Raw genomic sequence first — 56,724 nt, forward strand, 5'->3', positions numbered from 1 at the left:
CAAATCGAGGGTGTTGCGCGGGGTGACGTCCGTGGCGCTGTTGAGCGTCATGCTCGGCGCATGCTCGTCCGTGCCGGATGTCGTCAATCCGGTGTCTTGGTACGAAAAAACCACCGATTTCTTCTCCGGCGATTCTCAGGCGTCCGCTACGGCGCCGACCACGCCGGATGGCCAAAACCAAGGCCTGTCCGCCGATCCCAATGCCCCGCCGCCCTCGCCGAGCCCGGCGCCGAGCCAAGACGTCGCCATGGCCCCTTCGGGGTTGAGCGCCGATCAGGTGGGGGGCAATTACGCGTCTCCGCCCATCGAACGCCAGGGCGCGCCAACCAACGTATTGACACCGCAGGCTGCCGTCGCCCAGGCACCGCAAGCGGCGCCCGCACCCATGCCTGCGCCTCAGCCCAGTGTAGCGGTCGCCCCTGTGCAGCAACCGACGATGCCAGCACCCGTGCCATCAGCACCGATGACCATGGCTTCCGCGCCGCCGCCGATGCCGACCATGCCGTCGACAACGGGTGCGCCTGCGCTGAGCGCCTCAGAAGCGCCAACGGGGCCGATGACGCCGCTGCCGCCGTTCGAATTCCCGCCCGCCAGCGCGATGAACGCCTATGGCGGCGACGGTTTTCAAACCGTGGTGATTACGGCCGACGGCATGGAAGCGATGGCCGAACCCGCGCCGACGCCGCAATTGAGCATGTCCGGCGCGCCGACGAGCGCAGCGCAAAGCTCCGGTGCCGCAATGTTCCCGGAACCGGGCGCCACCGTTGGCGGCGATGTCGGTCCGGCCATGGTTGGCGGTATGGTGCGCGTCGCGACCATTCATTTCGCCAACAACGCCGCCAATCTCGATCAGCGTGACCGTTCGATCTTGGGTGCCGTGATCCAATTGCAAAAAGAACGCGGCGGCCGCGTGGTCGTGGTCGGCCATGCCAGCTCGCGCACCAAGGACATGGATTACATCAAGCACCAGATGGTGAATTTCGAAATTTCCATGAACCGTGCGGGCGTCATCGGCACGGCGTTGAAGAATTTGGGACTTCCGGCCGAAACGCTTGAAGTCCAAGCGGTTTCCGATACTCAACCGTTGTTCTTGGAGGTCATGCCGTCGGGCGAGGCGGGTAACCGTCGCGTCGAGATTTATCTCGCGGCCGCAGCCACTTGACATCGGGCGACGATCCGGGGTTTTCCGGCGCCGCCGTCTCGCAACCGGGACGGCGGCGTTTTCACTTTCGAAATCCCGCGCCGTCGGACATAACAAATGCACTTGTTTGAACTCTAACCTTCTGGCAGAACGAGCCCATGGAACAGGAATTTCACCGCATTCGCCGCCTTCCCCCTTATGTCTTCGCCGAAGTCAATAAGATGAAGGCGCGCGCCCGCGCAGCAGGCGAAGACATCATCGATTTCGGCATGGGCAACCCCGATCAGCCGACGCCTCCGCACATCGTTGAAAAATTGTGCGAAACGGCGCGCAATCCGAAAACCCACGGCTATTCCAATTCCCGTGGTATCCCCGGTCTGCGCAAGGCCTTGGCGGCGTATTACGAGCGCCGCTGGAACGTGTCGATCGATCCGGAAACCGAAGCCATCGTGACGCTCGGCTCCAAGGAAGGCCTGGCCAACCTCGCCAGCGCCATCACTAGCCCCGGCGACGTGATTTTGGTGCCCAACCCCAGCTATCCGATTCACCAGTTCGGGTTCATCATCGCCGGTGCGTCGGTGCGCAACATTCCGGTGTCGACGGGGCCGGAGTTTTTTCAAGCGCTGAAGAACGCCGTCAATCACTCGGTGCCTAAGCCTTCCATGTTGGTGATCAACTATCCCAACAACCCGACCTCGGAAGTCTGCGACCTCGATTTCTACGAGGCGGTGGTCGATTTTTGCCGCCACCACGAGATCTATGTGCTCTCAGACATCGCGTATTCGGAAATTTATTTCGACGATAACCCGCCGCCGTCGATCTTGCAGGTCAAGGGCGCGAAGGATGTGTGCGTCGAGTTCACCTCGATGTCAAAGACCTACAACATGCCCGGCTGGCGCATCGGCTTCGCGGCGGGCAATCCGCATTTGATCGGCGCGCTGACGCGGATCAAATCCTATCTGGACTACGGCGCGTTCACGCCCATTCAGGTCGCCGCCACGGCGGCGCTGAACGGTCCACAAGATTGCGTGGCTGAGATTCGCCAGCTGTACAAGGAACGCCGCGACATCCTGATCGACGGCCTGGCCAACGCCGGTTGGGACGTGCCCAGCCCGCCCGCGACGATGTTCGCATGGGCGCCGCTGCCGCCCGCGTTTGCGCATCTGGGCTCGCTGGAATTTTCCAAGTTGCTGTTGCGCGAAGCCCAGGTCGCGGTCGCGCCGGGTATCGGTTTCGGCGAACACGGCGATGGTTTCGTCCGCTTGGCGGTGGTGGAAAACAAACACCGCACGCGCCAGGCGATCCGCTCGATCAAGTCCTTCATGGACAATTATCAAAACGTACTCGAAGACGCGGAAAAACGCCGCGCGGAGGCCAAGTAACATGACGTCCAATAAAGTATCCAGCGAACCCTTTAAAGTCGCCATCGCCGGTCTGGGAACGGTCGGCGGCGGTACCGTCAAGGTGTTGCGCGACCACGCCGACGTGATCGCCAAGCGCTGCGGGCGTCCGGTGGTCATCAGTGCGGTGTCGGCGTTGACCAAGGAAGGCCTGGATTTCGATGTGTCCGGTTATCAGTGGTATGGTGACGCCGTCGACATGGCGAAGAATTCCGACGCCGACCTGCTGGTCGAACTGATCGGCGGATCGGGCGGGGTCGCCAAGACGGTGGTCGAAACCGCGTTGTCCGCGGGCCGTCATGTCGTCACCGCCAACAAAGCGCTGATCGCGCACCATGGTGCGGCGTTGGACAAGCTGGCCGAAGAGAACAGCGTGAGCCTCAACTACGAAGCCGCCGTCGCCGGCGGCATTCCGGTGATCAAGTCGATCCGCGAAGGTCTGGCAGGCAACAACATCACCAAGGTGCAGGGCATCTTGAACGGCACCTGCAACTATATCCTTACCACCATGCGCGAAGAGGGCCGCGATTTCGACGCAGTGCTCAAGGATGCGCAGGCCCTGGGTTATGCCGAAGCCGATCCGGCGTTCGACATCGAAGGCGTGGATACGGCGCACAAGCTGGCGATCCTGGCATCGGTGGCGTTCGGTGTGGAGATCAATTTCAAGGACGTGCACGTTGAAGGCATCACCCACGTTTCGGCGGTCGACATTCAGTTTGCCGAAGAGCTTGGCTATCGCATCAAGCTGCTGGGCGTGGCGTCGCGTCACAACGGCACGGTTGAGCAACGCGTGCACCCGACCATGGTGCCGCTGAGCGCGCCGATCGCCCAAGTCGAAGGCGTGTTCAATTCCGTGGTGATCGACGGCGACGCCGTCGATACGTTGGTTCTGGTCGGGCGCGGCGCGGGCGAACTGCCGACCGCATCCGCCGTTGTCGGCGACATCTGCGACATCGCGCGCGGCCTGTCGGTTCCGACCTTCTCCATCCCGGTGGCGGATTTGGAAACGGTTCCGACCCGTTCGATGAGCGAACATGTGGGCGAGTACTACGTGCGCTTGACGTTGATGGACGTGCCCGGCGTGATCGCCGACGTGGCCGCCGCGTTGCGCGACCACGGCGTGTCGATGGAACAAATGATCCAGCGTGGCCGCGAAGCAGGCAAGCCGGTACCGGTGGTGATGACCACCCACGAAACCAGCGAGGCCAACATGGTCGCCGCGCTCGACGCCATCGCCGCGCTCGAACACGTGACCGAGCCGCCGCGCATGATCCGCATCGAAAACGCCTAAGGCGACGGGGAGGGAACAGCCATGCCCTCCGACCACGGTGTTCGGGAAGTCTTCGCCGACGGCAAGCTGTCGCTGACCGGCAAGCGGTGGCTGCTCAAGGAGACCGACGACCGACAGGCGTTGGCGATCAGCCAGCGTCTGCGCGTGCCAGAAGTTGTGGGGCGGGTGCTGGCGTCGCGCGATCTCGACGTGGAAACGGCGGGCGGTTTTCTCGATCCCAAGCTCAAAACCCATTTGCCAGACCCCGGCCATCTCAAAGACATGGACAAGGCCGCCACGCGCATCGCCGACGCCGTTCAGGCGGGCGAAAACATCGCCATCTTCGGCGATTACGATGTCGATGGTGCGACCTCTTCGGCGCTGCTCAAGCGCTTCTTGCAGGCGGCTGGGGCAAACGTGCGCGTGTACATTCCCGACCGTCTGGAAGAAGGCTATGGCCCCAACGCGCCTGCGTTGTTGAAGCTGCACAGCGAAGGGGCGTCGCTGGTGGTTACGGTCGATTGCGGCCAGACCTCGTTCGAGCCGCTGGCCGAAGCTCATGACGCGGGGCTCGACGTGATCGTCGTCGACCATCATGAAGGCGAAGCGCGCCTGCCCAAGGCGGTTGCGGTGGTCAACCCCAACCGCATCGACGATCTCAGCCCGCATGGCCAGATGGCCGCCGTGGGCGTGGCGTTTCTGGTCGCGGTGGCGGTCAATCGCAAACTCAAGGACGCGGGTTGGTACAATGACCGCGCCGCACCCGATCTGATGCAATGGTTGGACATCGTTGCGCTTGGCACCGTTTGCGACGTCGTGCCGCTGACCGGCGTCAACCGCGCGCTGGTGGCGCAAGGTTTGAAGATCCTGGCTACGCGCCAAAACATCGGCCTGCGCATGCTCGGCGATGTTGCGGGCATCAACGAAAAGCCGGGCGCGTATCACCTCGGTTTCGTGCTCGGCCCGCGCATCAACGCCGGTGGCCGGGTGGGGCAATCGGATTTGGGCACAAGGTTGCTGTCTTCTCATAATGAAAGCGAAGCGCTGGCGCTGGCCCAACGGCTGAACGACCTCAACGCCGAACGCCAAGAGATCGAAGCGGCGGTGCAGGACGAAGCCATCGCCCAAGTCGAAGCGCGCCTTGCGGGCGCGGACCCGGGCCCGATCGTGATCGCCCATGGCGACGGTTGGCATCCCGGCGTGGTCGGCATCGTCGCCTCGCGCCTGAAGGAAAAATACAACCGCCCGTGCTGCGTCATCAGTTGGGGCGGCGAGCAAGGCACCGCATCGGGACGGTCGGTCAGCGGCGCCGATTTGGGCAGCGCGGTGATCGCCGCGCGTCAGGCAGGGCTGTTGCTTAAGGGCGGCGGTCACGCCATGGCCGCGGGCTTTACGCTGGAACGCGCCAAACTGGATGAGGTGGAAGCGTTTCTTGCTGAGCGCATGATCAAGGCCATCGGTGAAAACCCGCCGCCGCCGGGACTCTACATCGACAGCACCACATCGGTCGCGGGCGCCAACATGCAGTTGGTGAAGACGCTCGAACAAGTGGGGCCGTTCGGCGTCGGCAATCCCGAACCGCGCTTTTGCGTCAAGGACGCCACCATCGTCAAGGCCGACCCGGTGGGCGCCGACCAAAGCCATGTGCGTTTGGTGTTGATGGGCGAAGGCGGGCAGGGGCGCTTGACCGCGATTGCGTTCCGGGCGTTCGACACGGCCCTCGGCCCGGCCTTGGTGAACCACGGCGGTCAGCCGTTCGATTTCGTCGGCCGTCTGCGCATCAACGTGTGGAACGGTTATGAAAGCGTGCAGTTGATGGTCGATGACGCTGTTCAGGCGTGGACCTGAGCATCATCCCCCCCCACGCACAGCCTGCGAAGAAGATCACTTTATGCTTCTCCCGCGCCGGATATGGCGCAGGAGAAGGACTTGGATTTTAGATGGGGGAGGTGGTGAGGGTGATGCCGTCACTCTGCCAATTCGACGAACGTCATGCCGACAAAGCCGACGATCACAATGACCAGCATCCAGAACAGCTCGACCATAATTGTCACTCCTCGTTCTGAAGGGTCGCGGTTTCTTTATGAAACCGGGATGTTATTTATATTGTATAACCCTAATGTAAGCGATGAAAGCGCATACTATTTAATGCGCAATAAGATCTATGAAAATCCCAAATGGGATAAGGGCGCGAACGCACGAAGCGGGCAGTGGCGTGTGATGATAAGGTTTTCGACCAGGTATCAGCCGAGCTTGCCAAACCAGAATTCCAAGCCGTTGTTGAGGAACTCGTCAAAGCGGATGTAATGCGAGCCATCGCATGAAAAGTTCAGGGCCACCATACCGTTGCAGATGTTGATCGACCCGGCGCGCAGGTAGATGTTTTCGTCCGCAAAACGCAGTTCGCGAAACATCTCGAAAATGCGCGGGATGTCTTCGGCGGGGACCACCGCACGTTTCGAATAGTCGCGGTGCGGGTACGCCAGGCAGGTGTTGGGATCGGTCAGATCTTCGAAGCTGAGGATGCGGTAGCAGTACGGATCGTCGATCAACCAGATGGTGGCGCGGCTGCTGGAAAAGTGCAGCTTGCCGTGGAACACGCCGTGATGGGTCATCAGTTCGCTCATCAAGGCCATAACGTCGTCCAGGCGTCCGTCAACTTGGCTGTCCACCCGGTGCTGTTGGAACAGGTTGCCGCGAATGGACGGATCGCCCTTGATCTGCCGCCAGGTTTGAGATTCTTCGTACAAGCCCTGGGTCGCGGGCAATTCGCGCAGGTCGTAATCCGCGCCCAAAAAACCCACGTGGGTGTTGTCTTGGTCGCGAATGACGCGGATGGCGGTCAGCGAGGGGCGCTTGGAATTGCGGCTGATGTAGGCTTCGGACAGGCGGAAGTTGGTGGTGCCCAAAATGCCTTGCATGTAAGGCCGGTGCGAGCGGTCGCGGCCGAAATGTTCGACGTCCGGCCCGTGGCGGGTGATGTTGGACACGATCTGCACGCCGTCGGCGTCCATGACGTAGAGGTGCTTGCAGTCGGGTATTTCGTCGAGTGCCTTGGTCAAGCGCTGTTCCATGCCCGCGCGATCGTGCATCAGGGCGACGCATTCCCGCGACAATTTGCGCATGGCGCGGCTGATCATCGCGGTCAGCATCTCGCGCTGCTTGAGGATCGCGGTCCTCAAATCCGGTGGTGTCGGTTCTGCGTTGCTTCCTTTATTCACATCAACGTTCACGGCTGCGGTTCCTCTGCTGCATCACCACGATGACCGATTCCTTCGCCCGAGACTAGGGCCAATAGATGGCATCCGTATGAAAAAAAAGGCCGCCCGGATTAGGGGCGGCCTTTTGATGCTCGGGTGTGCGAAGCTTACTTCTTTTTCTTCGCCAAAATTTTCGCCACCGTGTTGTTGCGATCCAACCGCGACACGGTGGGCAGGCCGCCCGTGCCCAACAGCGGGGTCAGGTACTTCATGAACGTGTCGGTGACGTCGTTGCCGTCCTTGTTGATCATGTTTTTGGCCATGACCTTGGTCTTGGCGGCGACGGCGGAGACCGGCGACAGCTTGTATTCGACCGCATAGTTGCCGGTGCGGTGGATCGTCACCGTGCCGTGCTTTTTGCCGGAGAAGTGAGCGAACTGCACCGCTTTCTCGCCGACTTCGCGCGCTTCGATCTGGTCGATGTCCGATACGCAGCCGAGGAACGAGCGTTGCAGATAGCCGAACGTGTCGCCACGCACGCGCTTGATGCCGGCCTTGTCCTTGATCTGGTCGCACAGCAGGTCCGCCAGTGCGCCGGTGCCCGAAAGCTGAACGTTGCCGTGAGCGTCTTTTTCGACGTTCTTCATCAACGAGGTGATGATCGGCGTGCCCTTGGCGTCGTGGATGCCTTCCGAAACCGCGATGATGCAACGGCCATGCTTATCGTAGACGCGCTTCACGTCCTTGATGAAGTTGTTCATGTTGAAGGTGGTTTCGGGCAGATAAATCAGATGCGGACCGTCGCCGTCATAGAGGCGCGCGCCTGCGGATGCTGCGGTCAAGAAGCCCGCATGACGGCCCATCACCACACCGACGTAGACGCCCTTGAGCGCCGCGTTGTCTTGGTTGATGCCGGCAAATGCCGAGGCCACGAACTTCGCCGCGGACGGAAAGCCCGGGGTGTGGTCGTTGACCATCAGGTCGTTGTCGATGGTTTTGGGAATGTGGATGCAGGTCAGGTCGTGACCGGACTTTTCAGCGTGTTCCGCGACGATGCGCGCGGCGTCGGACGAATCGTTGCCGCCGATGTAAAAGAACGTGCCGATGTCGTGGGCCTTGAGGACCTTGGAAATTTCCTGGCAGTACTTGGCGTCCGGTTTGTCGCGGGTCGAACCCAGCGCGGAACACGGGGTCGCCGCCACGGCTTCGAGATTGGCGGTGGTTTCCTTGGTGAGATCGAGGAAATCTTCGTTCACGATGCCGGACACGCCGTGCAGCGCGCCATAGACGTGTTCGATACCGGGAAATTTGCGCGATTCGAGAATTGCGCCGACGAGTGATTGATTGATTACGGCCGTCGGGCCGCCGCCCTGAGCGATCAGGACTTTACCTTTGAGCATGTGGGTATACTCCCCCTTATTGCTGTGAATTCTCCCGCGCGCAGTTTAACCGTAAATCCGCCCACGTACAGCCCCCCATTGAGGTAGCAACCGGGGGTGTTTTTCCCGCCAAAAGGGGAAGATCAGGGGAAAACGGGTAGGGAGATGAAAAAAGAGATCTTTATCTGTTTAAAGGGCTTGATTTTGCCTCAGCGAGCGTTTAGTTAACGCGTGCTTCCAGCGAGACCCCTTCGTCTAGAGGCCTAGGACACCGCCCTTTCACGGCGGCAACACGGGTTCGAATCCCGTAGGGGTCGCCATCTTCCAGACAATTTAAGAATATTGGTTCGTTTCCGCAGAAACGGAACGACTGCTTCGTGCCGAATGTCGGCTTTATGTTCCTGCGAGATCTCTCTACCAAATGGGGACCTCGTCCGTGCCTGGTGTCATTGCGGGGCTTGAGCCGACCGGGCATTTCGCGGGATCGAACTTGGCGGTCCAGGCCGCGAAATCAAGCGCTTCGGCTGGCCTCATAAGGCAGGCCGGGGTTGACCAGGGATGGCCCAAGTGCAGCAATTGGTGCCCCATTTCATGGGCCAGCATCGCAGACGCATATGACAGCGCGTCCTTTCTGGTGTAGGTGTCTCCGCTCCGAAGGGCCCGAATTTCAGGATCGTCTGAGACGTAAGGAAAGAGCGTGACCCACACAGACGCGCCCAGTGCCGATGACGGATTGTACTCTGTGGAACCACCCGTGATGCCGCCGCGCAAGGACGTATGAATGGGCACGGGAATGTACTCGACACTGGCGACGAGCTGGTTGGTGAGAACGATTTCCGCCTCAATCCCCTGACGCGCCATCAGCGTCCAATATCCGTATTCATTGAGCGGATAATCGGGGCGTCCCGGAACGGTGCCGATTATCGGGTTTCCGTCGTGAAGTTTGGCGCTGGTCCAGTATGAGAGGCGATTGTCGAAGGTTTCGACGACCGCTTTGGAAAATGAGTCGATATCTTCTTTCTCGACTGGCCGGGTAAGGTAGGGGCGGGCGAAGGCAATTTGGTCGGCGAGAGGATCTGTCTGCTTCTCGATCTGCTCGATCAAGTTTTTGCGAACCGTTTCCCAGTCGACCTTGCCGTGGCGGAAGTCGCCAATCAGGCCTTTAAACCCATCCGGTTCGCTGCCCACCAGTTTTGAAAAAACGTCGTCGATGTTCCGAGCGGAGATTTTGTTCGGTATGACGACATCGATACCGAAGTTCTCTTTGATCAAATGTGCGGCGCCAGCAACAACGGTCTTAAGTTCGCCAGTCGTGAATTTTGGGAACCGCGGATTTTCAATATAGACGACGCGAGGTGCGATCCGGTTGTCCGTGATAACGGGTATGGAAACGAATTTTGCATCTGCTGCATCGGAGCAAACAGGCAATATCGCTGCGCAGACAGCCAGCACACAGGCAAAAAATGGACGAACCATGGTAGAGCTTCCCCTTTTGCGACGCCTCCGGATCAAGCTAAAGAGCTTGCTCTCGGAAATCACTCATCCAATTGGCTTAGGGGTCGAAGCGGGCATTGTAGATTTCGGGAGCGATGTCTGCTGATGGAGTGTTTTAAGACATAGGCTGCGCCAGTTTTCTGCGGATTTCCCAGTGCCCATCTATCTCCGGTACGGGTCGCCATCTTTTCCAGACAATCTAAGAATATTGGATCGTTTCCGCGGGCGCGGAATCACGGCTTTGTGCAGTGGTGGTTCAGGTTTCGTGCAGCGCTCAGCAACTTTGTCTCTACGGCGGTTTGACCACTCTTGTATAGGGACAGGGTGCGAAACTTTGCTTCTAAACATGCACAGCACTGATGCTCCACCTTTGGGCTTACATAGGGGCAATGATCACAGGGTTGATTGCTGTGTTGTAAAAAATGAGTCCATGTTTCGAACGCCAGCTGAAAATCACCTTGTTCGATGTGGACGAGCAATTGATTTAGGGGCTGTATCTCAAGATCATTCATAACCAAGCTCCGCTTCGAGTTCCGCGATCCGCGCATCGCGGACGGCAAGGGCGCGTTCGACGTCTTCGGCATCGAACCGAACGGGTATGTGCTGTGGGCAATTGACATCCCACGCGGAAATTTCGAAGACGACCACCTGTTCGGCGCGGGCTTGGTCGTCTTGGGGCATAAGTTGTTCGATCAGTTGTGCGTCGTCTTCGACGATGCGCGCCTCGCCCCAGATCTTGATCCGTTGGCGCTGCGCATAATCGATGAGAAAGATGTGCGCTTTTGCGGTGTCGGCGAGATTGCCTTGGGTGATGAATTGGCGATTGCCTTTGAGATCGACGAAGGCAAGCGTCGAAGGCCCAATGACCCGAAGAAAGCCGCGCGGACCGCCGCGATGTTGAATATAGGGCGCCCCATCGCTTGAAACGGTGGCGATAAAAAAGCTTCGCTGGTCGGCGATGAACGCGGCGAGGTCGTCCGTGATCACCGTTTGCCAGCCTCCACTTTGCTCCATCCGCCGGTACGCATCACGCGATCCCTTGCGAACCTGGATCGCCTTGACGCTTGGCGTAAATGCGATGTCAGAAACGGGTTTGACCATGGCCGCCGTCCCTATAGGCCAAGTTCAGTTGGGCGCATGATGCTCTCCTGAATTGAGCGCAAACTGTAAATTGATAAAGGCGCCGAGGGTCCCGGCGGGGGGGGGATGCCGGAACCCTCGGGCTTCGTGAACTAGGCGGCGAGAGTTTCGACTCGGGGGAAGTCGATCTCGGTTCCGAGGACCTCGTTCACGTAATTCGTCAGGGTGTTCAAGGCGACGTGCGCAACGATTTCGACGATTGCCGCATGGCTGTAGCCTGCGGTTTTCAGATCATCGAGTGCGTTGTCCTGCACTTGGCCACGATTGCGAGCAATTTCCGCGGCAAAGCGCACCGCCACGTCGGCCTTGGCGTCGGTCGACTGACCCTTGCGGTTCGCGGTCATCTCGACGTCGCTCAGTTGGGCGAGGTTCTTACCCAGGTAGCTGTGGGCCGCAAGGCAGTAGCCGCAGCCGTTGGCCTCGGCCACAGCCAAAGCGATCCGCTCACGGGTTGCAGGGTCAAGCTCACCCCCGCCAAGCGCGCTGTTGAGGCCAAGATAGCCTTCGAGCGCAGCGGGGCTGTTGGAGATGATTCGAAACAGGTTGGGAACACTGCCAAGCTGCTTTTGGACGGCATCGAGCAAACCGTGGGATGCTTTGGGTGCTTCATCGATAGACGCGGGAGTGGGGATGCGGGACATAATGCTTATCCTTTGCCTTTTAGGGAGCCGTCAGCGGGATTGCCGATGGTCATGGCGAAAAGATAAATAATTTTGGAAAATGGAAGAATATAGATAATATGCAAAATACCATTTCAAATAATGAAATTATGATCTTGCACAATGGACCGATTACGCGCCCTTGAAGTGTTTGTCGCCGTGGCCGAGGCGGGCTCGCTCGCCGGAGCCGCCAAAGTCATGTCGATGAGCGCGCCAACGGTGACCCGCGTCCTGGGAAATCTCGAAGCCGATCTCGGCGTACTCCTCTTCCATCGCTCAACCCGGGCGACAACCCTGACGGATCCCGGCAGATCTTTTCTGACGGACGCACAGCGTATCCTGGACGATTATCAGGCTTCGAGTGATGCGGCGCGCGGTGCGCACCGAGCGCCGAAAGGCGTGCTCAGGCTCACGGCGCCGACGCTGTTCGGGCAGGCTTACGTTTCACCGATTCTTCTCGATTTCCTCGATCAGTTTGATGAGGTCGACGCGGAAGCCATTTATCTTGATCGGGTGGTGAACATTATCGACGAAGGTTTTGACGTGGCGGTTCGCATCGGTGCGCTCACGGATACCAATCTCATGGCCGTACGGGTTGGCACGGTGCGTCGTGTCGTCTGCGCCGGAGCGGCTTATCTGTCCCAGCATGGCATTCCGCACGTTCCCGGAGATCTCGCCGGACACCGCATCATCGCAGCGCGGCCGGTTTCGGCCTCTAACGAGTGGAAGTTTGCGGACGGCAAAGCAGTCAAAATCAGCCCGCGGGTCTCGTTCTCATCCGTTCCCGCCGCCATCACTGCCGCGAAGTCCGGTTGGGGGCTGACTCGCGTGCTGTCGTACCAAGTCGGCCCCGATCTTGATGCCGGTGATCTGAAGATCGTGCTCAGCGAATACGAACCCGAGCCCCTGCCGGTCCACATCGTTCATGCCGAGGGACGCAACGTCTCCGCCAAGGTTCGGGCGTTTGTCGACATAGCTGCGGCAAGGCTGCGAGCAAATTCGTTTCTCAATTTGTAGTGTCGAAGCGCGCTCACGGATATCCTTTGTATTCGTAAGGATTGGCTTCATGATCGGGGATCGCGACCTCTGGGTGTCTGTTAGATATGAGAATGAAGACTTCTCCACGGCTTTCCTTCGGGCGTCTGTCCGACATTCCGCCCGATCAAATCATTGCACACATGTCCGAGCCCCGCATTGCGGAGCATATGCCCCTCCTTACGTATCGATGGGATCACGAGGCTCTCGCGCAATTTCTCGCGGCAAAGGAACAGTGTTGGCGGCGTGATGGGTTGGGGCATTGGGCCATTCTCTGCGACGGCGGATATGTCGGATGGGGCGGGTTTCAAAAAGAAGGTGATGAATGGGATTTCGGATTGGTGCTGAAGTCCGAGTGTTTTGGTCTAGGGCCACGGATCTTCAAGAAGGCGTTGGAGTTTGCCAAGGCTGATGCGCGTATTCCGTATGTTACCTTTCTCCTGCCGCCATCACGCAAACGTCTGCGGGGACTTGCAAGACTAGGTGCTCAGTTCGTCGGAGAGGTTGAGCACGATGGCGCTTGCTTCTTGAAGTATCGACTGCAGACCAACTAGCCGTCGTTTAGAGCTGCACGTGTTTGCACAGGCATGCAAAGCGATAAGCTGAGCTTATGCTCAGCATTTCTCCGTGCTTATCAAACGGTTCCTTTCTCCTTCGCGGAGCGGTCTTGGTGTGCAGAGGGCGGGTTAGCGCCGTTCGTACCAGCCTTTGGTGGCGTTGACGATCTTCACCACCGACAACATCACCGGGACTTCGACCAAAACGCCGACCACGGTCGCCAGCGCCGCGCCGCTGTCAAATCCAAACAGGCTGATGGCGGCGGCGACGGCCAGTTCGAAAAAGTTGCTGGCGCCGATCAGCGCCGACGGCGCGGCGACGTTATGGCTTTCCCCGACGAACCGGTTGAGCAGGTACGCCAGCCCCGAGTTGAAATAGACCTGAATCAGGATCGGCACGGCCAAAATGGCGATGATCAACGGCTGGTCGATGATCTGGCCGCCCTGAAACCCGAACAGCAGCACCAGCGTCACCAACAGGGCGCTGATGGACACAGGATCGAGGATATGCAGGACGCGTTCCAGACGTTCAGGACCGCCCATGGCCAAAAGGTATTTACGGATCATCTGGGCGATGGCCACCGGCACGACGATATAAATCAGCACCGACACGAATAGCGTGGCCCATGGCACCGTAATGGCTGAAAGGCCAAGCAGCAGGCCGACGATGGGGGCGAAGGCGAAGATCATGATGACGTCGTTGAGCGCGACCTGGCTGAGCGTGAAGTGGGGCTCGCCGTCGCTCAGATGGCTCCACACGAACACCATCGCCGTGCACGGTGCGGCGGCCAGAATGATCAGACCGGCTATGTAGGACTCGATTTGCCCGGCGGGCAGGTAGGGGGCCAGCAGGTGGCCGATGAACAGCCAGCCGAGCAGCGCCATGGAAAACGGTTTCACCGCCCAGTTGACGAACAGCGTCACGCCGATGCCGCGCCAATGTTCGCGCACCCGGTTCAGTGCGCCGAAATCGATCTTCAGCAGCATCGGGACGATCATCAGCCAGATCAGGATGGCCACGGGCAAATTGACCTTGGCGATTTCCATGGCGCCGATCGCTTGGAATGGTTGGGGAAAGGCCGAGCCCAACGCAATGCCGATAACGATGCAGAGCGCGACCCATAAGGTCAGGTATCGTCCGAATAGGCCTAAAGCCGCAGTGTTTTTGGAGGAAGACATTGGTCATTCCGTGTGAGTGAACGTTGGTGGAATCCAAGTGTAGCTTGAATTTAAACGTATCCCAATTTCACACAAATTTCCCAGTGCCCATCGAGTTTTTTTGGGGGGCGCCATCCGACGATTACGAAAGGCAAGCCCTTCCAAAACTTAGGTCACGTTTAAGGTCTAATGTGGACCAAACCCTGGGTCTCTTGCCGCATAATGTCACCTACTGATTATCGTTTACGGGTGTAATGGTGAGGATCGCCTTTCCGTCATTCTTGCCGTAGGTCCAAGAATAAGGCAGCGCCCAATTTCTTCCCAAGCCAAGCCCGAATACGGCATCATTGACGTATAAAAACAGCTCACCATCCGATCTTGCCTTGTATTCATTCAATCCCGATCCGATGACAATTTCTTCATTTCCTGCGTTATCGATGCGGCCCATGAGTTTCAGCCAAGGTTCCGAAATTCGCCGCCGAAACGGAACCCACAAACTCATTGCAAGATTGGGGCTCTCGAATCCGTTCGGGGTGGTGGATTGGTAAGGGCCGTCGGTCCAACGTGTGCGCTTCACCTGGAAGCTATAGGTGCTTCCTTTTTTCAAAGTTATTCCTGTTGCGAAGCAGGGATCGCTGATATCGAAGGTGACAGGTTGGGGCCCGGTAAGAGCCGTGCCCCCCGTGTTGTGACACAGAAAACCCAAGGCACTGCGAGCATAAAACACGGAGCGATCAGCAAAGAAAACCAACACCGCCAGAATGGCAAGCAAAACTATAAAAGCCAGTGCCCACTTCACCGCTGTGCGTAATTTTGAGCGGGCAGCACCGCGTAGATTCGAGGTGCAGGTGGCTTTCCATATGGGCGGGCTGCCCTTGCCCTTTAACGCGGCCCAAGCATCCATGGCCTTTTGTTGTGTGGCTCTATAAGAGAAGCTCTTCAAAATAAAAAAGACGATGAATATGGCGATAAACGACCATAGCCATCCCGGGTTCTGTCGAAGAACTTCAAACCAAGGGGCAGCAAAGTCGGGGAGGGAGGTCATCGCCAACTCAAAAATGGGATCTAATGCGCAGGCGGACCCGATGCAAATTCCACCCTTGTCCCAATCAACGAATGGTAAAAAAGGCAACAAAATCAGACTGCTGGTGGCCACCAACAGGGCGGCATAGAGCCATCGTCGCCAATAGATTACATCCAGCGCCAGGTTCATGGCGTCGGCCCGCGCCGTGCTTTGCTGCGGGGTTTCGAAGGTAGGTGGCGTCCCCCGGGTGGAGACGACCTCGTAGGATGCGGGCAAGCCGGTGGGGGCGTAGGGAACGACATTGTCTTGAATTCGTTCCAGAACGCCACGATGAATTTTGGGTTTTTTGATCCGCACATCATTGTCTGGATCGTTACAAAGGAAATCGATACTGCGCGGTTTGTAGCGGTAATAGGCTGCGAATCCGGCGCGGGAATCGTGTTGCAGGCCGTGCCAATCGGAAAGCGCCTCATACTCGTCACGGACACGTTGAATGAAATGTAGTCCGGGTCCGTCCTCAGTGGCGGGTTCGACTTTGGACATCATCCAGTCCAGGGGCACCAACGACAGGTCGTTCATGGAATAGCCGCCACCGACATCGGAATGCACGCCGGTAAACCAGACTTGTTCAATTCGATTGGCTTGGACTTCCCCTTCTGCTGCCAGGGTTTCTTCTTGGCTTTCGTCCCACAGGACAGGGTGAAACGTATGCCGCTCGTCATCGATGGATATGGCGTGACAGGCACGTTTGACACGCGGCGAAAGTCGCTGATCGCAAAAGCGAAGGGGAAAAATGAGCTTGTCCCAAAGGTAGGTTAGTTCGTCAATGGGCAGGCCGTAGGCATCAACGGTATCCCATACGCCGATGAACTCGATTTCAGGCTTTACGTTATCTTGTTGGATAGGCTTGGCGGGGCGAATGGATCGATATGCGCGATAGAGAAGGCCGCTCTTAAATTTAGAACGGTTCGCGCTGAAAACTCTCCTCGCTTCTTTGTGCAAGTCCTCTTCATTTTTGTAGTTCGTGTAGATTCCACAATGCAAAATCATGCCCGCAAGCAAGCGAACGGTGAAAGCACCGCGGCTGAACCCAAAGAGGTAAATTTTGTCGCCGTCGCTATAGCTGCGGCACAGAAATTTATAGAGTTCGACGACGTCTTCCTTGAGGCCCCATCCAAACGCGCCGCCGATCGCCTTCAGCGGTGCGAATTCGCTGGTTCCCACACCCGCGGTATACATGGCGACTTGGTCGGGTCGATGCAGGTTCAACGCGCGGTAAAGGCGCCAAACATTTGTCTTGTCCCTGGACGTGGAACTGTTGGCCGTGCCGTCCGACATCAAAACAATGTTCTTCATCGAACCGTTCCCCCGATTATCCCTGTGTCTGACCAATCATTGCGACAAACGATTTCGTTGATTTGTCCTTCTTATTTGTAGTTTCCCGGCGTGCAATCCCGCTTGGACCCGGATTCTTTTTGCAAGCGAACGCAGGCGTCTTCAAGCAACTGGTCCCAGAACTGCCAGTCCGTACTGTCGACTTTTCCCTTATCGTATGTGGCTTGGATATAAGTACGGGCGTCATCCAAATAAGCCTTCCCAAAACGGTCCAGCAAGGCGAGCTTCTTCATCGCGGTTTTGGTTTGTGTGTACAGCTCTTTCACACCGCTCAGCGTCGGCGTCTGCACCAGGGTGCGAACCCGGCTTGCAAACAGGGACAGTCCCTTTGCGGTTGGGGTGCTGGTCTCTTTCAGCACTTCCGTCACAAGGCTGACGCGCCGGACCTGATGGACCCAATCGTATGCTTCTCTGACATTGCTCATTTTCTCGGATATTTCGGTGAGGGGAATAAGCTCCCCGCTTTTCGGATCATTATTGGTTTTGAAATGCATGCTGGCGCGGCGTAACTCGTATTCGGCGTCGCCGATGGCGGCCAGGGTATCTGCTGCGCTTTGCGCGACACCTCCTGATCTGGCAAAATTCAAATTCACCACATCACCGATTTCTCCGGTGTGATTGAAGGCCCCATAGCGCGAAAGCAAGGTCACGATGATGTGCCCGCGCAGTAGCCTGAGTTCCTTATGTTCATCGCTGATGGTGAGAGTGCCTTCATATTGACTACGAGTGGGAAGGGCGTCTGCTCCGGCGTTTGTCGGTGCTTCCTGCTTCTGCGGGCCTAGGTAGCAGTTGAGCATCACATCTAAGCCCTCACCGGCTTTTTTCGCGATGACTTTAAAGTCGTCGGAGCCGGAATTGCCATCCCCGTCCAAGTCTCCAGCAAGCTCAACGCATTTATTCAGCTCTGCTGTTTCCTGTAAAAAATTCGTATTTCCTCTTACGATCGAGCATCCACCGAGAAAGACAATCGCCACAGATGCGACAGCAATACCCCGCACACCGTTGTGTAGGGGAGGTAGCTTTGCCAGCGTGCAGGAAAGGGTATCTCTCGGTTTTGTGGTTGACGATTTATCCTGATTATTTTTCTGCCCTGTATGCTTCAACTTCCCCCTCCCTTCATGCTTTTGGCTCATCCTATGAGTGCGACAAGAACGGCCCTATATGTTGGGTACTTTATAGCAGTTTTAATCATGAAATTCTACCTATGCGGTATAAATAGATTTTTCTAACTAACCAAAAGTGTGTTGAATGGTGTTGCCATGCAGTTTGATGACCGGAGTCATCTCGCCGCTAAGGGGGCAGGGCGTGGCTTTGTTTCTCTTAATGGTGTTATTATGTTCTTGATTGCAACTCAATGACCGCATATCTTGAGTTGGTGTCGGGGAGAGCACAGCATGGTCATGCCTTAGGCCTGGGCCATTCGCTCTCCTGTTTCTTTTGGGGCATCTCCGTGCTGTTCGTTCAACTCGATACATGCGGAGATTGTGCTATGCCAATCAATGGATTTTTTGCCCCCGGTGACGAAGTGGTCAACGGCAACGCCAACGGCTGGGCCGATCTGTCCGGCCTCACCTATGGCAATGGGGGCAATTCATACGACTTCGGTTACGTCATCAACAACTACGGAACCTGGGGACAGCTGATCTGCGTTGACGACACGCAGTTGGCGGGCGCCGACATGGCCAACCCCTCGGGCCTCAACGGCAACATGCCGATCAATCCGTCGCCTGACGGATCGAATTGGGTGCAAGGCCATCTGGTCAATGGCGAATGCGGTGGGTCCGGCGCCATCGATTCAAACCTCACCCCCATCTCGCACAACGTCAACATGTGGCACCGGGGACCGGAAAGCGTGTTGCAACGGTTGGTACGACGCGGGGCCGCTGCCGGCATGATGGCGCGGCAGTTCAACCCCAACAACATCGCCAACTCCTATCTGATCTATCGCACCCACGCCTTGCCGCCGCCCAACGGCGCTTTCGTCAACGTTCCGGCCGGGATTGCGGTTAGCCTGGGTGTGGTCATAAACAATGTTTTGCAAACCAACGCCCAGGTTACCAATCACTTCGCCAATGCGGTCGGGGTGAATAGATGGTTCGCCGATGCGTACTATGCGGGCACCGTCGCGGGGCAAAACCTCAGAAACGGTGTGTTGGGTTTGATCTAGGACGGATGTCGAGACCGTTGGGAAGGGGGCGTCAGCCTTCTTCCCAACGATCCGGCGCGGAGGGGACGTTATGTATCTTGTTTGGGTGCAAGAGACTCGTCATAATTATGATCTATTCCATAAAGGTTCTCTGGGGAGCAGAATCCGGTGGACGCCGCAACCGCCAAAATGATGAAGATATTCGAAGCCGTACTCCGTGATGTGGGCGGTTCGCGGTTGGAACTCGACCAAGTGGTGAAAGCCTATCAGCAAGCTTTTCCATCGGAAGCGATGCGCCCGGACATGAGGGTGCGCCTGCACGACGCGATTGTCGAATTGAGCCGCCAGGGCGTGATCAGCATCGATGAAGAGACCTATGATGAGGCCGAATCCCGGGCCCTGCCCGAAGTGATCGAAATGTCGGCCAGCGCCAATTTCATCAGAACTTCGTCCGATCAATTGAACTAGATCGTTTGCTCACACCAAAAAACGCCGCCCCCGGTATCGGGAGCGGCGTTTTACCGTTTGGGGTAAACGGCGGTCTTATTCTTCGTGGTAGGAAACCACGCGTTGGACTTCGTTCTTGGAGCCCAAGATCACCGGCACGCGTTGGTGCAGGCCGGTGGGTTGGATCTCCATGATGCGCTCGCGCCCGGTGGTGCACATGCCGCCGGCCTGTTCGACGATGAAGCCCATCGGGTTGGCTTCGTACATCAAGCGCAACTTGCCGCCCTTGGAACGCATGCGTTCGTCCATAGGGTACATGAAGATGCCGCCGCGCACCAAGATGCGGTGCACTTCGGCAACCATCGAGGCGATCCAGCGCATGTTGAAGTTTTCGCCGCGCGGGCCTTCTTCGCCAGCCAGGCATTCGTCGACGTAGCGTTTGACCGGGGCTTCCCAAAAGCGCGAGTTGGACGCGTTGATGGCGAATTCGCGGGTGTCTTCTGGGATGGTCATGTTCGGGTGGGTGAGCAGGAATTCACCGATGTTTTGATCCAAGGTGAAACCGTTGACGCCTTCGCCGGTGGTCAGCACCAGCATTGAGGATGGACCGTACAGCGCATAACCGGCGCACACTTGGGTGGTGCCGGGTTGCAGGAAGTCCTTCACTTCCGGGTGCTCAATGCCGTCGGGGCATTTGAGGATCGAGAAGATGGTGCCCACCGAGACGTTGACGTCGATGTTGCTGGAGCCATCAAGCGGATCGAACAGCAGCAGATATTTGCCGCGCGGCGCGCCTTCGGGAATGGGATAGGGGTCGTCCATTTCTTCCGAAGCCATGCCGGCCAAGTGGCCGCCCAGCTCGTTGAAGCGCAAGAAGATGTCGTTGGACAAGATGTCCAGTTTCTTTTGCGTTTCGCCCTGAACGTTTTCCGAACCGGCGCTGCCCAGCGCGCCCACCAGCGCACCGTGGTTGACTTGGTCGGAAATCACCTTGCACGCGGTGACAACGTCGTTGAGCAACAGCGTCAGATTGCCGTGGCCGTGCTTTTCGCGCATGGCGTTGATGATGAAATGGGTAACTGTGGTGCGGTTGGTCGGCATGGTGCCTCGCCTGTTGACTATATTGGGGGGTAGGTTTGGGGGTGGTGTAACCCGGCATGAGGCGTACGGGAACACCCGCGCGGGGCGGTAGGCCTACCCGTTGGGGTATAAAACGCAATACATGAGTACTACTGATCAGCGGTTGAGGCTGTCGAGTTCGCGCTTGGCGGCGTCGTATTGACGAAACTGCACCGCCCCTGTGGCCAGGGTCTTTTCGAAATAATTGCGCGCGCGGGGCTTGTCGCCGTTCAGCAAGGCGCTGATGCCGAGGAAGAAATACCCCGTACAGCGCCGTTCGATCAGATGGGCTTGATCTCCCCCCTCAATAGCGGCGAGTACGCGGCCTTCTTCGATTTGGCCGAGGAAGTGGTTCACCAACGGCCCCGGCCATGCGGCGAGGTTTTCGTTGATGGCGTCTTCGCGCAAACGCGCCAAAGCGGGCTGATCGGCGCGCGAGCGGCTGAGGTAGAGCCACAGGTGACTGTATTGGCGCAGACTGTCGTCTTTGGCGACGCCTTGGGTGCGCACGAAATCGGTCACCGCCGCGCGCACACTGCCGACGTAGAGGTTGAGATAGCCTCGGCTGAACAGCGCGAAGGCGTAGTCCGGTTTGGCCGCGATGGCGCGCGCATAGTCGCCGATGGCCGACAGTTCGTTGCCGGACTTTTCGTTGGCCCACCCACGTGCGAACCACGCGTCGGCGAAATTGGGTTCGATTTCGACGGCGCGATTGAGATCGCGCAGCGCTTGATTATAGAGCCCCATGTCGATGGAACTCCACGCTCTATCGACGTGATCTTTCGCGCTTTCATGGGACTTTTTAACCGCTTTGGGCGCACTTCTGGGCGTCACGATCACGGTCGGGCGTTGCGATTTGACTGCCGGGGGCGGCGCGGGGGTGTCGACGCTCGCTAGCGGTGGTGCGGGGGCTGGATCCGGCGTCGGCACGTGGATCGTGACCGGGTTTGGCTCCGGTTTCACTTCCGGCGCAGCGGCGACCTTCGCTGCGGGTTGCGGCTCGGGTGCAGGCTCAGGTGCGGGCGCGGCCGGTGGTTCAGGTTTGAGTACGACAATGGTTTCCGGGGCTTCCGGGGCTTCCGGCTCTGGTGTGACGACTTCAGGCTCGGGTTCGGCGATGGGCAGTGGCTGTGCCGGCGGTTCCGGTTGGGCCACCAACTCAGGCACATCAGGCACAGGGGCCGGTTCTGGTTCCGGTTCCAAAATGGGTTCCGGTTCTGCGTCTGCCATCGATTGCGGCTCCGGTTCCGGCATCGGTTGCGGCTCCGGCTCTGCTTCCGCCGCGACCAATGGGGCGGGCTTCGGTGCGAGCGGTTCAGGGACAACAGGCTTTGTCGCAGCGGTCTCTGTAGTAAAGGACTCTGGGGTGGCCGGTTTTTGCGCGGCTGGCGTTGGTGCAGGTTTTTGCGCGGCTGGCGTTGGTGCAGGCGTGTCGGCCTGATGCAGTAGTTCTGGGCGCAGCAGCAAAACCCCCGCCAGCGCGATCGCGGCGAGGCCGAAGATGATCGCCAATATCCACGGCAAACGGCTTTTGCCCTCAGGCGCGCTTGCAGGGGTGTGCGGGGTGGTGTCCAGGCTTGGAACTTCACCGCGCTTGCGCTCTGCGTCGGATTTTTTCAGGGCTTCAAGAATGTAAGACATCGACTTACCGGTCCCCGCTAACGACGGGTGAGGGGCCCTTGTTGACGATCGGTGTGACGAAGGTTTCCACCGCGACGCCGGTGATGCGCATCACGGTTTGCTCATCCGCAATGCCGTTGGGTTCGAGACTGTGGTCTTGTTGAAAACGGCGGACCTGTTCGCGCAGCGAAGGGCCGAAAAACACGCTGCCTTGCCCTTCGATGTCGTTGGGGCCATCGGGGTATCCGGCCTTGGCGAGCAGTCGGCGCAGTTCCACCACGTCTTGACCCTGCTGGCCGAACGCAACCGGGCGCTGGATGATGTCGTGGGGTTTCCACATTACCAGATAATCGCCGGGCCAGCGCAGGCCAAAGGCTTGGGTGCGCATGGTAACAGCGCGCTCGCCGAAATCGACGGTTACGCTTTCGCCGACCAAATCCGTTTCAATGGTGGAAATCACACCGTACAGAAGTTCGCCATCGGGCATGGAAAAGGACACCACCACGGGCCGGTTCATCGATTTGAGGCCCGTCACGTCGGTTGCGCCTTGCTGGCAGTTCAGCCCGGCTTGTTTCGCTTTGTCGCAGGGCGTCAATCCGTCCAGGGCGAGGAAATCCTGGTTCCACAGCTGAAATAATTGAAAGAACGCCCGGTCCGGGGTGCCGGATTGGATCAGGTCCCCGATCAAGGTGCCTTGGGCTTGCGAGATGTCGATTTTCTCCTCGGCCTCGAACAACGGTGCGCCACCGTCGGCCATGCCTGCGACACTTTGTTCACCGGCGTCGTCCAAGCCCGGCGGCGGTGGGGTGCCATCGGGCATGATCGCTTCGGGCATGGTGTCGGGAGATATGATCGGTGCCGCCGGTTGGGGTTCTGCTTCAGTGCTGGCCACAGGTTCGGGTTCTGGCTCGGCAACGGGCTTGGGTTCGTTTTGTGGTGTGGCGGGCGTCGGTGATGGCGCATTCTCAGCGCGTTGCGGCGGCAATATGGGGGCGAGAATCCGCGCGATGGTGTCGTGTATGCCCCAGTGATAAGGGTCGAACGCGCCCAGCAGCAGCACGCCCGTCAGCACCAAGGTCATGGCCATCGATCCCCACACGCTTGTGGCGCTGGCTTGCCCGCCATTGACCACCCCGGTGCCGAGGACTTCGGCGGCGGCGCGTTTGGCGAGTTTGGCTTCGATGGTCTTCTTGCCTTCGACATAAGCCGCCAGCAACGCCCGGTCGCAAATCGAATTGATCAGGCGCGGTATGCCGCGCGCGGATTTATGTACAGTTTTGACGGCGCCGTTGGTGAAAATGCGCGTGTCCAGTCCGGCGACTTTGAGGCGGTGTTCGATATAGCCCCGTGTTTCCACCAATCCCAAAGGTTCTAGATGATAGCGCGCGGTGATGCGTTGCGCGGTTTGACGCATTTCGGGTAGCGCCAGGGTGTGGTTGAGTTCCGGTTGGCCGACCAAGATGATTTGCAAAAGCTTCTTGTGCGCGGTTTCCAAATTGGTCAGCAGGCGGATCAGTTCCAGAACGTCGGGGCGAAGGTTTTGCGCTTCGTCGATCATCAACACCGGGTTGCGGCCGCTTGCGTGGGCGCGCAACAGGTAGTGGTTCATGAAGTCGAAGAAATCCTTCAAGCTCTTGGTGCCGATCGGGTAGGGGATGCGCATCTCGTCGCAGATGGCGGCCATCAGCTCGGTCTCGCTGAGCTTGGGGTTCAAGATCAACGCCAGATCGGTGTTGTCGGGCAGCTGTTCCATCAGGGCGCGGCAGATGGTGGTCTTGCCGGTACCGACTTCGCCGGTCAACAGCACGAACCCACCGCTTTCGCTGACGCCATAGAGCAGGTGGGCCAAGGCCTCCTGATGGCGCTGGCTCATGTACAGGTAGCTGGGATTGGGAATGATGGAAAACGGGTTTTCCGAAATTCCGAAATAGTCCTGGTACATGGACTGGGTCATAGGGCGACGCGGTTCCGTAGTCGGGTTGGCTGGTGTTTCAGGGGCAACGCGCGCGCATGTTAACATGGCGACGCCCCATTTCGAAAGCGATGAGCGTCACAGCTTTGTGGAAAAACAAGCGCTTGCCCGCAAACGGTCTCAGACGGGCTGAATTTTGACCGCGGTGCCGCTGGCGACCACCATCAGCATGGATTTGCCGTCGCCGGAAATCTCGGAATAATCCAAATCGACGCCGATCACCGCATCGGCCCCCGCGATCAACGCTTCACGGCGCAGTTCGGTGAGGCAGGTTTTGCGCGCGTCGCGCAGCACCTTTTGCGAGGCGCTGGAACGCCCGCCGACGATGTCGCGGATAGACGCGAACATGTCGCGAAACATGTTCATGCCGAACACGCATTCCGCCGTGATGATTTCCAGGCGTTGCGTCACCTTGTATTCCGGCATGGCGAATTCTGTGGTGAGGATGAGGTTTTGGGCGATATCGTCGATGACCGCAGTCGGCAACTCGTCATATTGTTTGTTGGCGATAAGCTCTTCGATTTCTTTTTCGTTTTTGCCGAACAGACCGAACATACTCATTTTCTCCTCATGGGGGCGATCAGGGCCGTGATCGGGTTGCATTATAGGCAAAAGCACCCAATGTTGCATATGGTATGCTTAAGGTACTTTTGGTGACGGTGTTTTGCGTGAGCCCTCGTAGCAGTTGACAAATACAGCCATTATTCCCGACATTCATATTATCTTTAGTGAGTGAGCAAGTTTCCAAATGCCCGACGTACAAGAGAATATCCTCAAAGCCCGGATCTTGGTTGTCGATGACAACCTCACCAACGTGGTTCTGTTGCAGAAGCTCTTGGAAGCCGAAGGCTATGAGCATGTCGAGGGGGTAACCGATTCCCGCGTCGTCGTCGGTATGTATGAACAAGCCCCTTACGATCTCGTTTTGCTCGATATTCGCATGCCGCATATGGACGGCTACGATGTTATGGAAGGCTTGAAGGGGATCGCCAATGGCGACATCCCTCCGATCATGGTGCTGACGGCGCAGACCGATATGGACACCAAGCTCAAGGCGCTGGCTGCGGGGGCTCAGGACTTTCTGCACAAGCCGTTCGATCGGGTCGAGGCGCTGACCCGAATTCACAACATGATCGAGGTGCGGTTGCTGCATAAGCAAATCCGCAAACAAAACGAAATTCTCGAGCAAAAGGTTCAAGAACGCACCCAAGAGCTGGAAGACACCCGTCTTGAAGTGGTGCATCGTCTGGGCCGTGCGGCGGAATACAAGGACAACGAAACCGGCATGCACGTCGTGCGCATGAGCAAGATCGCGCACGTGCTGGCCGTGGCCATGGGGATGTCGGAAGCAGACGCCAAGTTGCTGCTGCACGCCAGCCCCATGCACGATATTGGCAAAATCGGTATTCCCGACGGGGTCTTGCTTAAAGCCGGAAAACTCGATCCGGAAGAGTGGGAGATCATGAAGTCGCATTGCCAAATCGGTGCCGAAATTCTGGGCGAGCACCAATCGCCGCTGATGCAGATGGCGCGGATGGTGGCGTGGACCCATCACGAAAAATGGGACGGATCTGGTTATCCCAAAGGCTTGAAGGGCGAGGAAATTCCCTTGGTGGGGCGAATCACCGCCGTGGCCGATGTGTTCGATGCCTTGACGTCGGAACGCCCTTATAAAAAAGGCTGGTCCATAGAAGACGCGACCCAATATATCCAAGATCAGGCAGGCCAACATTTTGACCCCGCCGTGGTCGAGAAATTTGTCGAGCACTTGGATGAAATTACTACCATCCGAACCACGTTGCGCGATACTTTCGAGGCCGAAAGCTGAGCGTAAAATCCGCGCACAGTCGACAAATTTGGAGCCTCCCCGCCATGTCCACACACGTCCCCAATGTCTCTTCGCGCCTGTCGCTTGGCTTTTCGTGCGTTGGCCATACGTATTCCCATCTGTTCGCACCGACTTTTTTCGTCGTCGCGTTGCTGTTGGAAGCCGAGTTCAACCTTACGCACGGTGAAGTGGTGAGCTTGATCGTCGCGGGCAACGTGCTGTTCGGCGTGGGCGCGCCGGTGGCGGGATGGATCGCCGACAGATGGTCGGCCAGCGGCATGATCGCGGTGTATTTCTTCGGCGTCGGCGCGGGCATGGTGTTGACCGGCTTGGCGCAAAGCCCGTTTCAATTGATGATGTTTTTGACCCTGACGGGGATCTTCGGATCCATCTATCACCCGGTGGGCTTTGCGTGGCTGGTGTCGCAGGTCGAAAAACGTGGCGCGGCGCTGGGCCTCAACGGCGTGTTCGGCACCGTTGGTCCGTCTGTGGCGGCGCTGTCCGCGGGTGTGCTGACCGATGCCATCAACTGGCGCGCGGCGTTCATCGTGCCCGGCGCGCTGGTGTTTCTGACCGGGGTGGCGTTTTTGGCTTTGCGCCAACGCGGCGTCATTCATGACGCCAGCATCGAACGGGTGGCGGAACACACCGCCAGCAAGCGCGATGTGATGCGCACCATCTTGGTGTTGGCGGTGACCATGCTGTGCACGGGATTGATCTATCAAACCACCTCGGCGGCGCTGCCCAAGGTGTTTTCCGAACGCTTGGCCGATTTCGCCGGCGAGGGCGTGTTCGGCATCGGCGCGATGGTGGCGATGGTTTATGTGGTGGCCGGTGCGGTGCAGTTGATCGCCGGGCGCATGTGCGACACCCATTCGCTCAAGCTAATTTACATGCTGGCGTTCGTGTCGCAGGTGCCGTTCCTGTTCCTCGCCGCGCAATTCGGCGGTGGCGGATTGATGTTCGCGGCTTTGGTTCTGGTGTCGGCCAACCAAGCGGCGCTGCCGGTGGAAAACACCTTGATCGCGCGGTATGCGCCCAAGGATTGGCGGGCCTTGGCGTTCGGCCTCAAATTCATCCTGGCGTTCGGCGTCAGCAGCTTGGGCGTGTTGCTCGAAGGCAAGGTTTATGACCTGACCGGCGGGTTCTATTGGCTGTTCATCGTGCTGGCGTGCATCGCCACGGTGGGCTTGGTTGTGGGCTGGTTGCTGCCGTCCGAACGCAAGGTCCAGGCGCAGCCCGCCGAATGATTCCATTTTAATATTAAAGATCTAGCGACGCGACGCTTCCAGGGCGTCGCGCGCGGTGCGATACGCGGTGTCGTAGACGTTGAGCAGCACCACGCAGGCGTCCTGCAGCATCATGCCTTGGCCTTGCATGGTGCGCAGGTTTTCGCCGGTGAGGCGTCGATACTCCCGGTGCAGCCGGTCGACGTTGTCGCGCACGTAGGTGGCCAGGGTCGCGCGCTCCGACGGGGCGAGGTGCGGCTTGGCGGCTGCGATCGCTTCGTTCACGCCGAACCGCCGGCCTTGCAACGGGCCGCAAGGCGATTTGGAATATTCGATCAGCATGATTTCCGCCCCGACCAGCGCGCCCGCAAACTGCATCGGCGTGGTCAGGGTTTTTGGGCCTGCGTCCTGGGCATGGGCAGGGCCAACCAAAGCCGCCAAAACGGCAGCCGTGGAGAAGGCACCTTTATGAGCCCGATTAAATGCCCGATTAAATGCCCGATTAAATGCCAAGACGTTCCATTTCTTTTTTCGGGCAGCGGTTTTGAATCACCACCAGCCCGGCGGCCTCGGCCTCGGCCTTGGCTGCGTCGTTGGTGACGCCGATTTGCATCCACACCACCGAGGTGCGTTTTTCGTCCGCCAGCCGGATCGCTTCGCGCACCACGTCGCCCGCCGCGTCGGAGGCGCGGAAAATGTCGACCATGTCGTAGGCGGGCGCGTCTTCCAACGAGGCATAGACGGTTTCGCCGAGAATTTCCCCGTCGGCCTGGCCGGGATTGATGGGGATGACGGTGAAGCCGCGCTTTTGCAAAAATTTCATGACTTGATAAGAGGGGCGCTCGGGCTTGTTGGACGCCCCCACCAGGGCAACGATTTTAACGGTTTCCAGGATCCCGGTGATCAGGTCGTCCATGTCTACTTTGCTCATGCTTCGCGGTCTTTCCATTGAGGAGCGGGTTGTTTGTCGATGAACGCGCGCACACCGTCGCGCGCGTCCGGGTGTTGCATATTGGCGGCCATGGTCTCGGCGGCGATGGCATAGGCTTCGTCCAAGGGCCGGTCGATCTGGCTGAGAAACAGCCGCTTGCCGAATTCTATCGCGGACGGCGATTTGGAGGCAATTTCCAACGCCAGGTTTTCCACCTCGGCGTCGAGAATTTCAGCCCCCACGGCGCGATTGAGCAGGCCCAGGCGCGCGGCTTCCTCAGCCGTGATGAATTTTCCGGTATAGAGCATCTCCGCCGCCGCCTTGCGGCCGATGGCGCGGCTTAAGGGCACCGACGGCGTGGCGCAGAACAGGCCCAGGTTGATGCCCGATGTGGCAAAGCGGGAGCGGTCGCTGGCGATGGCCAAATCGCACTGCGCCACCAACTGACAGCCCGCCGCGGTGGCGATGCCGTCGACGTGTGCGATCACCGGCTGGGGCAGGCGATGGATCTTCAACATCATCTCGGCGCAGGCGTTGAACAGCACTTCGCACGGGCCTTGTTCGGGCTTGCTCATCATTTCCTTGAGATCGTGTCCCGCCGAAAAGGCTTTGCCCGCTCCGGAAATCACCACCACGCGTACCGATACATCGTCGGCAATGGCGTCCAGCGCTACGCCCAACGCCGCGATCATTGCCTCAGATAGGGCGTTGAGTTTGTTGGGGCGGTTCAGCGTCAGCCACGCGATCTGGTCGCGGTCTTCGCGCAGCACCAGCGCGTCTTCGTCGGCGGGGGAGGTCATGTCTATTCGTCCAAATGCAGGTCCAGTTGTTGGGGCGCGAAACCACGATATTGGTCTCACATTCCAAGGCCACATGTTGTGCTTTTGCGCCCCGACTGTCTAGAGGGGGCGTCGGGGGTGGCGATGTTTCTCGTCGAAAAGGCAGAATAACGTGGTATTTGAATACCGTAAAAATAAGTCATTGAAATTAAACGGTAAAAAATGATGGCGTCCGAATAAAACGTTTGACAGCCGTGTGAAGGTATCCTAAAACCCGCGTTCCTCACGGAATTTGGCGTTTGGTGCCGGTTTCGTGACACATGTTTTAACATCCGTGAGACGGAGCTGAATATGAAAACCTATTCCGCTAAACCGGCCGACGTCGAAAAGAAATGGTTCGTCATCGATGCCGAGGACGTTGTCCTCGGCCGTATGGCCAGCCAGATCGCTTTGCGTCTGCGTGGTAAGCACAAGCCGATGTTCACCCCGAACATCGATTGCGGCGACAACATCATCGTCATCAACGCCGAAAAGGTGAAGCTCACCGGTCGCAAGCGCACCGACGAGAAGTTCTACTGGCACACCGGCCACCCCGGCGGCATCAAAGAACGCACCTTGGGTCAGATCCTCGACGGTAAGTACCCCGAGCGCGTGATCATCAAAGCGGTCGAACGCATGATTTCCCGTTCGCCCATGGGCCGTCAGCAGATGAAGAAGCTGCACGTCTATGCCGGCGCGGACCACCCTCATGGCGCCCAGAACCCGGAAGTTCTGGATATGGAAGCCCTGAACTCGAAGAATAAGAGGAGCGCGTAACCATGGCTGATCTCGGAGATCTCAAGGATCTGGTCGAAGGCGGCGAAGTCGCCACCACCGCTGGTGCAGCCGCTCCGGTTGCCGCTGAACCGAAAATCGATGCCCAGGGCCGTTCCTACGCCACCGGCAAGCGTAAAAACGCCATTGCCCGCGTGTGGATCAAGCCGGGTTCCGGCAAGATCACGGTCAACGGCCGCGAAGTTCAGGTTTACTTCGCCCGCCCGGTGCTGCGCATGCTGATCAACCAGCCGTTCGCAACGGTCGAACGCGAAGGCCAGTACGACGTGGTCTGCACGGTCACCGGCGGCGGTCTGTCCGGTCAAGCCGGCGCGGTGCGTCACGGCATTTCCAAGGCGCTGACCTACTACGAGCCGGCCCTGCGCGGTTCGCTCAAAGCCGGCGGCTTCCTGACCCGCGACTCGCGTGTCGTTGAACGTAAGAAGTACGGCCGCGCAAAAGCCCGCCGCAGCTTCCAGTTCTCGAAGCGCTAAGAGCTTTACGCCCTTACAACGAAAGGCCGCTTCTTCGGAAGCGGCCTTTTTTGTTATGCGGAGGGAGCGAGGTCGTAGCGAACCTCTTGGCTGCCTTCGCCCCAGTCGTCGTCGCCGTATTCCTCGGTGAGGATGAAACCGGCCCGTTCATAGAGGGTGCGGGCCGCGTCCAGGCCCTTGAAGGTGGTTAGGAACACCTTGTGTTGGCCGCGTTGCCGACAGGTTCCCAGGGCCTGCGCCAACATGGCTTGGCCGAGGCCTTGACCCTGGGCGCAGCTCGCCAGAACGAAAAAGCGGATACGCGCGACGTCGCTCGGATAGCCCGAGGCTTCGACGATTAAAGTACCGACAATGTCGCCATGGCGGTTTTCGGCGCGGATCAATTGGTCGCGTTCGGGATCGTATTTGTCGAGCAACAAACCGAAATCCCGTGTCACCAAAGTTTCGAAGTTGCGGCCGAAATTCCACACGGCGCTGTAATAGTTCATGTGCAACGTGACCAGCGCCCCGGCGAGGCCGGTGCGGTAGCCTTCATGAATGGTGAAGGCTTGCGCAGTCGGCGCGTCGATTGGCGGGCTGTCTTGATGCACCAAGGCGCAAATGCGCTCAGCATAATCCGCGTTCAAGCGTTCGGGTGCGCTGAGCAAGGCGTGCCAAATCAACGCCACCACCAGTTCCGCGGCAGCGGCGGCGGTTTCGCGGCGGGTTTCACCGGTTAATGCCAAATAATTGGTGAGGGCTTCTTGGCGGGGGACGACAAACCGGTTCTTGAATGTATCGTGTGCGTCGGCGTCCACCCGGCTCAATGCGATCAGCGCGGCCAACAGCTCACCTGCAGGGCCATTTTCATAGGTCTGAAAAAGGGCGAGCAAGACCGATTTCAATGGGCGTTGACTATCGAGGTCTTGCAGCGGCGGAGCGTAAGCGTCATAGACCTCGATCAACAAATCCAGGCGGGTTGGCCACCAGCGGTATATGGTCTGTTTGCCGACCCCGGCTTCACGTGCGACGGCTTCAATGGTGAGCACCTGCGCACCGCCGGTTTCCGCCAAGCGCATCGCGGCCGCCAAAATGGCGCGATGGCTTTTCTGCGATCTCGGCGCGCCGCGCGTGGCGGTGGGGGAAGGGGAGCGATCCATTCCAAAATTATATACGAGACGGTCCGTATTGCAAATATGATTTGACGTTCAAGCTGCCAGCGACAGTGTCACGCCGCGTTCCTTGAAAAATGCTTTCCACAGCTCCGCGAACTCCGGCTTGACCGAACCCTTGACGGTATCGAGGGGCAACAGGCGTTCCATCCACGCGGGGAAGGCGCTGTCCGCGGCGACGCGGCCCAGCAGTTCGTCGCGCACGCTGGGCAGCAGCGACAGGCGCATCAAAAAGGGCGCCACGGCGGCATCGACCAGGCTGAAGGCGTCGCCGCTGAAATAGGGGCCTGCGACTTTTGCGGCCAAGGGCAGGGCGGTGGCGAACAGCTTTTCCTTGCGCTCCTTGAACTCGTCTTCGTTTTGCGCCGTCATCATCGCGTATTGGCCCATCAACAGCTGGTCGGAATAGTTGATCCAGGCGCGTTGTTGGGCGCGCTGCCACGGGTCGGTGGACAGCAGCGGCGGCGGCGTGGTTTCGTCGAGGTATTCGTTGATGATCGCGGATTCAAACAGCACCTCGTCACCGACGAACAGGGCCGGGACCTTGCCGGTCGGCACCTTGTCCAAATACCACTGCGGCTTGTTGGCGATGTCGATGTATTCGATATCGAAGTCGACGCCTTTGTGGCGCAACACGATCACCGCGCGCTGCACGAACGGGCATAAGACGAAGCTGATCAGTTTCAGTTTGGGGCTGTTGGGCATTGGGGGCTCCTGTTTCTTAAGCGGACGGCGCCGATGACGCATGGGGGGAGGGACGCATGGCGCGCAGCAGCAAGAACGCAAACGTCACCCACACGAAACTGCGCAGCGTCATGGCGTAGACGGTGCGCATCTCGAACGCGCCGCCCATGGCGATGTGCACGCCCAAGGCGGCGAACACCAAAACGCTCAACGCGGCCAGCGCCATGGCCATCTTGGACGACCAGGCTTTCCACATGAAGATACCGATGGCGGTGACGATGTAGACAAAGCCCGCGAGAAAATTGAACCACAGCACGAACGGGACATAATCGCCCGCCGCTGCGCGGTCCGCACCGTCGATGAACAACACGCTGCCGCCCGATTTGATCGTGGCGAGGCCAAACAGCAAGGCCACGACGCTGACTGCCACGCGCCAACGTGGGCGCGTGCTTGACGTGGATCCGGGTGTGTTTTGTGCACGGGTCATGTCGCCTCCGATTTTTCTGTCTTTGGATCATGTGTCGGATGGGACGTTTGGGGCAAATGCTTTTTTGACGGGTCTTCGGTAACGGCATTCAGCACGCGCACGCAAAGCCGAGGGCACGATCACGCCTTGTGCATGAACATCACCGGCAGGTTGATGCCGCCGGAAACGGTCATCACGCCGGGTTTGATTTCTCGATAACCGAGGCGTTTGTAGAACCCCGTGGCGTTGATGTTGGCGCGCACGAAGTAGTCTTCCGTGCCGTGGCTGCGCGCGGAAATTTCGTTGGCGATGACCATGCGCCGACCGAGGCCTTGCCCGGACAATTCGGGGTGGACGAATACTTTGCGGATGCGGGCCGTGTCAGGGGCACCATCCATACGCAGCCATCCGGCGGTTGCGCAGAGGTCTCCGCGTTCGTCGCGCGCGCACAACACGTTGCTGCGCGCCACGTCGGCGGCGTAGTCGTCTGTGTTCATGAAACGGATATGGGCGAAGATCTGTTCGGCCGAATGCGAACCGGCTGCCAGGGCTTTGAAGGACATGGCATGAAGCGCCCGCAGTTCCGGCAAGTCCTTTTCCGTATAAGGTCTGATGTCGATGGCGTTGAGGTTTTGCATGCGTTCAGTCTAAGCGTTCGATGTGACCGAAAAATGAAATCAATCCGTGCATTGGGGCGTCAGCCGTCCAATTCGCTGTCCGTGGTGGCGGTGCTGTACCCGGTCTTGGACGACTGGCCGAGACGCATGTCCGCCAAGGGGAAGGTGATGGAAATTGCCGTGCCTTTTCCTTTCGCGGATTTGATGGTGAGCGAACCGCCACCGTGTTCGGCGAACGACTTGGCCAGATATAGCCCCAATCCGGTGCCTTCGTAGCGGCGTTCCAAACGGGTGTCGATCTGCTCGAACGGTTTGAGCGCACGGGTCATTTCGCGGTGGCTCATGCCGATGCCGGTGTCGGTGATGGTGACGCGAACATGTTCGAGTTCCAGGGCGGTGTCGACGGTGATCGATCCACCTTCGGGGGTGAACTTGACCGCATTGGACAGGATGTTGAGCAGCGTTTGCAGGCTTTTGCGCGGATCGGCTTTGACCAATGGTAAATTGTCGTCGAAGTTCATGTGCAGGCGCACACCCGCGCTCTGGGCTTGGCCGGTGGTGAAACGATAGGCTTTTTCCAGCAGATCGCTGAGCGCGACGTCCTGCAATGAAACTGTGAATTTACCGGCTTCGATCTTGGAGACGTCGAGCACATCGTTGATCACGCCGAGCAAGTGATGGCCGCTGTCGTGAATGTCCTTGAGATAGGATTGATACTGATCGTTGCCCACGGGGCCGAGCACTTGATTGTTCATCAAGTCCGAAAATCCGATGATGGCGTTCAAGGGGGTGCGCAGCTCGTGTGACATATTGGCGAGGAACGCGCTTTTGGCGCGGCTGGCCAGCTCGGCGTGCTCTTTGGCGATGCGCAGTTCGTTTTCGACTTTCTTGCGCTCGGTGATGTCGTGAATGGCCCCGGTGAGACGCATCACCCGCCCGCTGTCGTCGCTGATCACCTGACCGAACTCTTCGATGGTGCGGATGCTGCCGTTGGGATGCATGATCCGATATTCCATGGAATAGTCCTGCATGTCCCTGGCCGATTGGCGAATGGTGCGTTCCACATGGGGCAGGTCGTCTGGGTGGACGATGTCGAAAAAGCTTTCCATGGTGGGCAGGACCGAGCCGGGTTCCAGACCGAGAATGCGAAAGCACTCGTTCGACCAATCCGTTTGCCCGGTGACCAGGTCGTTGCTCCAACTGCCCAGATGGGCGATGCGTTGCGCGGCTTTGAGCGTGCGTTCCGATTTCTGTACTTCACGGGTGCGTTCTTCAACGCGCTGCTCGAGCGCTTCGTTGGCGTTCTTCAGCGCCATTTCGGCAACCTTGAGGCTGGTGATGTCCATGCCGAAGCCATTGACGTATTCGCCGTCCGGGGCCGGGCTAAAGGCGATGGTGTAGATGCTTTCGCCGATCACCACGTCAATGTTGAGGTTTTCTTTATCTTGGATGGCGCGCGCAACGATATTTTGAATGCGCGTGGGTACCATGTCGCCTTCTCTGACCTGCCAATCGCGCAACAGTTCGCGGCTGGCGGGGTTGGCGTGGAGCAGCCTGCCGGTGTGCGAAATGCGCATCACCGGACTTGGGTTTTGCTGCGGGTAAAGGGCCAAGGCGCGGATTTCGCGTTCATGCTGGCGTTTTTGGGTGACGTCGGCGACGAGCAAAATATCGTCGCCGATGCTGGGTGCGCGGATGATTTCAAAGGTCCGCTCGTTGTTGAATACGTCAGTGGTAACCAAGTCCGCGCCAGGCTTGGCCTCGACAAACGTTTGCCCCCCGCCACAATCGTCGAGGAAGTGTTGCATCTCCGCCGTCAAGGCGACGGGCGCGCCATCTTGGATTTTCAGAACGCCCACGCCCAATGCGTCTGTGACGTTCAGCAACACGTTCAACCGGTCAATTTCGGATTCAGCTTGGGCGCGTTGACGCACGGCTTCCATCTTTTGACGGCTTTCTTCCTCCAAGGCGGTGCGCGAAGAGAGAATTTCTTCGGTCAGGTGGTTGAACTGCATTTCCATGTTGAGCAGTTCATCGCCCTTGTTCAATTCAGTCGGCGCGGAACTGCCGTAAAGGCGTTCCGAAAACAGCGCGACCTTGGCGGTGAGGTGCCCGATCCGGCGCATCAGGTACATCAACGTCATCATCAGCAAGCCGATCAGTATGGCGGCCAACAACGTGCGTTGCTCGCGGTCTTGGGTCAGCACCGGCTGCATCGTTGCTTCGAAGCGCGAGCGGGGGATGAGGCTGAGGAAGTTGGCGCTGATTTCCGCCGAACCGTAGTCGAAAAACGAGTTGCCGGTGACGATAAACCGCTCGTTCAGCACGTCCACCGGCACGCCGAGCGGTATCAGCGTTTCGTTGGAACTGGCGATCACCTTTTCCGGCATGCCCGCGGCCAGAACGACGACGCTGTCGGTCGCCAAAAACGTCTTTTGGCTGTTGACCAGAAAATGCGAATCAATCCTGGTGATCGCCATGACATAACCGGTCAGGCTGTTCACGGTATTGCGAACCTCAGCAGAGGAAATCAAATAGGGCACGTCTTTGTAATCGGTCATCAGCGTTTGACGCAGGCTTTTTTCGATCAGCAACGCACTGGGTTCGGTGTAGATGTCCGGCAATGTGGTGCGAAAAGGGCTGAACAGTTTGCGCACCCGGCCATGCGGGTCCAGCAACATGAGAAAATCGGGGATGTGCTGATTGCGCATCAAGGCGCGATCGGGCAGCCATGATGCGGCGTTGTCGCGCGGGAACTCGATCGCGGCATGAGGATCGTCCCAATCTTCGGAATTCGCGTTTAGCGACGCCACGGTTCGTTGGGTTTTCGCCAGTCCGGCGATCAGATTCGTCGTTTGATATTGCTGTCGGATGGCGTCGTTGAAGCGCATCCGGTCGCGTTGGGCTTGATCGTTGAGACGTTCGGTGAACGCGGCTTCGTATATTTTCGTCAGCGCTTCGGTCTGGATTTTGTCCAGCGCATACCAAACCGCTACGGCCATGGCGAACGCCGCCAGCAGAATGCGGAAGGTCAGTGTGGTGCGCAGAAGACTACGGATCACGTTTCACCCTTACAAATCAATCAGTTCGGCTCACCTAACAATTCTGTGTCTTGAAATTTCCATCCATAACGCCGCAAATCCGACGCCGGTATAATAGCGAATTCCGGTTTAATCTGACCAGCGTGGTCGACAAGGTATGCGGCGAGCTCGTTTCCAAGTTCATTGTTGGCGGGACCGTCCGCCCAAGAGGTGATGTTGAAGACACGATACAGCGGATACGCGCCGCGCGCCACGGCATCGTTATCGTGGGGGGACATGCCGTTGACGCGCAAGGTTTTGACCACGCTTTGGTTTTCCTTGGCCAACCGGTCGATGTGCCACAACGTTTCGTAGCCGATCGCACCGGGTGTAATGGAAACCTGTTGAAGCATGTCCTTGATCGCGGATACCTCGGTCAGGTCCCAACCGAATTGCTGTTCGGTGTCCAAAATCAGGCGCCAGTGCCCTGGGCGCACCTTGCAATGAAGGCGCGCGAGGGCGCGCACCGGTTGACGCGTGTCGGCCTTAAACCCGCTCATGGGCAATTCGCTCCAATCGCGAATGTCATTGCCGAACAGCTTGCGGGCATCATCCACGTCGATGTTTTCTGTCGGGTTGGAACTGTGGGTGATGAGCGCCAAGGCACCTATGCCGATGGTGTGATATTTGAGCCCAGGCAGGCGGTCCGAGGCACCTGGCGGACAGCAGAATCCACCGATATCGGCGGCTTTGTCGGCAAGTAGGCCTGCGGAAATTCCACAGGTACCATTTTGAACGGCGACTTTTATACCGCGATCCTTGGCGAACGCTTCGATCAGCGGACCAAGGGATGGGTAGAGTTGCTGATCCAACGCCACCGCCAGGTCGACCGGTTGGGGGGTGGTGTGGCTGATGCCCTTGCGTTCCCAATCATCGCCCATGGGAACGACGCGGTCAGGAGGCGAGAAAGCGCGCCCACCCAAGAGGCGCTCGTTTGCAGAGACCGTGACAGTCAGAAGAAGAAGAGTGGTAAAGGCGACGATCAGCGCAAACGCCGCATGGAAAACATATTCTTTAATGGCAACGGGATACGGTTTTGCGTCTGCTCGTGATGGCGTTGTCTTTAAGTGCTTATCCATGCAGTTCGGCTCCCTCTTGTTCAATGTGTTTGTTTGCGTTGGACTGGGGTGTTATCGCGTTGGAATTCACGCGGCCTCACATGTTTGTGCGTTGGGGCAATCATTTATATTGGTGTGATAAAATCATGTCGCAATGAAGAACTCATAACATTGTGTGAATTCAGATCCCTTGATGAGGATCAAAGGCGTTTTGGCTGTCTAAAATGATCAAGGCATTGCGAAAGTGCCCGAGGTCCGTTAAGCAGGTCGAGTTATCGACGCATGGGGCGTCGAAACCGCAAAACGGGATACTGCGATGAGCGCACGCATCTTTATCGACGGAGAAGTAGGCACCACCGGCCTGCAAATCCGCGCCCGGCTTGAAAACCGGAACGACATTGAAATCGTCAGCCTTTCGGAAGCCAACCGTAAGGATGCCGGTGCGCGCCGTGATATGCTCAACAGCGTCGATCTCGCCATCTTGTGCCTGCCCGACGATGCCGCTCGCGAAGCCGTTGCGATGATTGAAAACCCCGACGTCAAGGTTATCGACGCCAGTACCGCGCATCGGGTTGCGGACGGTTGGGCCTATGGTTTTCCCGAACTCGACGGCGATCAAAGTGCTGTCATCGCGGCGTCCAAGCGGGTCAGCAACCCGGGCTGCTACGCGGTGGCGTCGATTTCGATCTTGAATCCGTTGGTTCGCGCCGGGCTGTTGCCGACGGACCATGGCGTGTGCATCAATGCCATTTCCGGCTATAGCGGCGGTGGCAAGCAACTGATCGCCAATTTCGAAGACCCAACCTCGGACGGTTACACCGAAGCGCCGTTCTTCGTTTACGGTTTGGGCTTGCAGCACAAGCACGTGCCGGAAATTCAGGCGCATGGCGGGTTGAGCAAGCGGCCGTTGTTCGTGCCCAGCGTCGGGCGCTTCGCCCAGGGGATGCTGGTGCAGGTGCCGCTGCAACTGCGTGACTTGCCGTCCGCACCGTCGGTCGAAGACGTTTACGGGGTTTTGGCCGCACATTACGCCGGACGCTCTTTCGTCAAGGTCGCGGAACTCGCCGACTGCGCCGGGATCAGCCAGTTGCAGCCCACCGACGCCAACGGCACCAACGATCTGCGCTTGTTCGTGTTCGCCAACGCCGAAGCGGGCCAAGCTGTGGTGATGGCGCAGCTCGACAATCTCGGCAAGGGCGCGTCGGGTTCGTGCGTGCAAAACCTCAACATCATGTTCGGGTTCGACGAGACGGCGGGGCTTTGATGAACGCTGAAACGTTCGAAGTTCAGTCCAAAAATCTCGGCGCCGTTCAGGTTTTGCATCGTGATTGCCCGCTGTGTGGGCGCAACAACGACGACCAGCCGGAAAACGAATACAGCTTCGACGTTTGGACCATCCGCGAATGCGCCGGGTGCGGCTTCGTCTATATCGACAAGGGCCCCGATTACGCCAAGCTGTTCAAGGAACTGAGCTGGGAAACCACCACCAAGATCGAAGAACAGCGCCGCGCCGAATTGCGTCCGGTGACCTACAAGGCCAGCAAGTTGACCCGCATGCGCATGCGCCTGTTGCCGCGTAAGCAGATGCCGTTGCTGGTCGAGATCTGGGCGCAGCCGGGAAACGTCGTCGATCTGGGTTGTGGCGATGGCGCGCAGATGGACAAGATGTCGCCCGCCTTCACGCCGTTCGGTATCGAGATTTCCACCGAACTGGCCAAAGCCGCCGACATGCGCTTCAGCGTCAGCAACGGCGCGTGCGTCAACGCGCCGACACTCGACGGGCTGAAGTCGTTCGCGGACGGCTTTTTTAGCGCGGCGACCCTGCGTTCCTATCTGGAACACGAAATGCACCCCTTGGCGGTGCTTAAGGAAACCCATCGGGTGCTGGCGCCCGGTGGGGTGGCGATCGTCAAGGTGCCGAACTACGGTTCGTGGAACCGCATGGTGATGGGCGCCAAGTGGTGCGGGTTCCGTTACCCCGATCACCTCAACTACTTCACCCCCAAAACCTTGCGCCGGATGGGCGAAAAGGCCGGGTTCACGGCCCATTACGGCCTGACCTACACGTTGCCGACCTCCGACAACATGTATGTGGTGTTCAAAAAAGACGGCGGACGGGCTTCGCGCTACAGCAGCTGCCGGGGCGGCTAAGCCCGCCCGATGGTTCTATATGACCGTCCACGCCTGATAGATCAGGCCAACCGCCACCGAACCGCTCAACGCCAGCACCAAGTACAGCGCGAACACCGGCCAACGCACCAAGGCGAACACCGCGATGGCGGCGGGCAGGGACGTCACCCCGCCGGCTATCAAGAACGCCATGCCCGCGCCCTGCGCCATGCCTTGTTCGAACAGCCCGCCGATCAGCGGAATGGCGGCGTAACCGTTCAAATAGGTCGGCACGCCGATCAACGCCGCGGTGAGGATCGAAACGAAGTCACCGCCACCCGCGATCTCGGCGATGGCATTGGCGGGGGCGTAGGCGACCATCAGGCTTTCGGCCAGATAGGCCAGCGACAGCCACTTCAACAAGAACAGAAAGCTTTTCAGGCCTTCGCGGGCGAACTTGGCGGTGCGCTCAGATTCACGCCAAAACGCCCACCGCACAGCCTTGGGGTTGCGCACCTTCGCCCCCGCACAAGAGCCATTGCCAACGCCCAGGCGCAAGGGCGCTTGCATAAATGAGGCACCGGAAAGGGCCAGCACCGCAACGCCGCCGAACAACCCCATCGCGATGGCGGCGATGGTTTTGGCGATGGCGAAATCCAGTCCGATTTCACCGGATGTCAGAACGAACATGGATGGATCCATGAGCGGCGAGGCGAGCCAAAAGGCCATCACCGGAGCCAACGGCACGCCCATGGACAGCAGAGCCGCGATCAGCGGAATGACCCCGCACGAACAAAACGGCGACAGTGCCCCCATCAAGGCGGCGAACGGAAGCATCAAGGCGATGTGCCCGGAAAAGGCCTTGGCGATCAGGTTGTCTGCGCCGCTGGCCCCGGCATAAGCCGCCGCACCGACGGCCAACGCCAGGTACGGCAAAATATCCACGACTTGATCGACAATGAACGAAACGCTGGGCGCGAATTGTTGCGGCTGTCCGATCGCCAAGGCGAGCAGTGCCAGGGCCAAGGCCGTCCAAGCCGGATCGATTTTCCGTCTGAGCCGGATTGAAGCCGATTGTAAGGACGTTTGCGTGGTCATTTTACTAAATCCCTAGATAATTAGTTATAAATGCCGAAAAAAAAGCCGATGGCTGTTTTGACGAGCGGGTTAACAAAACCCTTTGCAACACTGGTCCGTCAGATACGCGACAAGGGCATCCATGGTGTCGAAATTGGCTGAACAGATCACTTCGCGGCCTTTTTTGGTCTGCAGTACCAGTCCGGCATGGACAAGGGTTTGAATGTGGTGGGCCAGGGTCGATGGTGCGGTGCCCAGGTGCTCTTGAATTTGGCCGATGTTCAGCCCATCGCGTCCCGCACGAACCAGTAGTCGAAACACCAACAGGCGGGTTTCGTTGCCCAGAGCACCGAGAATGTCGGCGGCGATCGTTTCGTTGGGAATAGCGTTCATGAAAATAAAACTAATATTTTAGTTATAATTCGTCAAGAGCAACATTGAGATTGGTGCTTAACCACCCGCCATGGTCGCCTGAAACCCCGCGTCATGCATGGTCTTGAGTAGAGTCGCAGGGGTTAGCGCCGACGGGTCGAATTTCACCAAAAGAACCCGTGTCGAACCTTCTTTGCTGTGTGCCAATACGGACCGGTCCAGTGACATCAAAGCCGATTTCGCCCGTGACAAGTCGGCATCGGACTGAGGCCTAGTAAACAAGATCAGTATGTCGGATTGCATCACACAGTCCCTCGCTACGTGGTTCGCAGTCGCTAAGTTTAGACGCTGAAGGGGCGCGGTCCGGTAGCACCAGGTGAGCACAAGCTCAATTATTTGACCAAAGTGCAGTATTGTGCGATTAATGTTTTAAAAGGCTTCGTAATATCATTAGGTTGAGGTTCGCTTTTACATACTAGGTATGCCCACATCATCATGAATCTCCCCCTCAGCGAACTGGACGCCTTGAAGCAGAGCCTAGATGCCTGCGAAAAACGCTTTTCCAAGGTATTCGATGCCAGCCCTTCGATGATCGCCATCTCAACGGTGGAAAACGGTCACCATTACGCCGTCAACGATGCATGGCTGAACACCATGGGCTATGAACGTGAAGAGGTGATCGGCAAAACGGCGCACGAGATGGGGGTCTGGTTAAAACCAGAAGATCGCGAACGCTACATCAAGGCCTTTCAAGCCCAGGGGTATCTTCGCAATTACGAACACCAACTGCGCACCCGCAACGGTGATGTGCGGATGTTTTCGACATCTTGCGAAGAAATCCTATTCGATGGGCAACCGCGCTTGCTGATGGTGTTCAACGACATTACGGACCGCAAAGCCGCCGAACAGAGGTTGCTGCGCGTCAACGAGGATCTGGAACGCCAAGTTGCCGAGCGCACTCGGGAATTGCAGCGCCAGATCGAAGCCACCGAACAGGCCAAAGCGGAACTGGAAGACAGTGAACTGCGTTTGATGGAAGCCAACCGCATGCTTAACGTGGTGCTCGACACGATTCCCGTGCGGGTGTTTTGGAAAGACAAAAACCTCAATCTTCTGGGCTGCAACCGCTTGTTTGCGATGGACGCAGGTTATCAAAACCCGCGCCAAATGATCGGTAAATCGGATTTCGAGATGGGCTGGCGCGATCAGGCGGAACTGTATCGCGCCGACGATATGCACGTGATCGAAAGCATGAAGCCCAAAATTGGCTATGAAGAACCGCAGACCACGCCCAAAGGGGGGGAGGTCTGGCTGCGGACCTCGAAAAGCCCACTGCGTAATCTCGATGGGGACGTGATCGGTGTTTTGGGCATGTACGAAGACATCACCGATCGCAAAACGGCGGAAAAGGAGTTGCAACGCGCCAAACAGGAGGCCGAACGCGCCAATCAAGCCAAATCTCAATTCCTGTCATCGATGAGCCATGAACTGCGCACACCCTTGAACGCGATTCTCGGTTTCGCCCAGTTGATGGAACACGATCCTCGGCATCCGTTGCTGGATGCGCAAAAAGAAAGCATCGAACACATCAAGACCGGCGGCAATCACCTCCTGCATTTGATCAATGAAATTTTGGAGCTGGCGAAGATCGAATCCGGGCATCTCGAGCTGGATTTGAAAAGCACCAAGCCCGAAGACGTGTTCTACGAAACGGTCCCAATGGTTCAAACGTTGGCGGAAAAGAACGGTTTGACGTTCCATGTACCGGCTTTGGAACATGCATGGCCGCATATTTGGGTCGATGCCATGCGGTTAAAGCAGGTATTGCTCAACCTGTTGTCCAATGCTGTGAAATACAATGTTGATTCCGGTTCATTCACATTGGCGTGTAAGGTCATTGATCACGCTTTGCGCATTCAGGTCAGCGATACGGGCCACGGCATTTCCGCCGCTGGTCTCAAAGAGCTGTTTCATCCGTTTTCGCGATTGGAACATGAAAACAGCGACATCGAAGGTGCAGGTATCGGCTTGACCATCACCAAGGAATTGGTGGAACTTATGGGGGGGCGGATTGGAGTCGAATCCACGCCGGGCGAAGGCTCGACGTTTTGGGTAGAATTCCCCATCGCCGCGGACAACGAGGTTGGGGCGCAGGTCGCGTCAAAGCCTGAAAACCAACACTGGCAAGGGGGCCACCACGTGGGCACCGTACTATACGTCGAAGACAACGATGCCAATCTGATGCTGATGGAAGGCATCTTCGAGCAGTTTCCCAATTTGCGTTTGCTTACCGCCAAGAACGCCGAAATCGGTTTGGAAATGGTCGAAGCCGAGCAGCCCGATTTTATCATGCTCGACATCGCGTTGCCGGGTATGAGTGGCACGGACTTGCTCAAGATCATCCGCGAACGCGACAAAGACGCCTCGGTGATCGCGGTGAGCGCTCACGCTATGCCGCATCTGGTTCAAGAGGGGCTCGACGCCGGTTTCGACGCGTATCTCACCAAGCCGTTCAATATCGGCCAGCTGGTCGCTGAATTGGAACGCGTGTTTGGTGAGGAGGCTGTGCAGGCTTAGGCCGTCCGATCGACGCCCAGCCGATATTTAGCCGACGATCACAACCGGCTCCTTGCGATCCGGGTGCAGATGTTTTTCCAGATAACGGATGACGTGGGTCAGAACATACGTGATGACCAGATAAAACGCGCCAGCGGTGATGAACGTTTCCACCGGCATGTAGTTTTTCGCCGAAATCGTCTTCGCCATGCCGGTGAGGTCGAGCAGCGTGATGGTGCTGGCCAAGGCGCTGGCTTTCAGCATCAAGATGATTTCGTTGCCGTACGCGGGAAGCGCCATGCGGAACGCGCGCGGTAAAATGATGCGGGCGTAGACTTGGCGCGGGCGCATGCCGATGGCGCGCGCGGCTTCGATTTCGCCGACGGGGACGGCCTGGATCGCGCCGCGCAGAATTTCCGAGATGTAGGCGGCGGTGTGCAGCGAGAAGGTGATCACCGCGCACCAATAGGCATCGCGCAGCACCGGCCAGGCGAAGCTTTCGCGCACCGCCTCGAACTGTCCCAAACCGTAATAGACCAAGAACAGCTGGACCAAAAGCGGTGTGCCGCGAAAAAAGAAGATATAGGTGCGCGGAAACAAATTGATCCACCAAGACCGCGACACCCGCGCTAGGGCCAGCGGCACGGCGAGGATCAATCCGGCGACGGCGGACAGCAACAACAGTTGGATCGTCAGCAACGCGCCTTGGCCCAACAACGGCAGCATGTCGAGGTACGTTTGAAAGCTCATGACGACAGCTCCCTGACACCAAGGCTGGCGCGTTTTTCCAAGCGCCTGAGGCCATAGGACGCAATCGACGTCAAAACCAGGTAGATCACCGCCGCGGTCAGATAGAAGGTAAACGGTTCTTTCGACCGACCGACCGCGAAGGCGGTGACGCGCATCAGTTCTTCCAGGCCGACCACCGACACCAGGGCCGTGTCCTTCATCAAAATCATGAACAGATTGCCCAAACCCGGCAGCGCGATGCGCCACACTTGCGGCAAGGTGATGCGGGTGAAGGTTTGCCGCCGGTTCATGCCGAGCGCCCGCGCGGCTTCGGCTTGGCCGGGGGGAATGGCGATGATCGCGCCGCGAAACAGTTCGGATGCATACGCGCCGAAGATGAAGCCCAGCGCCGTGGTCCCCGCGGCAAAGGCGCTGACCTCGATATAGTCGTCGTAGCCGAATTGCGACGCGATGGCCATGAGGATGTCGGTCGCGCCGAAATAGAACGTCAACACCACCAAAAATTCAGGCAGCCCGCGCACCAAGGTCGAATAGCCGTTACCCAGAAGGCGCACCGGGGCGAGGTCGGACAGCTTCGCCGTCGCGCCCAAAAGCCCCAGGATCAAGCCGACGATCAAAGCGGCCAGCGCCAGCTGTAAGGTCACCATTGTCCCTGCGAGCAATTGTGCGCCAAAGCCGTGAAGATCGATCATGGGGGGCCCTAAACAGAAAAAAGAAAACCGGCAGGGCTCATATCATAAGCCCTGCCGGTTCAGCTTCGCATCAATAGATGGAGAAGGGGAAGTACTTCGCGTTGATTTTCGCGTAGGTGCCGTTCGCCACGATGTCCTTGATGGCTTTGTTCAGCTTCATGCGCAGGTCGTCTTCGCCCTTGCGCACGGCGATGCCGATCAAGTCGCCGTCGAACACCGGCTCGCCTTTGAATTCAAAGCCTTTGCCCGCATCGGACTGAAGCCATTCGTAGTTCACCAGGGCGTCGGCGAGGATACCATCCAAACGGCCCGAGGCGAGGTCGAGGTATGCGTTTTCCTGGGTGTCATAGAGCTTGATGTCGGCATCGGCGCGGTTCTTTTCCAGCCAGTCGCCGCTGATGGTGGCGCGCTGCGCACCGATGGTTTTGCCTTTGAGGCCAGCGGCGGACACGTCCATCGCCATACCGGTCTTGCCGACGAACTGCAGCTTGTTGGTGTAGTAGCGTTCGGAAAAGTCGACGGCTTTCTTGCGCTCGTCGGTGATCGACATGGAGGCCACGATGGCGTCGAACTTGCGCTTGTTGAGCGCCGGGATGATGCCGTCCCAATCCTGTTTCACGAACGTGCAGTCCGCGCCCATGCTGTCGCACAGCGCCTTGGCGATGTCGACGTCGAAGCCCTGAAGTTCGCCGTTGGCGTCAACCATGTTGAACGGAGGGTATGCGCCTTCGGTGCCGATGCGCAGTTTTTCCGCTGCGTTGGCGCTGCCGGCACTGACGGCCAGAACGGTCATGGCGGCGATGGCCATGCCTTTAAGGTGGTGGGTCAATTTCATGCTCAAGTTCTCCCTTTGCTTTCGTAACGTGCCGCCACTCTTAAAAAACTAGTGAAGGTGGCTGGCCATGAATTGGCGGATGCGTTCGGAATCCGCGTTGTTGAATATCTTGTCGGGCGGACCCTGTTCTTCAACCTTTCCTTGGTGCAGAAATTGGGTCCAGGTGGACACTTCGCGGGCGAAGCCCATTTCGTGGGTGACGATCAGCATCGTGCGGCCCTCTTCGGCCAGCGAGCGGATTACCGCCAGCACTTCGCTGACCAACTCTGGATCGAGCGCCGAAGTCGGTTCGTCGAACAAGATCACGTCCGGTTCCATCGCCAGCGTGCGGGCGATGGCGGCGCGTTGTTGTTGGCCGCCGGACAGGTGTGCGGGGTAGTGGTGTTTGCGCTCGCTCAGGCCGACGCGCTCCAACAGGGCTTCGGCGCGATCGACGGCTTCCTTTTTGCTCAGTTTCGAGACCTGCATCGGCGCTTCGATGACGTTTTGCAAAACGTCGAGGTGCGGCCACAGGTTGAACGACTGAAAAACGAAGCCGATGCGCGCCCGCAAACGGGCGAGCTGCTTCTGGTCGGCGGGAATCAATTCATTGTTTTTGGTCGTTTTGGTGCGGATTTCTTCGCCGTCGATGATGACCCGGCCTTGGTCGGGGTGTTCGAGATAATTGATACAGCGCAAGAAGGTGCTTTTGCCCGAACCGCTCGATCCCAATATGGAAATCACGTCGCCGCGCTTGGCGCTGACGGACACGCCTTTGAGGACTTCTTGACCGCCGAAGCGTTTGTGAATGTCCTCAACTTGCAGCAGAGGCGTGGAATTGTCCGACATAGGGAGGTCCATGGAATGGCGAAAATTTCAGTAAAATCCTGTAGAGACTAAGACTCTCAGCGCTGGGCTGCAACAATTCATTCATCCCCTCTTGCGCTCTGGCGTGGCGAGAGATACACAGCGCGACGTTCAAAATTTAGGACACTCCCCAATTATGCGCCGCTTGCATGCCAACCTGTTGTTGTTGATCGCCGCCCTGATCTGGGGGATGACGTTTTCCATTCAGCAAATGGCGATGGAACACATCGGCCCGGTGCTGTTCACGGGCGTGCGCTTTCTCATCGGCGCGGCTGTGGTTTTGCCGTTCGCGCTCAAGGAACTGCGCGCCAAGCGGCGTGACGAAAACTGGCGCTTGAGCCCAGCAACGCTGCCATGGTTGGCGCTGACCGGCGCGGTGTTGTTCACGGCGGCGTTGTTGCAGCAATTCGGCATTGCCGCCACCACGGTGGCGAATGCAGGGTTTCTGACCGCGCTCTACGTCCCGTTGACGCCGATATTGGCCTTTTTCGTGCTGCGTCAAATGCCCCATCCAGCCATTTGGCCAGCCGCTGTGGCGTGTCTCGGCGGGGCCTATTTGATGGCCGGGGGGGCGTTGGATGATATACAGGACGGCGATGCCTGGGTCATCGCTGGGGCGCTGTTTTGGGCCACGCATATCTTGTTGATCGGGGCGATGACGGCGCGCACCGGCGCACCGTTCGTGATTTCGTTCGTCCAGTTTTTTGTTTGCGGCATTCTCGGCACGGTGTGGGCCACGGTCTGGGGTGGGCCCGCAGAAGCGCCGAGCCTGGAGGCGTTGAGCGGCGCCGCGCCGATGCTGGCGTTTTCCGGCATCTTGTCGGTGGGCCTGGGCTTTACCTTGCAGGTGGTGGGGCAGCGCCACACCCCGGCCGCGGATGCGTCGGTCATTCTCAGTGCCGAAACCGTGTTCGCCGCGTTGGCCGGTGCGGTGTTGCTGGGCGAACACTTAGGCGCGCTGGAATTGGGCGGCGGGGCCTTGATCCTCACCGGGGTTCTCGCGGTCGAATTGTTGCCTTTGACGTTTGCCAAGGTCAGGGCACGGCGCTAGTCGGCCTTGGCGATCACCACGCAATTTCGGCCTTTGTTCTTGGCCTGATACAACGCTTCGTCGGCGCGTCGGACCAGGTCGCGCACGGTCTGCCCGGGGCGGTGCGAGGCGACGCCGAAACTTGCGGTGACACGGCCAACGGTTTCGATGTCGTGCCCGGCGAGCAGTTCGCAGCAGATGTTGGACAGTTCCAACGCGCCGTCGATGTCGGTGCCGCGTAGCAAAATCATGAATTCCTCGCCGCCCCAACGGGCAAAGGCATCCAACTGGCGCAGGCGCGATTTGACGGTGACGGCGATTTCTTTCAAGACGACGTCGCCGACGTCGTGACCGAAGGTGTCGTTGACTTGTTTGAAGTGGTCGATGTCGAACATGACCACGGAAAAGGGTGTGTTGAGACGCGTCGCGCGGCTCACTTCGTCTTGCAAGATGTCGGTCATGCGCCGCCGGTTCATCAACCCGGTCAAGGTGTCTGTGGTGGCTTGCTTGCGCAGGGTGCTTTCCATCCGAATACGGCGAAAGATTTCGCGCCTGAGATCCCTCACGGCATTGTTTTGCGCATCGGCGAAGCGCACGAACAAAATACCCAGCACCGACATCACCGCCAATGCGCTCACGGCGAGCACCGCTTGGACGAAAACGAACCGTTTTTCCGCGATTTGGACGAGGTTCTGCAGCCGCGTTTCGACGCCGTCGGCCATTTTAATGAAGGTTTCGAACATGTGATCGCTTGACTGATTTTGCGGCATGTTTTCGGTCTGGTCGAAGGCGGGATGCTCCATCTTTGCGCGAAAATGGGCCAACAGGCGGCGTACGTCTTCGATGCTGGTGCGCAGTTCTGGGTCGTCCAGGGGGATGAATATGCCTTCCGCATTGGCGCCGCCTTCCAGCATGGCGCGGGCATACCAATCGGCTTGATCGATATGCTTGCGGACCAGATCCATATTGGCGTGAGGGTCTTGTCGTGTGTCTTCTTCGTACCACAAATAGGCGGTGGTCGCTTCCAGCTTGATTTCCATGGCGGCGTCGATCAGCGGCGTATAGCGCTGGGACATTCTCAGCCCGGTTTCGGCGCTGTAGGCGATCATGGCGATGATCAGCGCACCGATGGTGACGATCAAGGTGATGAAGCGCTTGAGGGGGAAGCGCACCTTGAGGCGCACCAGGTCGGCTTCAAAGATGGTTGGGGAGCCCGCGCCGTCCGGTTCCGTGTGCGGCGCAAAACGACCTGCGCTGTTCGCGTTTTGGGAACCCATGGTTGTTTCTCCGGGCGTGAGGCGTTTATCTCACCATTCATAGGGCCCGAAAACGAAGATTGTGTAAATACTACCGATGGATAAGGTGTTCGAGTTGAGGTAAACCAATGGCTTTGGCGTAGGCCGCCCATTCTTCAAGCGGCGGCTCGGGCCAGTGGCGTCGCCAGAGGGGCAATTCGAGACCTAAATCCGCGTGGGCAAGCACCAAGGTGTGAGTGACCCGGCGGTCGCGATCTTGTTCGGATATGAGTGCCACGCCCTGGTAATTGGCCAGCGGTTCAAGGTGGGTGCGGCGATAAAAGGGGAAGCGCTTGGTCAATTGAACGGTCCCCGCATCCGTATCGATCAGCCCTTCGATGCGGCCAAAGGTGATGATATAGCCGAACGCCATCACTGCCAGAGTGACGACGGAACAGATGATGGTATAGGCCAGCCAACCGTCTTCCGACCAGGCCATGGCGGCGAGAAAGGTGGCGATGAACAATCCGCCTTTGCCCAGTCCCAGCGCGACGAACCCCAAAATCACTTGGGCGCGCACGGAAACGCGCCAGGGCAGGTCGCCGAGGTCGAGGGCGAACGGTTCGCTGTGCTCAAGCAAAAAGCGAAAAATCACAACTCATGATCCTTCGTCGGGTACGGGGCTAGACGTCGATGTCCTCGACGAATTGGGCGTGCTCTTGGATGTAGGCATAGCGCAGTTCGGGCTTTTTACCCATCAGGCTTTCGACCAGTTCTTCGGTGTCGTGGATGTCGTCCCAGTCTTCGGCACCGTGGCCGGTGGGCACCGTGACGCGCAACAAGATGCGGTTATCCGGGTTCATGGTGGTTTCTTTGAGCTGCGCGGGCGGCATTTCACCCAGGCCCTTAAAGCGGCTGATCTCGATCTTGCCGCGCCCGGTGAACTCGGTTTGCATCAATTCGTCCTTGTGGGCGTCGTCGCGGGCATAGATCACCTTGGCCCCTTGGCTGATGCGATACAGCGGCGGCATGGCGATGTAAAGATGGCCATTTTCAATGAGTTTTGGTGTTTCCTTAAAGAAGAATGTCATCAATAGAGACGCAATGTGCGCACCGTCCACGTCGGCGTCGGTCATGATGATGACCTTTTCGTAGCGCAGCGCTTCGTCGTCGTAGGCCTTGCGCGTGCCGCAGCCCAGCGCCTCGACCAGATCGGACAGTTCCTGATTGGCCTTGAGCTTGTCGGCGGTGGCCGAGGCGACGTTGAGGATCTTGCCGCGCAACGGCAAGATCGCCTGGGTCTTGCGGTCGCGGGCCTGTTTGGCGGAACCGCCGGCGCTGTCGCCTTCGACGATGAACAGTTCGGTGCCCAGCGCCGAGGTCTGGCTGCAATCGGACAGTTTGCCCGGCAAGCGCAGCTTTTTGGTCAGCGATTTGCGCTTGGTTTCTTGGTCCAGGCGGCGCCGCGTGCGGATATTGGCGCGTTCCACGGCATTGTCGAGCAGCACCTGTGCCACTTTGGGGTCGCTCGAAAGCCAATGGTCGAAGCGGTCGCGCACGGCGTTTTCCACCAGCCGCGCGGCTTCGGCGGTGGCCAGCTTGTCCTTGGTCTGGCCCTGAAATTGCGGTTCGGGGATAAACGCCGACAGCATCACGCACGCGCCGCCGATCATGTCGTCGGCCATGATTTTGGCCGCGCGCTTGTCGCCGACCAGATCGGCGTAGGCCTTGATACCCTTGGTCAGGGCCGATTTCAGACCCGATTCATGGGTGCCACCCTGGGGCGTGGGCACGGTGTTGCAATAGGAATTCAAGAACCCGTCTTCGTCCATCGGCCACGCCACCGCCCATTCGACCCGGCCGGGACCTTCTGGAAAGTTGGCAAGGCCTTCGAACGGCAACGGCGTCACGGTGCGCCGTTCCTTCAACAAGCTGGCGATATAATCCGCCAAGCCGCCGGGGAAGTGCAGTTCGGCCTTTTCGGGGACGTCCTTGTCTTCCTTGTCTTTCAGCAGCGCCGCATCGCAGCTCCAGCGGATTTTGACGCCGCGATAGAGATAGGCTTTGGAGCGCACCATGCGAAACAGGGTGTGGGGGCGAAAATGCACCCGGGTGCCGAAAATGTCGGTGTCGGGCACGAACGAAACCGTGGTGCCGCGCCGGTTGTTGACCGGGCCGAGGCTTTCCAGCGCAGAGGTCGGCAGACCGCGCGAATAGGATTGCCGATAAAGCTGCTTGTCCTTGGCGACCTCGACGATCAGTTCCGACGACAGGGCATTGACCACCGACGAGCCGACGCCGTGCAGACCGCCCGAGGTCTCGTAAGCGCCGCCGCCGAATTTGCCGCCCGCGTGCAAGGTGGTGAAAATCACCTCCAGCGCCGACTTGTCCTTAAATTTCGGATGTGGATCGACCGGAATGCCGCGGCCGTTGTCGCGCACCACCAGTCGGTTGCCCGGCTCCAAGATAACTTCGATGACGCTGGCGTGACCGGCGACCGCTTCGTCCATGGAGTTGTCGAGGATTTCTGCCGCGAGGTGATGATAGGCGCGCTCGTCCGTACCGCCGATGTACATGCCGGGGCGTTTGCGCACCGGTTCCAGCCCTTCCAAGACCTCGATATCGGCCGCCGTGTAGGCGTCGCCGCCAACGGGCTTGGGGCCGCCGCTCGGCACGGATTGAGATGAGGCCTTTTTCGCCGCGGGTTTGGCGGGCGCGGGCTTGGGGGCTTTCTTCGGGGTGTCGTCGGCTTCGAACAGGTCGCTCATGGATGGTCGTGTCTCTTAAGAATTTGTGGGCGAAGAAGCTGGCTCCGCGTGAAGCGACAGCGTATCTTAATTTTCTCGCTAACGCTTTAACGGCATCATACGGTAGTCTGGCGCAGGGAAAAGCACAAAATGCGGTGTATCGCCCCAATGGCATTGAGGATGAAATGAACGAATCGAGCCCATCCGACCAACCGAAAGGCGTGCTGGCGATCCGCCAAGTGGCGATGCCCGCCAACTTGAACGCGGGCGGCAACGTGTTCGGCGGCTGGATCTTGTCGCAAATGGACTTGGCGGGCGGCATCACCGCCAACGACCGCGCCCAAGGCCGGGTCGCCACGGTGGCCATCACGGCGATGGAATTCCACCTGCCGGTTTTGGCCGGCGACGTGCTGTGCTGTTACGCCGACGTCACCAAGGTCGGTAACACCTCGCTGACCATTCACGTGCAGGCCTGGGTGCATCGCCGCACGGGACCGAAACTGGAAGAGCTGAAAGTCACCGAAGGCGACTTCGTGTTCGTGGCCCTGGATGAAAACGGACACAAACGGCGCGTTCCCGACGAATAGTCCCTTGAATTGTCATTCTTTACGATAGGAAGGAACATTTCATGCAAAATCGTGTGCATCTCATCACCCTCGGTGTCAAGGATATGGCGGTGTCACGGGCGTATTACGAAGCCATGGGCTGGGTCACGTCGCCGATCAGCATGGACGAGGTGACGTTCTTTCAGGCCGGTGATCAAGTGCTGGGGCTTTACCTGCAAGAGGCGCTCGACCACGACACCGGATTGAATGGAGCGAAACCCGGCGGGGTGACCCTGGCCGTGAACGTGCAAAGCCGGGATGAGGTCGACGCCATGTACGCTAAGGCGTTGGAAGCGGGGGCCACGGTCTTGACGCGGCCCCGCGAAATGCCGTGGGGCGGTTACACCGGCTATGTCGCGGACCCCGACGGCCACCCTTGGGAATTTTCCCACGTGGCGCAATTGGTGCCGGACGAAAACGGCGCGCTGATTCTGCCCGATAGCCTTTAGGCTTCAAACCACCATCAACAACACATATCCGGCCGTGAACAAAGCGACAACGGCGGCGGTTTCTCCGAGGATGCGTTCGAATTGATTGACGATGTTCATTTGCGTTCTCCATCTTGAATGGCAACTTCTTTGAAAAAGAACAAAGCATGAACATTGGCGGGCTGTCAACGCTCTTTTTGCATCACCGTTTCGCACGTGACGGGGAAATTTTGTCACCGTGACAAAATCGGCGTCGTTTTTGCCCATCAGATAGGCTAACAATTGGGGCCTCATTCACGCATACGGTGTGTGGGGCAAACAATCCTTGCACCTATGCCGCTACGTTAAACTGGACCTCCCCGAATGGTTTCGAAAATGCCGCCCGCATTGCTGCTGACGCTTTCCGCCCTGTTTTGGGGCGGGAATTTCGTCGTCGGCCGCTGGGCGCACAGCGACATTCCGCCGCTGAATTTGACCTTTTGGCGGTGGTTGGCGTCGGGCCTTATCTTGCTGCCGTTCGTGGCGCGTGGCATATGGCTGCACCGCGCCCTGATCCGCAAGCATTTTGCCTTGCTGACGGTGCTTGCGGTCACCGGCATGGTGATGTTTCACAGCTTCACCTACATCGCATTGAACACCACCACCGCCATCAATGCCGCCGTGGTGTTGGCGAGCATGCCTATGGTCATACCGGTGATCTCGGTTTTGGTGGGTGACGAACGTCTCAGCACCCGCCAAGCCTTGGGTATTGGGATTTCGGTGTTGGGGGTGGTGGCGATCGTGTCGCGCGGGGACTGGCAGGTGTTGGTTCATTTAAGCTTCACGCCCGGCGATTTGTGGGTGCTGGGAGCGGTGTTGGCGTGGTCTGTCTATTCGGTGCTGTTGAAGCGCCTGCCCAAGGGCGAGGGACAAAAACTGCCGCCGATGGTTTTGCTGGGCACCACCAACTGGATCGCCATCGCCGTTTTGCTGCCGTTTTACCTGTGGGAATACAACACCGTCGGCGGGTTCGCGGTGGGGGTGTCGAGCTTGATGGTGATCGCCTATGTGGCGTTGTTCGCCTCCATCGCCGCGTTCGTGTGCTGGAACGCCGCCGTGCCTCAGGTGGGGGCGAACAAGGCAGGATTGTTTATTCACCTGATCCCGCTGTTCGCGTCGATCTTTTCGATCATTTTCCTGGGCGAAAGCCTCAAGCTTTACCATTTGATCGGCATCGCGCCGATCCTGACCGGGGTCTACCTGACCACCACCGCCAAGGCGCCGGCGGACCGTACCGCCCAGAAGAAAGACGTTTAAGTTATGCCCGTGCAAAATTACCGTTTCACCATCTTGATGTTGGCCACGGCGCAGGGGCTTTATTTGGTCTCGGGCGTGACCTTCATCATGTTCGCCGGATTGGTCGGCCAGATGCTGGCTGACAACAAGTTGCTGGCGACCTTGCCCATCGCGGTGATGACCATCGGCACCGCGTCGAGCACCATCCCGATGTCGATCCTGATGAAGCGCATCGGTCGGCGGTTCGGCTTCCTGATCGGCGCCTCGGCCGGTGTCAGTGCCGGCGCACTGGGCGCTTACGCCATCACCGAGGGCAGCTTCGTGTTGTTTTGCCTAGCGGCTTTGGTCATGGGCATCTATCAAGCCTGCACCCAGTATTATCGATTTGCCGCAGTGGAAAGCGCGCCGATGGATTTTGTCAGCCGGGCGGTGTCGTTTGTTTTGCTGGGCGGCGTGATTTCGGCGTTGTTCGGACCGAGCCTGGCGGTTTTCAGCCGCGACTTGCTCGCCCCGGTGCCGTTTGCGGGCGGTTTCGCGATGGCCTCGCTGATCAGCGTCGCGGCGATGATCCCGTTATCGCTGGTGCGCATTCCCCGACCGATGGAAGACAGCAACCACGAAGGCGCGCGGCCGCTCGGCGTGATTGTACGCCAGCCCGCATTCATCGCGGCGGTGCTCAACGCCGCGACCAGCTATGGCTTGATGGTGTTGGTGATGACCGCGACGCCCTTGGCGATGACCGCGTGCGGGTTTGAAATGCACGACACCGGCTCGGTCATTCAGTGGCACGTGTTGGCGATGTTCGTGCCGTCGTTTTTCACCGGCAGCTTGATCCACCGCTTCGGCGTGTTGACGATCCTGTTCAGCGGCATGGCATTGTTCATCGTCAGCGCGGTGTTCGCCACGTCGGGGATCGAAATGCTCAATTTCGGCGTCGCGTTGATCTTGCTGGGGGTGGCGTGGAACTTCCTGTTCGTCGGCGGCACCACGTTGTTGACCGAAGCCTACCAGCCGTCGGAAAAAGCCAAGACCCAAGGCATCAACGAATTCATCGTGTTCGCCTCGGCGGCCACCGGTTCGTTCGCGTCGGGGGGCTTGTTCAATCTGTCGGGATGGGACGCGGTCAACTACGGCATGGCGCCGTTTTTGGGCGTGACGTTTCTCGTCACGCTTTGGTACGCCAAAACCAAACGGGTTCAGGCGCGCGCGATGGCTTAAGGAGGCTGATGATGGAGTATCTCAACATACAAGCGGGGCCGTTTGCGTTTCGCGCCAAGTTTGAGCGCGAACGCGCGCCGAAAACCTGTGCCCGGTTTATGGAGCTGCTGCCGTTCGAAAACAAGGTCATTCATTCGCGTTGGAGCGGCGAGGCGGTGTGGATTCCGCTGGGCGATTTCGACGCCCAGGTGGACTTTGAAAACCACACCTGCCATCCGTCGCGCGGCGACATCTTGCTCTATCCCGGCGGCTATAGCGAAACGGAAATCTTGTTCGCTTACGGCAGTTCCAGCTTCGCCAGCAAAATGGGCAATCTGGCGGGCAATCACTTCCTCACCGTGGTCGAAGGTCAAGACCGGCTGTTGGAATTCGGCAATCACGTCTTGTGGCACGGCGCGCAGGAAATCCGCTTTTATCCAGACTGACGCTTAAAACGGATATGGCCAGGTGAACGCGTCGATGGCGGGCTGAAATGCTTTTGGCAGGTTGACCGCGACCAGACCGCTGCCGAACATGCCGCGCACGTTTTCGGGTTTGGCGAAGTGCATTTCGCTGCGGTGAAAACCGGGCAACATGGCGTCTTCCAGTGCGCCGACCATGTCTTTGTAGTATCCCGCCTTCAGCATCGGATACCACAGCAAGATGATGCCGTCCGTCCACTTGGCGTTGAGGTCGATGATGAATTCGGCCGTCAGGGTGTATTCGCTTTTGATTTCGAAACTGGGATCGATCAGCACCAGTCCGCGTTTCGGCGTCGGTGGCGCCATTTCGTAGGTCGCCTCGAAACCATCGCGGCGTTGGATGGAGATGTTCTTTTTATCGCCCAGCAAATGTTCCAGCGCGGCGTGTTCCTGGGGATGCAGTTCCATCAAATGAATGCTGTCTTGGGGGCGCAGCAGGGTATCGGCGATCAGTGGCGAGCCCGGATACGCAGCCGGGCCGTGTCGGCGCCGGGTCTTGGCGATGACCTTGGCCAACGGATGGCTGGGCGGCAGTTTGCCGTCTTTGAGCAAACGCACGATGCCTTGTTGCGCTTCACGGGTTTTTTTCGCTTCCGGTGAGGTCAGGCTGTACAGGCCACGACCGGCGTGGGTTTCGATCAAGGTGAGCGGTTCGTCCACGGCGCTCAGGCGCACCAGCAGACGCGCCAGGGCGGCGTGTTTGTGAACGTCCGCCGGGCAACCGGCATGGTAGGCGTGTTGGTAAGACAGCATGGCTGTGGTCGCTCTGTCCGATCGAAACAAAAACAGGGCGGACGATTCAAACCTGAACCGTCCGCCCATGCAGGAAGTACATCAGGTTCAGTTGCCGAACAAGCCTTTCACTGCGCCGCCGATGCCTTCGGCCGCACCGCCGAGCTTTTCGCCCACCGCGTCGCCGACCCCGGCACCTGCACCGCCGAGCTTGTCGGTCGCACCTTTCAGCGCGCCTTCGGCGGCGTCTTGGGCCGCTTTACCGATTTCCGCGGCTTTACCGGAGATGTCGGCCAAGCCCAATTGCGACAGATCCAGCGAGCTGGCTGCGCCACCGGCTTTGTCGGTGATGGCGGCGATCAGCTGGTTGACCACTTCGGCGGGGCTTGCGCCGCCTTCGTCCTTGCCGATGTCTTTGAGGTGGATGTCGGGCAGCGGAGTGGTCAGCGTCTTGCCCTGCATCAGGCTGG

Annotated in this window: 54 protein-coding genes and 1 tRNA gene (1 of these 55 cut by a window edge); 22 read left to right on the forward strand and 33 right to left on the reverse strand. The window is 58.6% G+C overall.

What is annotated here, in order from left to right:
- Positions 1 to 31: 31 nt before the first annotated feature.
- The 4 genes from VIN96_RS03750 (at position 32) to recJ (ending at position 5,659) form a co-directional block, all read left to right on the forward strand.
- Positions 32 to 1,162 (forward strand): OmpA family protein, encoded by a 1,131-nt coding sequence (locus VIN96_RS03750; RefSeq protein WP_331894096.1) that lies wholly within the window; start codon positions 32 to 34, stop codon positions 1,160 to 1,162.
- 137 nt (positions 1,163 to 1,299) lie between these two features.
- Positions 1,300 to 2,523: an LL-diaminopimelate aminotransferase gene (locus VIN96_RS03755; RefSeq protein WP_331894097.1), complete on the forward strand. Its 1,224-nt coding sequence runs from the start codon at positions 1,300 to 1,302 to the stop codon at positions 2,521 to 2,523.
- Position 2,524: 1 nt separating this feature from the next.
- A complete protein-coding gene (locus VIN96_RS03760) occupies positions 2,525 to 3,832 on the forward strand; it encodes a homoserine dehydrogenase (RefSeq protein WP_331894098.1) in 1,308 nt (435 codons plus the stop codon).
- A gap of 21 nt (positions 3,833 to 3,853) precedes the next feature.
- Complete coding sequence (gene recJ / locus VIN96_RS03765; RefSeq protein ID WP_331894099.1) at positions 3,854 to 5,659, forward strand: single-stranded-DNA-specific exonuclease RecJ; 1,806 nt, start codon at positions 3,854 to 3,856, stop codon at positions 5,657 to 5,659.
- Between the two features lie 395 nt (positions 5,660 to 6,054).
- On the opposite strand, the gene VIN96_RS03770 is transcribed toward recJ, so the two are convergent.
- Both VIN96_RS03770 and VIN96_RS03775 read right to left on the reverse strand, forming a co-directional pair.
- Positions 6,055 to 7,044, reverse strand: a complete 990-nt coding sequence (locus VIN96_RS03770) for a PDC sensor domain-containing protein (RefSeq protein ID WP_331894100.1) — start codon at positions 7,042 to 7,044, stop codon at positions 6,055 to 6,057.
- Positions 7,045 to 7,178: 134 nt separating this feature from the next.
- A complete protein-coding gene (locus VIN96_RS03775; RefSeq protein WP_331894101.1) occupies positions 7,179 to 8,411 on the reverse strand; it encodes a 6-phosphofructokinase in 1,233 nt (410 codons plus the stop codon).
- A 223-nt stretch (positions 8,412 to 8,634) separates the two neighbouring features.
- Here VIN96_RS03775 and VIN96_RS03780 point away from each other — a divergent pair.
- Positions 8,635 to 8,710: transfer RNA gene (locus VIN96_RS03780), tRNA-Glu, on the forward strand.
- 94 nt (positions 8,711 to 8,804) lie between these two features.
- On the opposite strand, the gene VIN96_RS03785 is transcribed toward VIN96_RS03780, so the two are convergent.
- The 3 genes from VIN96_RS03785 to VIN96_RS03795 form a co-directional block, all read right to left on the reverse strand.
- Complete coding sequence (locus tag VIN96_RS03785) at positions 8,805 to 9,866, reverse strand: hypothetical protein (protein WP_331894102.1); 1,062 nt, start codon at positions 9,864 to 9,866, stop codon at positions 8,805 to 8,807.
- Positions 9,867 to 10,388: 522 nt separating this feature from the next.
- Positions 10,389 to 10,985 (reverse strand): pyridoxamine 5'-phosphate oxidase family protein, encoded by a 597-nt coding sequence (locus VIN96_RS03790; protein ID WP_331894103.1) that lies wholly within the window; start codon positions 10,983 to 10,985, stop codon positions 10,389 to 10,391.
- Positions 10,986 to 11,116: 131 nt separating this feature from the next.
- A complete protein-coding gene (locus VIN96_RS03795; RefSeq protein WP_331894104.1) occupies positions 11,117 to 11,665 on the reverse strand; it encodes a carboxymuconolactone decarboxylase family protein in 549 nt (182 codons plus the stop codon).
- Between the two features lie 141 nt (positions 11,666 to 11,806).
- Here VIN96_RS03795 and VIN96_RS03800 point away from each other — a divergent pair, with 141 nt between their 5' ends.
- Positions 11,807 to 12,700, forward strand: a complete 894-nt coding sequence (locus tag VIN96_RS03800; protein ID WP_331894105.1) for a LysR family transcriptional regulator — start codon at positions 11,807 to 11,809, stop codon at positions 12,698 to 12,700.
- Positions 12,701 to 12,792: 92 nt separating this feature from the next.
- The gene (locus tag VIN96_RS03805; RefSeq protein WP_331894106.1) at positions 12,793 to 13,272 is read left to right on the forward strand and encodes a GNAT family N-acetyltransferase; all 480 of its coding nucleotides are present in this window, start codon (positions 12,793 to 12,795) and stop codon (positions 13,270 to 13,272) included.
- A 132-nt stretch (positions 13,273 to 13,404) separates the two neighbouring features.
- Here VIN96_RS03805 and arsB read toward each other — a convergent pair whose 3' ends face one another.
- The 3 genes from arsB to VIN96_RS03820 all read right to left on the reverse strand — a co-directional run bounded on the left by arsB (position 13,405) and on the right by VIN96_RS03820 (position 17,955).
- Positions 13,405 to 14,454, reverse strand: coding sequence for an ACR3 family arsenite efflux transporter (arsB, locus tag VIN96_RS03810; RefSeq protein ID WP_331894107.1), 1,050 nt, complete (start codon positions 14,452 to 14,454; stop codon positions 13,405 to 13,407).
- Between the two features lie 208 nt (positions 14,455 to 14,662).
- A complete protein-coding gene (locus tag VIN96_RS03815; protein ID WP_331894108.1) occupies positions 14,663 to 16,813 on the reverse strand; it encodes a DUF2235 domain-containing protein in 2,151 nt (716 codons plus the stop codon).
- A gap of 71 nt (positions 16,814 to 16,884) precedes the next feature.
- Positions 16,885 to 17,955, reverse strand: coding sequence for a hypothetical protein (locus VIN96_RS03820; RefSeq protein ID WP_331894109.1), 1,071 nt, complete (start codon positions 17,953 to 17,955; stop codon positions 16,885 to 16,887).
- 386 nt (positions 17,956 to 18,341) lie between these two features.
- Between VIN96_RS03820 and VIN96_RS03825 the strand changes: the two genes are divergently transcribed.
- On the forward strand, positions 18,342 to 19,019 hold the full coding sequence (locus tag VIN96_RS03825) for a hypothetical protein (RefSeq protein WP_331894110.1): 678 nt from the start codon (positions 18,342 to 18,344) through the stop codon (positions 19,017 to 19,019).
- 147 nt (positions 19,020 to 19,166) lie between these two features.
- Complete coding sequence (locus VIN96_RS03830) at positions 19,167 to 19,466, forward strand: hypothetical protein (protein ID WP_331894111.1); 300 nt, start codon at positions 19,167 to 19,169, stop codon at positions 19,464 to 19,466.
- Positions 19,467 to 19,541: 75 nt separating this feature from the next.
- Here VIN96_RS03830 and VIN96_RS03835 read toward each other — a convergent pair whose 3' ends face one another.
- From VIN96_RS03835 to VIN96_RS03850, 4 genes are all read right to left on the reverse strand, one after another.
- Positions 19,542 to 20,546, reverse strand: a complete 1,005-nt coding sequence (locus tag VIN96_RS03835; protein WP_331894112.1) for a class 1 fructose-bisphosphatase — start codon at positions 20,544 to 20,546, stop codon at positions 19,542 to 19,544.
- 135 nt (positions 20,547 to 20,681) lie between these two features.
- Positions 20,682 to 22,205, reverse strand: coding sequence for a hypothetical protein (locus tag VIN96_RS03840; RefSeq protein ID WP_331894113.1), 1,524 nt, complete (start codon positions 22,203 to 22,205; stop codon positions 20,682 to 20,684).
- 4 nt (positions 22,206 to 22,209) lie between these two features.
- The gene (locus tag VIN96_RS03845; protein WP_331894114.1) at positions 22,210 to 24,138 is read right to left on the reverse strand and encodes an AAA family ATPase; all 1,929 of its coding nucleotides are present in this window, start codon (positions 24,136 to 24,138) and stop codon (positions 22,210 to 22,212) included.
- 138 nt (positions 24,139 to 24,276) lie between these two features.
- On the reverse strand, positions 24,277 to 24,786 hold the full coding sequence (locus VIN96_RS03850) for a YbjQ family protein (RefSeq protein WP_414675588.1): 510 nt from the start codon (positions 24,784 to 24,786) through the stop codon (positions 24,277 to 24,279).
- Between the two features lie 118 nt (positions 24,787 to 24,904).
- Between VIN96_RS03850 and VIN96_RS03855 the strand changes: the two genes are divergently transcribed.
- Both VIN96_RS03855 and VIN96_RS03860 read left to right on the forward strand, forming a co-directional pair.
- On the forward strand, positions 24,905 to 25,984 hold the full coding sequence (locus tag VIN96_RS03855) for an HD domain-containing phosphohydrolase (protein ID WP_331894115.1): 1,080 nt from the start codon (positions 24,905 to 24,907) through the stop codon (positions 25,982 to 25,984).
- Positions 25,985 to 26,028: 44 nt separating this feature from the next.
- Positions 26,029 to 27,234, forward strand: a complete 1,206-nt coding sequence (locus VIN96_RS03860) for an MFS transporter (RefSeq protein ID WP_331894116.1) — start codon at positions 26,029 to 26,031, stop codon at positions 27,232 to 27,234.
- Between the two features lie 21 nt (positions 27,235 to 27,255).
- Here VIN96_RS03860 and VIN96_RS03865 read toward each other — a convergent pair whose 3' ends face one another.
- The 3 genes from VIN96_RS03865 to VIN96_RS03875 all read right to left on the reverse strand — a co-directional run bounded on the left by VIN96_RS03865 (position 27,256) and on the right by VIN96_RS03875 (position 28,944).
- Positions 27,256 to 27,654 (reverse strand): hypothetical protein, encoded by a 399-nt coding sequence (locus VIN96_RS03865; protein ID WP_331894117.1) that lies wholly within the window; start codon positions 27,652 to 27,654, stop codon positions 27,256 to 27,258.
- Between the two features lie 61 nt (positions 27,655 to 27,715).
- On the reverse strand, positions 27,716 to 28,144 hold the full coding sequence (locus tag VIN96_RS03870; RefSeq protein ID WP_331894118.1) for a CoA-binding protein: 429 nt from the start codon (positions 28,142 to 28,144) through the stop codon (positions 27,716 to 27,718).
- Positions 28,141 to 28,944, reverse strand: a complete 804-nt coding sequence (locus VIN96_RS03875) for an enoyl-CoA hydratase (RefSeq protein ID WP_331894119.1) — start codon at positions 28,942 to 28,944, stop codon at positions 28,141 to 28,143. The genes VIN96_RS03870 and VIN96_RS03875 overlap by 4 nt, the downstream gene beginning before the upstream one ends.
- Positions 28,945 to 29,274: 330 nt before the next feature.
- Between VIN96_RS03875 and rplM the strand changes: the two genes are divergently transcribed.
- Both rplM and rpsI read left to right on the forward strand, forming a co-directional pair.
- On the forward strand, positions 29,275 to 29,739 hold the full coding sequence (gene rplM, locus VIN96_RS03880; RefSeq protein ID WP_331894120.1) for a 50S ribosomal protein L13: 465 nt from the start codon (positions 29,275 to 29,277) through the stop codon (positions 29,737 to 29,739).
- A 2-nt stretch (positions 29,740 to 29,741) separates the two neighbouring features.
- Positions 29,742 to 30,230: a 30S ribosomal protein S9 gene (rpsI, locus tag VIN96_RS03885; RefSeq protein WP_331894121.1), complete on the forward strand. Its 489-nt coding sequence runs from the start codon at positions 29,742 to 29,744 to the stop codon at positions 30,228 to 30,230.
- 53 nt (positions 30,231 to 30,283) lie between these two features.
- On the opposite strand, the gene VIN96_RS03890 is transcribed toward rpsI, so the two are convergent.
- The 6 genes from VIN96_RS03890 to VIN96_RS03915 form a co-directional block, all read right to left on the reverse strand.
- On the reverse strand, positions 30,284 to 31,369 hold the full coding sequence (locus VIN96_RS03890; RefSeq protein WP_331894122.1) for a GNAT family N-acetyltransferase: 1,086 nt from the start codon (positions 31,367 to 31,369) through the stop codon (positions 30,284 to 30,286).
- Between the two features lie 48 nt (positions 31,370 to 31,417).
- Positions 31,418 to 32,086 (reverse strand): glutathione S-transferase family protein, encoded by a 669-nt coding sequence (locus tag VIN96_RS03895; RefSeq protein WP_331894123.1) that lies wholly within the window; start codon positions 32,084 to 32,086, stop codon positions 31,418 to 31,420.
- Between the two features lie 16 nt (positions 32,087 to 32,102).
- Positions 32,103 to 32,552: a hypothetical protein gene (locus VIN96_RS03900; RefSeq protein WP_331894124.1), complete on the reverse strand. Its 450-nt coding sequence runs from the start codon at positions 32,550 to 32,552 to the stop codon at positions 32,103 to 32,105.
- Positions 32,553 to 32,671: 119 nt separating this feature from the next.
- On the reverse strand, positions 32,672 to 33,169 hold the full coding sequence (locus tag VIN96_RS03905) for a GNAT family N-acetyltransferase (RefSeq protein WP_331894125.1): 498 nt from the start codon (positions 33,167 to 33,169) through the stop codon (positions 32,672 to 32,674).
- A gap of 59 nt (positions 33,170 to 33,228) precedes the next feature.
- A complete protein-coding gene (locus VIN96_RS03910; protein WP_331894126.1) occupies positions 33,229 to 36,210 on the reverse strand; it encodes an ATP-binding protein in 2,982 nt (993 codons plus the stop codon).
- Between the two features lie 20 nt (positions 36,211 to 36,230).
- Complete coding sequence (locus tag VIN96_RS03915; RefSeq protein WP_331894127.1) at positions 36,231 to 37,109, reverse strand: substrate-binding domain-containing protein; 879 nt, start codon at positions 37,107 to 37,109, stop codon at positions 36,231 to 36,233.
- A 493-nt stretch (positions 37,110 to 37,602) separates the two neighbouring features.
- On the opposite strand from VIN96_RS03915, the gene argC reads away from it, so the two are divergent.
- Both argC and VIN96_RS03925 read left to right on the forward strand, forming a co-directional pair.
- The gene (gene argC / locus VIN96_RS03920; protein ID WP_331894128.1) at positions 37,603 to 38,550 is read left to right on the forward strand and encodes an N-acetyl-gamma-glutamyl-phosphate reductase; all 948 of its coding nucleotides are present in this window, start codon (positions 37,603 to 37,605) and stop codon (positions 38,548 to 38,550) included.
- A complete protein-coding gene (locus tag VIN96_RS03925) occupies positions 38,550 to 39,437 on the forward strand; it encodes a class I SAM-dependent methyltransferase (RefSeq protein ID WP_331894129.1) in 888 nt (295 codons plus the stop codon). The genes argC and VIN96_RS03925 overlap by 1 nt, the downstream gene beginning before the upstream one ends.
- 15 nt (positions 39,438 to 39,452) lie before the next feature.
- On the opposite strand, the gene VIN96_RS03930 is transcribed toward VIN96_RS03925, so the two are convergent.
- The 3 genes from VIN96_RS03930 to VIN96_RS03940 form a co-directional block, all read right to left on the reverse strand.
- Positions 39,453 to 40,493 (reverse strand): permease, encoded by a 1,041-nt coding sequence (locus tag VIN96_RS03930; RefSeq protein ID WP_331894130.1) that lies wholly within the window; start codon positions 40,491 to 40,493, stop codon positions 39,453 to 39,455.
- 69 nt (positions 40,494 to 40,562) lie between these two features.
- Entirely contained in the window at positions 40,563 to 40,865 is a 303-nt protein-coding gene (locus VIN96_RS03935; protein WP_331894131.1) for a metalloregulator ArsR/SmtB family transcription factor, read from the reverse strand.
- 57 nt (positions 40,866 to 40,922) lie between these two features.
- The gene (locus VIN96_RS03940) at positions 40,923 to 41,147 is read right to left on the reverse strand and encodes a hypothetical protein (RefSeq protein WP_331894132.1); all 225 of its coding nucleotides are present in this window, start codon (positions 41,145 to 41,147) and stop codon (positions 40,923 to 40,925) included.
- Positions 41,148 to 41,339: 192 nt separating this feature from the next.
- Here VIN96_RS03940 and VIN96_RS03945 point away from each other — a divergent pair, with 192 nt between their 5' ends.
- Positions 41,340 to 43,421, forward strand: a complete 2,082-nt coding sequence (locus VIN96_RS03945; RefSeq protein WP_331894133.1) for a PAS domain S-box protein — start codon at positions 41,340 to 41,342, stop codon at positions 43,419 to 43,421.
- 27 nt (positions 43,422 to 43,448) lie between these two features.
- Here the strand turns inward: VIN96_RS03945 and VIN96_RS03950 are convergent, their stop codons facing one another.
- The 4 genes from VIN96_RS03950 to VIN96_RS03965 all read right to left on the reverse strand — a co-directional run bounded on the left by VIN96_RS03950 (position 43,449) and on the right by VIN96_RS03965 (position 46,505).
- Positions 43,449 to 44,150, reverse strand: coding sequence for an ABC transporter permease (locus VIN96_RS03950; RefSeq protein WP_331894134.1), 702 nt, complete (start codon positions 44,148 to 44,150; stop codon positions 43,449 to 43,451).
- On the reverse strand, positions 44,147 to 44,842 hold the full coding sequence (locus VIN96_RS03955) for an ABC transporter permease (protein WP_331894135.1): 696 nt from the start codon (positions 44,840 to 44,842) through the stop codon (positions 44,147 to 44,149). Before VIN96_RS03955 ends, VIN96_RS03950 begins: the two co-directional genes overlap by 4 nt.
- A gap of 70 nt (positions 44,843 to 44,912) precedes the next feature.
- Positions 44,913 to 45,677, reverse strand: a complete 765-nt coding sequence (locus VIN96_RS03960; protein WP_331894136.1) for an ABC transporter substrate-binding protein — start codon at positions 45,675 to 45,677, stop codon at positions 44,913 to 44,915.
- Between the two features lie 48 nt (positions 45,678 to 45,725).
- A complete protein-coding gene (locus tag VIN96_RS03965; RefSeq protein WP_331894137.1) occupies positions 45,726 to 46,505 on the reverse strand; it encodes an ABC transporter ATP-binding protein in 780 nt (259 codons plus the stop codon).
- 154 nt (positions 46,506 to 46,659) lie between these two features.
- Here VIN96_RS03965 and VIN96_RS03970 point away from each other — a divergent pair, with 154 nt between their 5' ends.
- Positions 46,660 to 47,574, forward strand: a complete 915-nt coding sequence (locus VIN96_RS03970; RefSeq protein ID WP_331894138.1) for a DMT family transporter — start codon at positions 46,660 to 46,662, stop codon at positions 47,572 to 47,574.
- On the opposite strand, the gene VIN96_RS03975 is transcribed toward VIN96_RS03970, so the two are convergent.
- The 3 genes from VIN96_RS03975 to parE form a co-directional block, all read right to left on the reverse strand.
- On the reverse strand, positions 47,571 to 48,830 hold the full coding sequence (locus tag VIN96_RS03975) for a GGDEF domain-containing protein (RefSeq protein WP_331894139.1): 1,260 nt from the start codon (positions 48,828 to 48,830) through the stop codon (positions 47,571 to 47,573). The genes VIN96_RS03970 and VIN96_RS03975 overlap by 4 nt on opposite strands.
- 70 nt (positions 48,831 to 48,900) lie before the next feature.
- Positions 48,901 to 49,443, reverse strand: coding sequence for a hypothetical protein (locus tag VIN96_RS03980; protein WP_331894140.1), 543 nt, complete (start codon positions 49,441 to 49,443; stop codon positions 48,901 to 48,903).
- A gap of 28 nt (positions 49,444 to 49,471) precedes the next feature.
- Positions 49,472 to 51,556, reverse strand: coding sequence for a DNA topoisomerase IV subunit B (parE, locus tag VIN96_RS03985; protein WP_331894141.1), 2,085 nt, complete (start codon positions 51,554 to 51,556; stop codon positions 49,472 to 49,474).
- A 164-nt stretch (positions 51,557 to 51,720) separates the two neighbouring features.
- Here parE and VIN96_RS03990 point away from each other — a divergent pair, with 164 nt between their 5' ends.
- From VIN96_RS03990 to VIN96_RS04010, 5 genes are all read left to right on the forward strand, one after another.
- Complete coding sequence (locus VIN96_RS03990; RefSeq protein ID WP_331894142.1) at positions 51,721 to 52,122, forward strand: acyl-CoA thioesterase; 402 nt, start codon at positions 51,721 to 51,723, stop codon at positions 52,120 to 52,122.
- Positions 52,123 to 52,163: 41 nt separating this feature from the next.
- Positions 52,164 to 52,589, forward strand: a complete 426-nt coding sequence (locus VIN96_RS03995) for a VOC family protein (protein ID WP_331894143.1) — start codon at positions 52,164 to 52,166, stop codon at positions 52,587 to 52,589.
- Positions 52,590 to 52,931: 342 nt separating this feature from the next.
- A complete protein-coding gene (locus tag VIN96_RS04000) occupies positions 52,932 to 53,864 on the forward strand; it encodes a DMT family transporter (protein ID WP_331894144.1) in 933 nt (310 codons plus the stop codon).
- A 3-nt stretch (positions 53,865 to 53,867) separates the two neighbouring features.
- Positions 53,868 to 55,061 (forward strand): MFS transporter, encoded by a 1,194-nt coding sequence (locus VIN96_RS04005; RefSeq protein ID WP_331894145.1) that lies wholly within the window; start codon positions 53,868 to 53,870, stop codon positions 55,059 to 55,061.
- An 8-nt stretch (positions 55,062 to 55,069) separates the two neighbouring features.
- A complete protein-coding gene (locus VIN96_RS04010) occupies positions 55,070 to 55,486 on the forward strand; it encodes a DUF3830 family protein (protein ID WP_331894146.1) in 417 nt (138 codons plus the stop codon).
- A gap of 3 nt (positions 55,487 to 55,489) precedes the next feature.
- Here VIN96_RS04010 and rlmJ read toward each other — a convergent pair whose 3' ends face one another.
- Both rlmJ and VIN96_RS04020 read right to left on the reverse strand, forming a co-directional pair.
- On the reverse strand, positions 55,490 to 56,275 hold the full coding sequence (gene rlmJ / locus VIN96_RS04015; protein ID WP_331894147.1) for a 23S rRNA (adenine(2030)-N(6))-methyltransferase RlmJ: 786 nt from the start codon (positions 56,273 to 56,275) through the stop codon (positions 55,490 to 55,492).
- Positions 56,276 to 56,362: 87 nt separating this feature from the next.
- A protein-coding gene (locus VIN96_RS04020; RefSeq protein ID WP_331894148.1) for a hypothetical protein crosses the window boundary here: on the reverse strand, positions 56,363 to 56,724 show its final stretch. It continues 523 nt past the right edge of the window; the window shows 362 of its 885 coding nt (coding positions 524–885); the start codon falls outside the window, past its right edge; it ends in the stop codon at positions 56,363 to 56,365.

This window comes from Magnetovibrio sp., from assembly GCF_036568125.1.
Lineage (GTDB): Bacteria > Pseudomonadota > Alphaproteobacteria > Rhodospirillales > Magnetovibrionaceae > Magnetovibrio.

Coding starts and splice junctions, on each gene's coding strand:
- VIN96_RS03755 (WP_331894097.1), top strand. CDS start 1,300: ATGGAACAGGAATTTCACCGCATTCGCCGCCTTCCCCCTTATGTCTTC.
- VIN96_RS03760 (WP_331894098.1), top strand. CDS start 2,525: ATGACGTCCAATAAAGTATCCAGCGAACCCTTTAAAGTCGCCATCGCC.
- recJ (WP_331894099.1), top strand. CDS start 3,854: ATGCCCTCCGACCACGGTGTTCGGGAAGTCTTCGCCGACGGCAAGCTG.
- VIN96_RS03775 (WP_331894101.1), bottom strand. CDS start 8,411: ATGCTCAAAGGTAAAGTCCTGATCGCTCAGGGCGGCGGCCCGACGGCC.
- VIN96_RS03785 (WP_331894102.1), bottom strand. CDS start 9,866: ATGGTTCGTCCATTTTTTGCCTGTGTGCTGGCTGTCTGCGCAGCGATA.
- VIN96_RS03790 (WP_331894103.1), bottom strand. CDS start 10,985: ATGGTCAAACCCGTTTCTGACATCGCATTTACGCCAAGCGTCAAGGCG.
- VIN96_RS03795 (WP_331894104.1), bottom strand. CDS start 11,665: ATGTCCCGCATCCCCACTCCCGCGTCTATCGATGAAGCACCCAAAGCA.
- VIN96_RS03800 (WP_331894105.1), top strand. CDS start 11,807: ATGGACCGATTACGCGCCCTTGAAGTGTTTGTCGCCGTGGCCGAGGCG.
- VIN96_RS03805 (WP_331894106.1), top strand. CDS start 12,793: ATGAAGACTTCTCCACGGCTTTCCTTCGGGCGTCTGTCCGACATTCCG.
- arsB (WP_331894107.1), bottom strand. CDS start 14,454: ATGTCTTCCTCCAAAAACACTGCGGCTTTAGGCCTATTCGGACGATAC.
- VIN96_RS03815 (WP_331894108.1), bottom strand. CDS start 16,813: ATGAAGAACATTGTTTTGATGTCGGACGGCACGGCCAACAGTTCCACG.
- VIN96_RS03825 (WP_331894110.1), top strand. CDS start 18,342: ATGCCAATCAATGGATTTTTTGCCCCCGGTGACGAAGTGGTCAACGGC.
- VIN96_RS03835 (WP_331894112.1), bottom strand. CDS start 20,546: ATGCCGACCAACCGCACCACAGTTACCCATTTCATCATCAACGCCATG.
- VIN96_RS03840 (WP_331894113.1), bottom strand. CDS start 22,205: ATGTCTTACATTCTTGAAGCCCTGAAAAAATCCGACGCAGAGCGCAAG.
- VIN96_RS03845 (WP_331894114.1), bottom strand. CDS start 24,138: ATGACCCAGTCCATGTACCAGGACTATTTCGGAATTTCGGAAAACCCG.
- VIN96_RS03850 (WP_414675588.1), bottom strand. CDS start 24,786: ATGCAACATTGGGTGCTTTTGCCTATAATGCAACCCGATCACGGCCCT.
- VIN96_RS03855 (WP_331894115.1), top strand. CDS start 24,905: ATGCCCGACGTACAAGAGAATATCCTCAAAGCCCGGATCTTGGTTGTC.
- VIN96_RS03860 (WP_331894116.1), top strand. CDS start 26,029: ATGTCCACACACGTCCCCAATGTCTCTTCGCGCCTGTCGCTTGGCTTT.
- VIN96_RS03870 (WP_331894118.1), bottom strand. CDS start 28,144: ATGAGCAAAGTAGACATGGACGACCTGATCACCGGGATCCTGGAAACC.
- VIN96_RS03875 (WP_331894119.1), bottom strand. CDS start 28,944: ATGACCTCCCCCGCCGACGAAGACGCGCTGGTGCTGCGCGAAGACCGC.
- rplM (WP_331894120.1), top strand. CDS start 29,275: ATGAAAACCTATTCCGCTAAACCGGCCGACGTCGAAAAGAAATGGTTC.
- rpsI (WP_331894121.1), top strand. CDS start 29,742: ATGGCTGATCTCGGAGATCTCAAGGATCTGGTCGAAGGCGGCGAAGTC.
- VIN96_RS03890 (WP_331894122.1), bottom strand. CDS start 31,369: ATGGATCGCTCCCCTTCCCCCACCGCCACGCGCGGCGCGCCGAGATCG.
- VIN96_RS03895 (WP_331894123.1), bottom strand. CDS start 32,086: ATGCCCAACAGCCCCAAACTGAAACTGATCAGCTTCGTCTTATGCCCG.
- VIN96_RS03900 (WP_331894124.1), bottom strand. CDS start 32,552: ATGACCCGTGCACAAAACACACCCGGATCCACGTCAAGCACGCGCCCA.
- VIN96_RS03905 (WP_331894125.1), bottom strand. CDS start 33,169: ATGCAAAACCTCAACGCCATCGACATCAGACCTTATACGGAAAAGGAC.
- VIN96_RS03915 (WP_331894127.1), bottom strand. CDS start 37,109: ATGGGCGATGATTGGGAACGCAAGGGCATCAGCCACACCACCCCCCAA.
- argC (WP_331894128.1), top strand. CDS start 37,603: ATGAGCGCACGCATCTTTATCGACGGAGAAGTAGGCACCACCGGCCTG.
- VIN96_RS03925 (WP_331894129.1), top strand. CDS start 38,550: ATGAACGCTGAAACGTTCGAAGTTCAGTCCAAAAATCTCGGCGCCGTT.
- VIN96_RS03930 (WP_331894130.1), bottom strand. CDS start 40,493: ATGACCACGCAAACGTCCTTACAATCGGCTTCAATCCGGCTCAGACGG.
- VIN96_RS03935 (WP_331894131.1), bottom strand. CDS start 40,865: ATGAACGCTATTCCCAACGAAACGATCGCCGCCGACATTCTCGGTGCT.
- VIN96_RS03940 (WP_331894132.1), bottom strand. CDS start 41,147: ATGCAATCCGACATACTGATCTTGTTTACTAGGCCTCAGTCCGATGCC.
- VIN96_RS03945 (WP_331894133.1), top strand. CDS start 41,340: ATGAATCTCCCCCTCAGCGAACTGGACGCCTTGAAGCAGAGCCTAGAT.
- VIN96_RS03950 (WP_331894134.1), bottom strand. CDS start 44,150: ATGAGCTTTCAAACGTACCTCGACATGCTGCCGTTGTTGGGCCAAGGC.
- VIN96_RS03955 (WP_331894135.1), bottom strand. CDS start 44,842: ATGATCGATCTTCACGGCTTTGGCGCACAATTGCTCGCAGGGACAATG.
- VIN96_RS03960 (WP_331894136.1), bottom strand. CDS start 45,677: ATGAAATTGACCCACCACCTTAAAGGCATGGCCATCGCCGCCATGACC.
- VIN96_RS03965 (WP_331894137.1), bottom strand. CDS start 46,505: ATGTCGGACAATTCCACGCCTCTGCTGCAAGTTGAGGACATTCACAAA.
- VIN96_RS03970 (WP_331894138.1), top strand. CDS start 46,660: ATGCGCCGCTTGCATGCCAACCTGTTGTTGTTGATCGCCGCCCTGATC.
- VIN96_RS03975 (WP_331894139.1), bottom strand. CDS start 48,830: ATGGGTTCCCAAAACGCGAACAGCGCAGGTCGTTTTGCGCCGCACACG.
- parE (WP_331894141.1), bottom strand. CDS start 51,556: ATGAGCGACCTGTTCGAAGCCGACGACACCCCGAAGAAAGCCCCCAAG.
- VIN96_RS03990 (WP_331894142.1), top strand. CDS start 51,721: ATGAACGAATCGAGCCCATCCGACCAACCGAAAGGCGTGCTGGCGATC.
- VIN96_RS03995 (WP_331894143.1), top strand. CDS start 52,164: ATGCAAAATCGTGTGCATCTCATCACCCTCGGTGTCAAGGATATGGCG.
- VIN96_RS04000 (WP_331894144.1), top strand. CDS start 52,932: ATGGTTTCGAAAATGCCGCCCGCATTGCTGCTGACGCTTTCCGCCCTG.
- VIN96_RS04005 (WP_331894145.1), top strand. CDS start 53,868: ATGCCCGTGCAAAATTACCGTTTCACCATCTTGATGTTGGCCACGGCG.
- VIN96_RS04010 (WP_331894146.1), top strand. CDS start 55,070: ATGATGGAGTATCTCAACATACAAGCGGGGCCGTTTGCGTTTCGCGCC.
- rlmJ (WP_331894147.1), bottom strand. CDS start 56,275: ATGCTGTCTTACCAACACGCCTACCATGCCGGTTGCCCGGCGGACGTT.